Below are 46,512 nucleotides of genomic sequence, written 5' to 3' on the forward strand. Positions count from 1 at the left end.
GAGGGGCGCGGGGCTGGCAAGATCGACGCCATGACCCCGACGCCCCTCCGCCTGGTCGTGGCGATCAACCCCGGCGCCTCCGCCGGCGGCCGGAAGCACCTCGCCGACGGGGTGCTCGCCGGGCTCCGCGGTGCCGGCCACACGGTCGTGCCGCTCACCGAGTCGAGCTACGACGACCTCGTGGCCGCCGCCCGTCGCGAGCTCGACCCCGACCACGGCGAGCGTCCCGACGCCCTGATCGTCGTCGGCGGCGACGGCATGGTGAACCTCGGGGCCAACCTCGTCGCGGGCACCGACGTGCCGCTGGGACTGGTGCCGACCGGCACCGGCAACGACACGGCCCGGGCGTTCGGGCTGCCCCACGACGACGCCGAGGCGGCCACGCGCCTCCTGGTCCGGCTGCTCGAGGGCGAGCCGACGACGATCGACGCCGGACGCGTGCTGCAGGCCGACGGCCGGGCCACCTGGTTCGCCTGCATGGTCTCGGCCGGTTTCGACGCCGTCGTGAACGAGCGGGCCAATCGGCTGAGCTGGCCGAAGGGGCGCCGCCGCTACGACGTCGCGCTCGCCATCGAGCTGGTGCGCCTGCCGCGCATCTCGTACCGCCTCGAGCTCGACGGGGTCGCCTCGACGGTCGAGGGCACCCTGATCTCGGTCGGCAACGGCCAGTCGCTCGGCGGCGGCATGAAGGTCACGCCCGACGCCGTGCTCGACGACGGGCTGCTCGACGTGCTCGTGGTGGAGCGGCTGACGCGCTGGCAGTTCGTCCGGCTGTTCCCGAGCGTGTTCCGCGGCACCCACCTGAGCCACCCGAACGTGACCGTGCACCGCGTGCGTCGGTGCGTGATCGAGGCCGACGGGGTCGCCGCCTACGCGGACGGCGAGCGCGTCGGGCCGCTGCCCGTCACGGTCGAGGTCGTCCCGGGCGCCCTGCGCGTCTTCGCCGCCATCGGTCGCTGACCGCCGGATCGAGCCCGGGAGGCGCGCTCGGCGGCGAAGCGGCCCGGGAGGCGCGCTCGGCGGCGAGGCGGCCGAACGCTCCGGGCACCCCCGACCTCAGCCGCGGTGCAGCGTCTCGCGGGGGTACTCGCCGAACCGTTGCTGGTACGCGGCCGAGAACCGGCCGAGGTGGGCGAAGGCCCAGTGTCGGGCGACGTCGGCGACGGTCGTGGCGTCCGGGGCGGCCGCCCGCAGCGCGTCGTGCACGCGCTCGAGGCGGATCTCGCGCAGGTAGGCCGTGGGCGTGGTGTCGAGGTGACGACTGAACGCCTGTTGCAGCCCGCGCGGGGTGAGCCCCGCCTCCCGGGCGATGTCCACGGCCGAGATCGGCAGGTGGGCGCTGGCGTGCATGTATTCGACGGCGAGGCGGAGGCTCGCGTTGCGCGGTGCCAGCAACGCCGCGGGCATCTGGCTCGAGGTGTGGGCGAAGGTGTCGAGCAGGGCCACCGCGGCCATCCGGGCCATCTCGGTGCGCATCAGGTCGCTGGGCTCGCCCGAGCCCAGGTAGGCGCGTCCGATCAGACGGACCGTGGCGTGCCAGGCCTGCATCGCGGCGGACGAGACGGGGGCGGCGTGGTCGAAGCGGAGCGTGCCGGGCATGATGCCGTGCTGCTCGGCCGCGACCTCGTCGACGACCGACTTGGAGAGGTGGAGCAGGCTCTGGTTGACGTCCTCGGTGGTGAACTCGAAGTCCCGCCCCTCGGGGAAGAGGATCGGTCGTCCGACGGCTCCGGCCACCTCGTCGCGACCGTTGTCGATCGTGGAACGCCCGTCGAGCAGCCAGTGGACGACGTGCTCGTCACCCGCGGCCGCCTGCCCGTCGACGCGACCCATGAACATCGTCGACCGCAGGGTCATGGCCCCGTCGCCGACGATGGTGTGGCGGAACGAGAAAGGGGCCTCGGTGGGAGCGACGCGGAAACCCCGGCCGTTGTACCCGGCCTGCAGGATGTCGACCGCCTCGTCGAGATCGCGCCCCCGCGCGTCGAAGCGCATCTTGTCGTCGCGGGCAGCCATCTCAGCGAATTGTTGCACGCACTCCAAACCCCGCACCAGTCGATCCCAGGGGGGTTGACAGTCGCTCGGCGACGTGCCTGAGGGCCGGCTCGCAGCGGGCGGGCCTACGGTCGGACCCATGACGCTCGACGACATCACCCTGACCACGATCCGCGGCGAGTCCACCACGTTCGGCGCCTACGCCGACAAGGTCGTGATGGTCGTGAACGTGGCCTCCCGCTGTGGCCTCGCGCCCCAGTACGAGAAGCTCGAGGCGCTGCAGAAGCAGTACGGCGAGCAGGGCTTCACGGTGCTGGGCTTCCCCAGCAACCAGTTCTTCCAGGAGCTCTCGAGCGGCGAGGCCATCGAGGAGTACTGCTCGGCGACCTGGGGCGTGACCTTCCCGATGATGGAGAAGGTCAAGGTCAACGGTCGGGGTGAGCACCCGCTCTACACCGAGCTGAAGAAGGCCACCGATGCCGACGGCAAGGCCGGCCGCGTGAAGTGGAACTTCGAGAAGTTCGTGATCACGCCCGGCGGCGCCGTGCACCGGTTCCGTCCGACGACCGAGCCCGACGCCCCCGAGGTCGTCGCGGTGATCGAGGAGGCGCTGGCCGGCTGAGCGAGCGGGTCTCCGGACTCAGCGTCCGGCCTTGTAGTGGGCCGCGACGCCGGTCGCCGTCAGCACGCCCGAGTTCCAGACCTGGGTGTTGTCGAGAGACCCGGCGAAGTAGTTGCTGCTCGGAGCCGAGGTCCAGCCCGACAACGGCAGCTGACCGATGCGCCACCAGCCGGTGTACGCCTGGGCGCTCTTGGTGGCCGTGTCGGCGGCCACGCTCTTGCCGTCGACGTACAGGGTCATGCCGTTCGTGCTGGAGAGCGTCGCGACGACGTGGTGCCAAGCGCCGTCGTTGTACGACAGGGGCGACACGACGGTCTTGACCGTGTTGGGGTACACGCCGAAGACGAGCTTGCCCGCGTTCGTCATGTAGAGGTGCCGGTCGTAGAAGCCGGGGGCGCCCGCCTGCGAGTTCGCGAAACCGACGAGCTCGCCACCCGCGGTCGTCCGCGTCCTGACCCACGTCTCGATCGTGAGGTTGTTCGAACCGGTGAACGACGTCGGCGTCGTGACCTGCCCGCTGGCACCGTCGAGGGTCAGGTACGGGCTGTCGTCGGCCGCACAGGACCCGGGGGTGAACGACGCCCCGCCGACGAGGGTTCCGGGCCGGGCATTGCCCGAGCTGTCGGCGGCCGTCGTCCCCGACGCCTCGCTGTAGGCGAAGGCGAAGTCGGGCTTGTCGACGAAGGTCTCGGTGAGGCAGTCGTAGGTGCCGGCGGTCAGCTTCGACGTCGGGTTGGCGGTCGGGGCGGCGAACGCGGCGTGCGCGCCACCGGACACGGCGAGGGTGAGTGCGAGACCGCCACCGATCGCTGCCAGGCCGATCGCGCCTCCTGCGGTCCTCAGGCGACGGAGGCGCCGCTCGCGACGACGCTGGACGCGGCGGCCGGCGGGGGCGGTCACCCGAGGCGACGCGGGACGCTCGTCACGCAGCAGGTACCGGTCGTTGCGGCTGAGCAGGACGACGAGGATCAGCAGTCCGCCGGTGACCAGCAGGTGGCCGTACTGGTGGGCCGCGGCCCAGACGAAGGGCGTTCCGACGTACGGCACGCGCAGGAACCCGACGCCGATGACGGCGCTGCGGTCGATCGGCGTCGAGTCGACGCTCGGGTTGGCGTCGCCCTTGGTGACGATCTGCCCGGCCTGGCCGTTGTCGTGGTAGCGGTGCAGCCGCAGGTGCCCGGCCTGGTCGGGGTCGTCGAAGAGGAGGACCTGACCGCGGTGCACGTCGGACGCCGCCACGGGCTTCGCGACGACGACGTCGCCGGGGTGGATGCGGGGCTCCATCGAGCCGGTCATCACGGTCGTGGGGCTCCAGCCGAGGGCGGCGGGAGCGGCCGCGTAGACCATCAGGCCGAGCAGCGAGTAGAGCACGACGCGTGACGCGGTGCCGAGGGCCAGGCGCGTCCAGTCGAGCCACGGACGAGAGGCACCCAGGGGCACGGTGATCGAGGCCGCGGCCGCGGTGGTGGGCCGCAGCTTCAGGTCGATCGTGCTCATGGGTGCCTCTGCTCGGGGGTGGTGCGGATGATGCGGTCTCGGGCCGCCTGGTGCGGTGTTGCGCGGTGCTGGTGCGGTGTCGCCGTGACGCGGGGGTCAGCCGCGGGACGGGTCTCAGCTGTTCTGGGCCTCCCAGGTGAGGCCGAGGCTCGCGGTGCCGCCCTGGGTCGTGTTGGGGGCGGTGTTCGAGACGGTGTAGGTCACCTGGTAGGTGCGGGTCTCGGACGCGGTGCCGGTGGGGGCCCAGGTGCCGACGCCGTTGGAGTAGTTGGTGTAGCTGGTGCCGAAGGCGGCCAGCGTGCCGTTGTAGAGGCTCGAGCCCGCCGAGAGCGGGGTGAAGCCGGTGCACGAGCCGAAGCCGCCGCCGGTGCCCTGCACGACGCTCAGCGTGATGTTCGACGCGAGGTTGTTGGTCGTGGCGGCGCCCGTCCCGTAGAGCTTGACGGCCGAGGCGAGCGAGCCCGTGCTGGTGACGGCGATGCAGTTGCTGCCGGTCTGGCCGGGCTTGAGGTTCGTGGCGGTGAAGAGCGCGGTGTTGCTGTCGTCGTCGGTCAGGGCGACGGTGCCGGCGGTCCAGTTGCTGGTGGGGTTGACCGTGGTCGACGAGAAGGCCGAGTACGACGCCGTCGAGACGACGATGCCCGAGGCGACGAGGGCGGCGGGGATGGCGATCCAGGCGGCGATGCGGGCGATGCGGGGCGTGGGACGGGACATGGTGTGCTCCAGGGCGAGAGGGGGGAAGAGGGGATGTCGGGGGCCACCCCGGCGAGGTGATTCAGGGGCTTCGCCGGTGAGAAGCTCACCTCCCGAACCGTTCCGGTTTCGAGTGGTCGTTGTTCTCAAGTGGTACGACAATCAAATTACTCAGAGCCCGAGAGGCACGCAAGATGAACCATGTCCCCAGTGGTGGGGGTGTCACGATCGTCGAGATTCTTGTTGACTGAGCCGGTGCCATGGACGGCACGCCCACACGCGTCACGGAGGACCCCCTTGCTCATCTCCCCACCCCGGGCCGACCCCGGCCTCATCACCGGACCCGGCCTCACGCCCGACCCCGGCCTCGCCCCCGGCGACCTCGGCCGCCTGCTCGACTCGTTCCGCCTGTTGATGCTGAACCACTCGCGGGTGCTCGACCACCAGGGCGACCTCTTCGGGCTGGGCGACACCGACATCCGGTTCCTCTTCTACGTGTGGGCCACCGGCGACCTGGTCACCCCGAAGCGGGCGGCCGAGCACCTCGACCTCTCGTCGGGCGCGATGACCAACCTCGTCGACCGCCTCGTCGACGCCGGGCACCTCGACCGGCGCCGCAACCCGGACGACCGCCGCAGCGTCATCGTCAGCCGCACGCCGCGCGGCGTCGAGGTCACGACGGCCATCGCGAGCGCCTACGCCGCCGCGTTCGCCGAGGTCGTGCCGGCGTCGCGACACGGTGCCCTCGCCGACACGCTGCTCGACCTCGGCCGGGCGTTCGACCGCCACGGGGTCGGCACCCGGGACGCGCCCCACGCCGCCGCCTGACCCCCCTCCGCCGCGGGCCGCGGGCCGCCGGCCGCGGGCCACGGGCCACGGGCCACGGGCCGCGGGCCGCGGGCCGCGGCCTACGGGATGAGGCGACGCAGGCGTGCGGCGTCGGCCAGGTCGGCCCGGAAGCGGTCGAGTGTCGACAGCGTGTAGAGCCCGTCGATCTGCTGGTCGACCCACAGCTGGTGGATGCGCTTGAGGTCGGCCTGACGGCTCTTCCAGCCGATGCCGTCGATCACGGCCATGACGGTCTGTCGGGGCAGCCGCACGTCGGCCATCTCCTCGATCTCGCGGACGGCGTCGGTCAGCTTCGAACCGGTCGAGTCGAACCCCTTCGCCGCGACCACGATGGCGGGCTCCTCCGCCGAGGGGATCACCAGGTCGCACGGCGCCGTGCGGTTCGCCCGGCCGGTGAACCGCGTCCGCGTGCCGCAGGCGAGTCCGAGGTCACGGGCGATGGCCTCGATCTCGTCCTCGAGCCGCCGACCCGACACCCCGGCGCGGATCGCCGACGCCCGGGTGCCGGCCCGAGCCGAGAGCAGGTCGCCGAAGTCGTACGTGCGGTGCCGCTGGGACGCGACGAGACGGACGAGCTCGAACTCGTCGTCGAGGTGGGCGACCAGTTCGTCGGCCCGTCCCCGCGCGAGCGTCAGCCAGCTGGGGGTGTCGAAGGCGTGCCGCAGCGAGTTGCGCAGCTTCTCCTGCGACAGCCCGACGGCCAGGCCGAGGGCGGGCACCCACGCCGGGTGCTGCCGGGTCCACTCGGCGAGGTGGTCGCGGTCGACGACGGGCAGGTCGCCGAGGCTCGCCGCGGCCCGGCCGAGGTCGGTCGCCGCGGCCGACGGAGCGGTCGGGTCGACGTGCGGGGTCATGCGGCCGAGCGAGGCGACGTACTCGTCGAAGGTGGGGATCGTCACGGTCGGTCCCTCCCGACGAAGACGTACTCGGTGGCCGCCGTGCGGGTCGCCGCGCGGTGCGTGCCGAAGCTGTAGGTGTGGTCGACCACGCGCACCTCGACGTGCGGCTTGACCGTGCGCATCAGCTGCTCGATGCGCTCGCGGCTCGGCACGGCGTTCGACGAGTACGACAGCACGAGCGCCCCGGCGTCGGCGAACTGCTCGAAGGTGCGCACGAGGGCGTCGTCGACCGTGCGCGGGTAGGCGAACGGCGTGAACAGCTTGGCGATCTTCTTCGTCTTGGTCTCGGTCATGATCGTCTGCCCCCGCCAGTACACGGCCAGCCCCTGCAGGAAGTGGTACCGCTTCATGTAGTCCGCGTCGTCCCGAGGAGGCGCGTAGGGCGGATCGAGGTACACCAGGTCGGCGGGTGGTCGCCCGAGGTCGGCGACGTCGCCCTCGACGGCCTCGTGCGCGAGCCCGTCGTCGAACACGGTGGCGCCGTAGGCCCGGACGGCCGCCCGGAACTGCTCGGCCATGGTCAGCCGCAGGTCGCGGCGTCCGTCGTCGTAGCGCGCCCCGGTGAAGGTGAAGACACCCCGGGGTTGCTTGCGCGCCGCGGCCAGCACGAGGCCCGCGATCGCCAGGTCGCGCTCGGCACCGACGAGCCGGTCGACGTGCGACCAGGCCGAGTCGAGGAACGCCCGGTCGTCGGCCGAGAAGAACACGCCGTCGAAGGTGCGGCGGACGACGTCGCGGTCGTCCGCGGGCGGGCCGCAGATCTCGTCGACGAGCTCGTCGGACAGCGTCGTCGACCCGTTGACGACGGAGGCGCGGGCGATGACCGCGGGGAACGCCAGGAAGTCGTTGCTCACGACCTGGCGACCCTCCGCCTTCATCAGGTACGAGACGACGCCGGACCCGCTGAAGGCGTCGATCGCGGTCGAGGGCCGCACCGCGCCTCCTCGGCCTCCGGGTTCGCGGGCCGACACGGGCGCCACGCTCGAGAAGACGTCGTGCAGCACGGGCAGCAGCGCGTACTTCGAGCCCATGTAGCGCAGGCGGGGGAAGGCGGCGACGCGGGCGGGCACGGGAGCGGCCCCGGTCGCCGTGGCCCCGGTGGCGGCGGCCCCGGTCGCCGTGGCCCCGGTGGCGGCCCCGCTCGCGGTGGGCCGGCTCGCGGCGGAGGGCACGAGCTCGACGGTCACCGGGCAAGTCTGCCGCACGTCAGCGGTCGGACGGGCTCCGGGTGCGGGAGTCGAGGTCGACTCGCTCGGCGTGCGGGACGCTGCCGGTGGTCGTGCCGGCGATGCGCAGGCTCTCTTGTCGCAGCTCGAGCTGGGCGACGACGAGCGCCGCGAGGTCGGCGAGGTTGGCGACCTGCTCGTCACTGGCCGTGCCCGGCTCGCGACCGATCACCGAGAGGGTGCCGATCGTGTGGCCGTCGCGCCGGGTGAGGGGCACGCTGACGTAGAACCGCATGCCGAGCGGACCGGTGACCAGCGGGCTCGACGCCACGCGACGGTCGGTCGCGGCGTCCTCGATGACCAGCGGCTCGGACGAGTGGACGGCCCCGAGCGAGAGGTCGATGTGCCGGGCGATGTCGCCCACGGCGGGGTCGTAGTGGGTCGTGAACCACGTGCGGTCGTCGTCGATGACGGTCGCCAGGGCGATGGGCGCCGAGAACAGGCGGGCCGCCATGGCGGTGACGCGGTCGAGCGCCTCGTTGGGCAGGGTGTCGAGCACCTCGCTGTGGTCGAAGGGCTCGGTGTCGCCCCCGCGCATCGAGCCGTCGCCGGTCGACAGGTCGCCCACGGCGTCGCGGTGCTCGGTCGTCTCGGTGATGACCACGTCGCGCATCATCGCGACGAGCTCGGCCCGCGTCGGCCGCTCGGCGGGGTCCCGGCGGGTCATCGCCCGCAAGGCGTGACGCCAGTGCTCGGGCAGCGGGTCGGGCAGCACCGGGTCGCGCGACAGCCGGGCCACGGCCGACTCGACGAGCGACCCCGGGAACTCGCGTCGACGCGTGAAGCACTGCAGCAGCACGAGGCCGAGGCTGTAGACGTCGCTCGGGGGGCCGACCTGGCCGCCCACGGCCTGCTCGGGGCTGAGGTACGCCGCGGTGCCGGTGGTGACGCCCTCGGCGGTGAGCCGTTCGACGTCCTCGGTGAGGGCGATGCCGAAGTCGGCGAGCTTGGCCCGGGCGCGGGCCGCCTCGTGGTCGCCGTAGTCGACGAGCAGGATGTTCGACGGCTTGATGTCGCGGTGCACCACCGCGTGGCCGTGGATGTAGTCGAGCGCCTCGGCCATGTCGTAGCCGATCTCGGCGATGTGCCGCGGGGCGAGCGCGCCGTGCCGCAGACGGTCTTCGAGGTTGAGGCCGGCGATCAGCGGCATCACGAGGAAGCGTTGCGGACCGTTCGGCCCCTGCTCGACACCGGCGTCGAAGAGACCGACGAGGCCATGGTGCTCGAGGCTCGACAGCACGCCGAGCTCGGCCTCTTGTCGGGCCGGGTCGACCATCGCGCTGTGGAAGACCTTGATCGCGACGGTGCGGTTGAGGCTCTCGTCGACGGCCTTGTAGACGGTCGCCATGCCGCCCCGACCCACGACGGACTGCAGGCGGTAGCGCTCGGCGAGGACGCGATCGAGCGCGTCGTCCTGCTGTGGCGCGGCCATCGCCTCCCCCTCGTGACTGGTGTGTGGTCCATCCTGTCGCATGCGGGGCGATCTCGTGACGGTCCGGCGGGTGACGATCACATCACGACGAGGTCACGCCCATCGCCCGGGGACCCCGGCGCAAGCCGGCCGGACCTTGCGATGCCCTGGGAGAACGTCGTCGTCGGGAAGGCATCGGGCGGGCCATCGGTTGCGTTGCGCATGACAACCTACGGAATCATCGGAGCAGGCAACATCGGCAGCCAGGTCGCCCGGGCGGTCATCGCCCACGGCCACGACGTCGTGATCAGCAACTCGCGCGGCCCCGAGACCCTGGCCGACCTCGTGGCCGACCTCGGCCCCAAGGCCCGGGCCGCCACGGCGACCGAGGCCGGCGAAGCGGGCGACGTCGTCGTCGTCACCGTCCCCCTCAAGAACGTCGACCAGGTGCCCGTCGAGCCGCTCGCCGGCAAGACCGTGATCGACACGAACAACTACTACTTCGAGCGCGACGGCCACATCACCGCGCTCGACGAGGGCACCGACACGACCGCCGAGATGCTGCAGCGCCACCTGCCCACCAGCACGGTCGTCAAGGGCTTCAACCACATCCCGGCCGACGACATCACGACCGACACCGCCCCGGCCGGCACCCCCGACCGCCGCGCGCTGGCCACGTCGAGCGACTCCCCCGAGGCCGTCGCCCTGATGACCGACCTCTACGACGAGCTCGGCTTCGACACCGTCGACGTCAGCCCGTTGTCCGAGAGCTGGCGCGTGGAGCGCGACCGCCCGGCCTACGTCGTCCGTCAGACGAAGGACGAGCTCGTCGCCAACCTGGCGAAGGCGAACCGGGTGCCGCAGGCCTCCTGACCCGGCCGGGCGGTGACGCCGCCCGACGAACGCGACCCGCGCCTCCTGCAGGAGGCGCGGGTCGCGTCGTTCGTGGAGGTGCCGGCGGCACCGCGACCGGTCAGGGCACCCAGCAGCGGTAGGCGGAGCCGGTCACGGCACGCTCGCTCGTCACGAGCGAGGTCGTGTAGGTCTGGGTGAACGTGTCGACGGCGGGCAGGTCGACGACCTTCCACCCGACCACCGCGCGGTTCTCGTTCAGCGCCTGCACGGCGCAGGCGACGTCCGTGCCGCCCGCGACGTTGATCGTGTACTGCACCCGGACCGCGTCGTCACCCGCGACGGTGAACCCGTAGTGGCTCACCTCGAGCTCGGCCGAGTCGCCGTCGAACGCGACGAGCACGACCCAGGCCGCCACCACGACGGCCACGACGGCACCCGCGACGAGGGCGATCAGTCGCGATCGACGAGTCCGGCCCGGCCGCCGGCCGTACCGACTGTCGAGCCGTGAGGCCGGATCGGGGCGCGCCGGGTCGAGGGTCTGCATGGCGTCAAGGGTAGGAGGCGCCGGCTCGGAACCGCATGGACGTCACGTCCCGCGGTGGCCGGCCGGCCGAGGCGGGCCGCCTGGACGGCTCGGGCCGCCTCGTCGGGTCAACCCGCCTCGAGGGGTCAGGCCGCTTCGGCCGCGAAGAGCATCGACAGGTCGAGGGGCTCGGTGGGGACCAGTTCGACGTAGACCAGGTCGTCGTTCACAGGAAGAGCCCGTTGCTGAGGAAGAGGGCGGCGACGAGACTCGCGCTGGCGCCGACGGCCGCCGTGGCGATGACGAAGAGGGTCGCCTGGCGTTCGGTCTCGCGGACCTCGGAGAAGGGGCTCTGGTCCGCGTCGATGCGGCGACGCGACGGCGTGAGGAGTGTCATGGTGTGTCCGATCTCGGCAGCCCTGTGCTGCCTGCCCGTGATGCTGTTGCCGGAGGGGGCGCGACCCGGTCGCGTCCCGCACCGCCCGTGAAGTCGGTGCACAGGAATGAAACCACGGGATAGCTAGTCCCTCTAACTACTCGACCGGGCTGTTCGCATTGCGGACAGCGCCCCCTCTCCGTCGTCGACCAAGCCGGCTCCGAGGCCTGATTCCCCGGCCTTCTGCGCCACCCACCCCCGAAAGGGGAATGTCCTCATTTCGGGGGACCGGCAGACTGACCTCGGTCTCGGGACGAGACCGCCGGAGGCCGCGCCTCCTGCACTGCACGGATTGCGAACGCACATGCCCCTGGTCGAGACCCCGACCCCCCGCCCGCACGGCCGCCTGATCGCGGCCGTCCTGCGCGCCTCCCAACCCCTCTTCCGCCTGCACCTCGCGCTGTACCGGCGCGAGGTGGCGCGGGCACCCTACCCCCGCGACGCCCGCCGCATGACCATCGACGGCCCGGACCCCGTGCACCTGCTCTTCGTCGGCAGCATCGCCGTCGAGGGTTTCGGCGTGCTCGCGCACGACCTGACCTGCGCCAGCCAGACCGCCCGCCTCGTCGGCTCGGCCCGGGGCCGCGGCGTCACCTGGCGCGAGGTCTCGGCACCCGTGCTCACCGCCGCCGAGGCCGCCCGCGTCGAGCTGCCGACCGACCCCGCGGAGGCGGCGGTGGTGCTGCTCGGCATCTGTGACGTCCTGCTGGCGACCGGGGGCGCCTCCTGGGAGGCCGACCTCCGCCGTCTCGCCGACCGGGTGCGCGAGACGGCCGGCCCCGACTGCCGCATGGTCTACGTCGGCATCCCGCCGATGGCCGAGTTCCGGCCGATCCCCCCGGTCGCCAAGCGATTGCTGACCCGCCAGATCGAACGACTGAACGCGCTGACGGCCCGGGTCGCCCTGACCACGCCCGGCGCGTCGTGGGTGCCGTTCCCCGAGTGGCGGTCCGAGGGGCTGTACCACCAGGAGCTGTTGTCGTGGGCCACCATGCACCGGCGCTGGGGGCAGGCGATCGCGCCGGCCGTGGTGAGGTCGCTCGGGGGCGTCACCGCCGCCGAGGCGCGGCACGAGACCGACGCCGGGCCGGGAGTCCCGGCCTAGACGCCCGAGTCCGCCAGGCTGCCGACGCGGGTCGTGCCGTAGGTGTACGCGTAGCAGACGACCGAGCGCTCGCCGCCGTCCCAGCCCTTCTCGGTGGGGGCGAGCACGCCGTAGTCGGCGAGGGACTCGTCGTACGAGGCCCCGACGTAGTCGCTGAAGGCCGCGTCGCAGAGGTCGGCCGCCTCGTCCAGGACCTCGTAGCCGCCGGGGAACGCCCCGCCGTCCAACTCGTCCACCAGGTAGGCCTCTTCGTCGTGGGCCTCGTCGCACGAGGCGGTCTCGACGTCGCCGGTGCCCTCGCGACCGAGGTCCCCGACGGTGAAGCAGGTGCCGACGTCGAGCCCGTCGACGCTCGTCACGCCCGAGAAGTCGAGGGGGTAGAGGTAGTCGCCGTAGACCGCGTCCGAGCCGAAGTACGTGGTGGGGTCCTCGTCGGCGTACGACGAACCGTCGTCGTAGCCGTAGCCGGCCGACCCGCCGGCGAGCGACATCCCGCCGAGCAGGCCGGCACCGCCGCCGACGATCAGGGCGACGACCGCCGCACCGACGATCGCGAGGACCCAGGGGGTCCTCGACGGCTGCGACGGCAGGGCGGGGAGGAACGCAGGAGGCGCGGCGTAGGGGTCCGGCGTCGGCCACGCCTGCCAGGGGGCCTGGGCCTGCGGCTGGGGCTGGGGCTGGGGCTGCTGCTGGGGCTGGGGCTGCTGCTGCCACCCGGGCGACTCGGACCCGGGCTGGGGCCACCCCTGCGGCGGCTGCGGCTGCGGCTGCGGCTGGTCGGGCTGCTGCCATCCCTGCGGTCGCTGCTCGGGTGCGCCCGGCTCGATCGGTGTGCTCACGGTCGTCCCCTTCGTGGACCGGGCGGTCGGATCACCGGGTCACGCCGGATCATATCCAGCCCCGGGCACCGCGCTCGACCCCCTGTCCGGGAAGACGATCGTGATCTGGTTGCCCGCCCTCCCGGCCTGACCTACACTCGATCCGTTCGAACACACGTTCGAACGTGCAGGAGGACGACATGAGCACCCAGACCACCCACGAGCCCGTCGCGCTGTGGTTCGAGCGCGACCTGCCGGCGCGGCTGGTCTGGTCCTGCCGACGGTGGCGGGTGAGCGACACCCCGACCGAGCTGAGGGTCGAGCCGGCCGTGACGCCCCCCTTCATCACGCACCCGCCCCGTCGCTTCGTCGGCTGGCGTTTCCAGGCCACCGACGACGACGACACGACCCACATGTTCGAGGTCGTCCTCGGCACCGACGGCGGGTGGGTGCTGGGCCGCGTCTACGACTGACCCGGGACGACGACGGGCGGCTGCGAGGATGACGTCATGACGGACCCCCTGCTCGAACGCATCGAGCGCTACATGGCCAGGTCACCGGTGAGCGAGTCGTCTCGCCTCACCGCCTGGGCCCGGACGCTCGCCCTCGGCGAGCTGGTCCGCGTCCTGAGGACGAACGAGCCCACCGACGTCGGAGTGCAGACCCTCGAGTCGCAGCTGCGATTGGCGGCGACCATCACGCGGGACAGCGGCGGGGACCTCGAGGTCGCGGCCTCGCACCACGATCGCCTCGCTGCCGATCTCACCGCCGTGCAACCGGATGCGGACCAGTACTCTCCCGTCCGCAACGCCGCCCGCGCCCATCGCATGGCGGCGGCCATCTGCCGTGGTGATCACTCGGACCTGCGCCGCTTCGCCTCCCACCCGAGGCACGGGACCGACTACACCGCGGCGCTCCGGTTGCCGTCGACCGACTGACGGTCGGGGCCCCCCGGCAGACCGCGGCCGGGGCCCGGTCGGAGACTCCCTGGGCGGCCCGGATGGCGGCCCGCGTCGAAGGGTGACGAGGTCCTCGCGCACGGGTTGCGTCAGGATGTGGGGCCACGGCGTTCAGATGTCGCAAGGGACTCCGTCTCGCGCGGCTGGGCCGCTTAGGACTGTCTCATGCACTCATCGCCGGCCACCCCTGACACGACCTGCGACCGCCGTGTCGCGCGTCAGGTCCGTTCATGACCCTCACGGACATCCTTCCCTCGATGCGACGGGTGATCGCCGACCCGTTCGTCCCCGACGCCTGGCCGGAACGGACTCGTCCGACCCTGGACGACGTCGTCATCGGCGGGGTGTCCCTCGTCCGCCTGGCGAGCATCTGCGAGACGCCGTGCGTCCACACGGGCGCTGCCCTCGTGCCCCGCTCCGGTGGCCGGGTGTCGACCGTCGACGACGCCACGGCGATCGTCGTCACCGTCAGCAACGTCTGTCGCCACAGCTCCGGTGCGATCGTCGTCCAGGTGGACGCCCGACTGGGTGCGGTGCCCGTCGCCATCGGGGAGCTGCGTCTGATCGGGCGGATCTCGACGGCCCACGACGTGGCCATGGTGATCGGCCTGCAGGACGAGGGGCCCGATCTCGCCGTGGCCGACCTGCCCGGAGACCTTCGCATCGGCGACCTCCTGGCGGTCCCGTGCCCGGGCGACATCACGGTCGGGCGTCTGCGCCGGCACCAGAGCCGACGATGACGACCCCTGGCGCCCTCCCGACGATGCGTCACGCCGTGCACGACGTCGTGGACGGTGCTCATTCGTGGGGCACGCTGGACCAGGCTCCGGCTCGGTCGACGGTCGTGCAGCAGATCACCCTCCGGGTGTTCCGACCGGGAACGAGCCTCCGCGAGAGGAGGCTCCTCCATCTCCGGCAGATCTGGCCCGTCGCCGGGGCGATCTGCTCGGCCGTGTCGCTCCTCGTCCTGGCATCCCGGGTCCCGGCTCCGGTGGCGGCCTCGATCGCTCTGGCCCTCTACGGTCTCGGGTTCCTGTGCCTCGACGTCATGACGACACGGCTCCGGGCCACGGTGCGAGAGCTGACGGCGTCCTCGACGTGCACCCCGGGCGGTCTGGTCGTGCTCGGTGACGCCGCCTGCGTCCGCGCGACGGCTGCGCGGCTCGTCGCCCTCGAGCGGGAATTCGCGTCAGGCCACCTCTCGCTCGAGCGGTACCTCGCGCGCTGGAACGAGGTCTACACCGCGTTGCCGGCGGATTCGAACCGGACATGACGTCGAAGACGTCGGTCCCCGTCGCCACTCGTTTCTACGGAACGGGGCCGCAGTTCGATGCCCTCGCCCTGGAGGTCGACGATTTCTCGGCCGCATCGCGACGCGACTCCCGGGACGCGGGCCGGTTCTTGACCGACGTGTTGGAGACGCAGCTGCGGCACCTCCGACCGGTGAGCCAGATCCTCCTCCTGGAACGCATCCGCGCCTCCGGACGCGTCTCGGGGTCTCACTTCTCGACCCTTCGCGGCGTCTTGTCGCGCACGCGGGCCGTGGCGGCGAACACCCACGGCATGGACGTCTCGACCAACGCGCTGCTCTTGCCGGCCTCTCGAGCCGACGCCCTGTCGGAACCGGACGTGCTCGACCTCGTGCGGCACCGCCCCCTCCAGGCGACGGGCGTCGTCCTCGATCACCACGTCCCCGTTCGGGTCGGACGTCTCAGGGAGTCCCTCAGCGCACCCGTCCTCTGACCGCCATCGTGTACTTCCCTGACGACGGGGGCAGGAGGCGCGTGGCATCCGAGGTCAGCTGCTCGGCTCGTCGGGCACGAAGCGGTAGCCCATGCCCTGCACCGTCTGGAGGTAGCGAGGTTGAGCCGGGACCGCTTCGAGCTTCTTCCGGAGTTGGGAGACGTACAGCCGCAGGTACCCGCCGTCAGTGGTGTGTGCCGGACCCCAGATCCGGGTGAGGATGTCCTCCCGTGTGACGAGACGCCCCGGGTTCCTGACCAGGATCTCGAGGATGCGCCATTCGGTGGGAGTCAGGCGGATCGCCTCGTCCGGTTCGCGGACGACGCTCTTGGCGACGAAGTCGATCCGGATGCCCCCGAACGTCTCGGACGGTTGATCGGGGGTCGGAGTCGTCCGTCGCGTCAGCGCCCGGAGGCGGGCCAACAGCTCGTCCATGGCGAACGGCTTGGTGATGTAGTCGTCTGCGCCGGCATCGAGCGCCTCGACCTTGTCCGCGGCGCCGGCTCGGCCCGAGACGACGAGGACCGGGATGTTGCTCCACCCGCGGAGGCCTTCGATGACGCCGAGCCCGTCGACGTGCGGCATGCCGAGGTCGACCATGACGACGTCGGGATGTTCTTCGACGACGGCGCGGAGCGCCTCGGCTCCGTCGGCGGCGGTGGCGATGTCGTAGCCGACCGCCCCGAGGGTCAGGGTGAGGGCCCGGACGAGCTGCGGATCGTCGTCGGCGATGAGGATCTTCATGCGTGGTCCGTCCCGGTCGTCTGATGAGCCACAGGAAGGGAGACGACCATGCTGAGCCCGCCTCCCGGGGTCTCCTCGGCTCGGAGGGTGCCCCCCATGCCCTCGGTGAAGCCCTTGGAGATGGCGAGTCCCAGCCCGAGGCCGGCGGTGTTGTCGGTGTCGCCGAGGCGCTGGAAGGGAACGAACACCAGGTCCAGGCGTTCGGGACTGATCCCCGGCCCCTGATCGGCGACGCGGATCTCCACGGCGTCCCCGAAGCTGCTGCTGGAGAGACGCACCGGTGTCCCCCCGGGGGCGTACTTGAGGGCGTTGTCGAGCAGGTTCACCAGGACGCGCTGGAGGAGGACCGGGTCGGCGTCGGCCTGGGGAACGTCCTCGCCGATCCGGAGCTCGATGCGTCCGGGGTCGACCTGGAGTTCGTCCACGGACGCGAAGAGGACGTCGTCGACGTCGACGGGTTGGCGTGACACCGCGAGGGCTCCCGCCTGGACGCGGCTGACGTCCAGGAGGTTCGTGACGAGGGCCGACAGCGCGTCGAGGCTCTCGTGGGCCGTGGTGAGGAGTTCGTCGCGGTCGCGGTCCGCCCAGACGACGTCGTCTTGTTGCAGGCCCGTCACGGCCGCCGTGGCCGAGGCGAGCGGCCGCCGCAGGTCGTGTCCGACGGCGGCGAGCAGTGCCGTGCGGACCTGGTCCACCTGCGCCAGCGGCCCCGCGGAGTCGGCGGTCGCCGACAGGGCCTTGTGTTCCAGGGCCGTCTCGACCTGGGCCGCGATGACCGCGAGGAGGCGTCTCTCGGACGCCGCCATCGGCGGTCCGGTCATCTCGAGGCGCGCACGGGTGCCGACGGGGACGATCGTCGTCTCGTCGCCGGCCCGGGGTGCGCCGAGGGAGTCGACGACGTCACCGTCGACGTCGATGACGGAGACCGTCCGCAGGCGGAAGGCGTCCTGGGTGCGGGACAGGAGCGCGTGGAGCGCGTCCTGGCCGCGGATGACGCCCCCGGCGACGGCCGCGAGCAGTTCGGACTCGGCGACGGCACGCGCCGCCGCCCGGGATCGACGGGCAGCCTGGTCGACCACGTAGCTGACGAGCAGGGCGATGACGACGTAGAGGACGAGGGTCAGGAGGTGCAGCGGCCGGCCGACGGTGATGCTGTCGTAGGGCTCGACGAAGAAGAAGTCCAGCGTCACTCCCGAGAGCACCGCCGCGAAGAGGGCCGGCCAGATCCCGCCGACGAGCGCGACGACCACGACGAGCAGCTGGTAGACGAGCACGTCGCTCGTGAGCGATTCGTCGCTGCGGAACATCACGAGCAGCCAGGTCACGATCGGGCCGAGCACCACGGCGAGACCGCCCCCCAGGAGGCGACGCCGCAGCGTCAGCGCGCCTCCTGCCCGGGGGAGGGTGAACCGGCCGCCGGCGGCGGAGTGGGTCACGATGTGCACGTCGATGTCACCCGATTCGCGGATGACGGTGGCGCCGATCCCCGGGCCCGTCAGGGCTGCGGCGACGCGGCTCCGGCGGCTGACGCCGATGACGAGTTGGGAGGCGTTCATCGCCTTCGCGAACTGGACCAGGGCGACGGGGACGTCACCACCGACGACCTGGTGATGGGTGCCGCCGAGTTTCTCCGTCAGGGCGCGCTGCGCCGAGAGAGCACCCGGGTGCGCATCGCGGAGGCCGTCCTGGGCGATGACGTGCACGGTGACGAGCTCGCCCCCGGACGACCGGGCGGCGATGCGGGCGCCACGACGGATGAGGGTCTCGCCCTCCGGCCCGCCGGTGAGGGCGACCACGACCCGCTCCCGCGCCTCCCACTTGCTGTCGATCCCGTTCTCGACCCGGTAGGCCTTCAGGGCGCTGTCGACCTCGTCGGCCAGCCACAGCAGAGCCAGCTCCCGCAACGCCGTCAGGTTGCCGAGGCGGAAGTAGTTCGACAGCGCGGCGTCGATGCGGGCCGCCGGGTAGACGTTCCCCTCGGCGAGACGGTCGCGGAGAGCCTGGGGGGCGAGGTCGACGACCTCGATCTGATCGGCGCTCCGGAGCATGCTGTCGGGGACGGTCTCGCGCTGGGCGGCCCCGGTGATCTTCTCCACCACGTCGTTGAGTGACTCGATGTGCTGGACGTTGACGGTCGAGATGACGTCGATGCCCGCGTCGAGGAGGACCTGGACGTCCTGCCACCGCTTCTGCCGGGCCGAGCCCGGAGCGTTGGTGTGGGCGAGCTCGTCGACGAGGGCGAGGTCGGGTCTCCGGGCGAGGACGGCGTCGACGTCCATCTCCGTCAGCTCGATGCCGCGGTGCAGGGTCGTCGTCCGCGGGACGACCTCGAGATCGCCGAGCATGGACGCCGTGGCCTCGCGGCCGTGGGTCTCGACGACGGCGACGACGACGTCCTTGCCCTCTCGGGCGAGCCGGGTCCCCTCTTCGAGCATGGTGTAGGTCTTGCCGACGCCGGGGGCGGCGCCGAGCAGCACCCGGAGCCGCCCCCGCTTCACGGTCTCAGCGTCCCGTCTCGGCCAGGGCCGCGTTGAGCTCGAGCACGTTCACGGTGGGCTCGCCCAGGTAGCCGAGGTCGCGGCCCTGGGTGTGCTCCTCCACGAGCGCCTCGACGTCCGCGACCGGCAGGTCACGTGCCGCGGCGACCCGCTCGACCTGGATGCGCGCGTACTCGGGGCTGATGTGCGGGTCGAGCCCGGACGCGGAGGCGGTGAGCGCGTCGACGGGGACGTCCTCCGGGGCGACTCCGTCGCTCTCGGCGATCGCCGCCCGCCGCTCCTCGACGGCCGCGATGAGGTCCTCGTTCTCGGGCCCGTAGTTGCTGCCGCTCGAGGCGGAGGCGTCGTAGCCGTCACCGGCAGCCGAGGGCCGCGACTGGAACCACTCGGGCAGGGCGACACCGTCGGCGTCGGTGAAGGACTGCCCGATGAGTGACGAGCCGACGGTCTCACCGTCGACGTGGACGGCGGAACCGTCCGCCTTGCCGCCCAGGACGAGCTGGCCGACCCCGGTGACGACGGCCGTGTAGGCCACGCCGAGGACGACGGTGAAGACGAGCATCGCGCGGAGGGCGACACCGTACTGGCGGAGCAGGGTGCGGGTGTTCATGGTCTCTCTCTCGTTCGTCGTCTGCGTCGGTTCAGAAGCCGGGGAGCAGGCTGACGATCAGGTCGATGATCTTGATGCCGACGAACGGGGCGACGACGCCGCCGAGTCCGTAGACGAGGAGGTTGCGCGACAGGATCGACGACGCCGACGCCGCCCGGTACTTCACGCCCCGCAGGGCGAGCGGGATGAGCACGACGATCACGAGGGCGTTGAAGACGATCGCCGAGAGGATCGCCGAGGCCGGCGAGGACAGCTGCATGACGTTCAGCAGCCCGAGCCCGGGGAACACCCCGGCGAACATGGCCGGGATGATCGCGAAGTACTTCGCGATGTCGTTGGCGATCGAGAACGTCGTGAGGGCGCCGCGGGTGATGAGCAGCTGCTTGCCGATGCGGACGATGTCGATCAGCTTGGTCGGGTCGCTGTCGAGGTCGACCATGTTGCCGGCCTCCTTCGCGGCCGAGGTGCCCGTGTTCATCGCGACGCCGACGTCGGCCTGGGCCAGCGCGGGGGCGTCGTTGGTGCCGTCGCCGGTCATCGCGACGAGCGCGCCTCCTTCTTGCTCCCGGCGGATGAGGGCGAGCTTGTCCTCCGGGGTGGCCTCGGCGAGGTAGTCGTCGACGCCGGCCTCGGCCGCGATCGCCTTGGCGGTGAGGGGGTTGTCGCCGGTGATCATGACCGTGCGGATGCCCATGCTGCGCAGTTCGGCGAAGCGTTCGCGCAGGCCGGTCTTGACGACGTCCTTGAGGTACACGACGCCGAGGACGCGAGCCTCCGAGGCCGTGGTCTTGATCGCGACGACCAAGGGGGTCCCTCCGGCGTTCGAGATCTCGTCGATGCGGGTCTGCAGTTCGTCGTGCTCGGTGCTGGCGAGACGACGGTCCTCCTCGACCCAGGCGATGACGGAGTTGCCGGCACCCTTGCGGATCTGCGTGCCGTCGGGCAGGTCGAGACCCGACATGCGGGTCTGGGCGGTGAAGGGCACGATCTCACCCGGCTGACCGTCGGCGTCGTGCCACCCCGTCGTCAGGGCGAGGTCGACGATCGACTTGCCCTCGGGGGTCGGGTCGCTGAGCGACGACCGGGCGGCGGCGTCGACGAGTTCGGCCCGGGCGATGCCGTCGAGCGGCGTGAACTCGGCCGCCTGCCGGTTGCCGTAGGTGATGGTGCCGGTCTTGTCGAGCAGCAGCGTGGTGACGTCACCGGCGGCCTCGACCGCGCGGCCCGACATGGCGAGCACGTTGCGCTGCACCAGGCGATCCATGCCCGCGATGCCGATGGCGCTGAGCAGCGCCCCGATCGTCGTGGGGATGAGGCAGACCAGCAGGGCGATGAGCACGGGGATGCTCACCGACGCGTCGCTGTAGGCCGCGATGGGGTTCAACGTCAGGGTCACGACGACGAACACGATCGACAGGCTCGCGAGCAGGATGTTCAGCGCGATCTCGTTCGGGGTCTTCTGGCGGGAGGCGCCCTCGACGAGGCGGATCATGCGGTCGACGAAGGTCTCGCCGGGCTTGCTCGTGATGCGCACGACCACCCGGTCGGACAGCACGCGGGTGCCGCCGGTGACCGCGCTGCGGTCGCCGCCCGACTCGCGGATCACCGGGGCGGACTCGCCCGTGATGGCCGACTCGTCGACGCTGGCGATGCCCCAGACGATGTCGCCGTCGCCGGGGATCAGCTCGCCGGCGGTCACCACGACCGTGTCGCCGAGCGTGAGGTCGGCCGAGGACACCGACTCCGAGGAGGCGCGCTCGGCACCGGCGTCGGACGTCGCGTCGTACGAGACCACGCGCTGGGCGGTGGTGCTGGTGCGGGTCGCCTTGAGGGTCTCGGCCTGTGCCTTGCCGCGACCCTCGGCGACGGACTCGGCGAGGTTCGCGAAGACGACGGTCAGCCAGAGCCAGACCGCGATGGCCCAGGTGAACGAGCCGGGGACGGGCGAGCCGCCCGAGGTCTCGGGACCGGTGAAGAGGCCGGCGATCGCGAGGATCGTCGTGTAGGCGGCACCGACCTCGACGATGAACATGACGGGGTTGTGCCACATCTCGCGCGGGTCGAGTTTGCGGAGCGCGCCGGGCAGGGCCGCGACCAGCTGGGCGACGCCGAACGCGCCTCCTCGGTTCGTCGGGGCGTGCTCGCCCTCGTGGTCGTGGTCGGTGGTGGGTGTGTCGGTGACGACGGACATGGTTACTGCAGCCCTTCAGCGAGCGGTCCCAGTGCGAGGACGGGGAAGTAGGTCAGCGCGGTGATGATCACCGAGACGCCGGTGAGCAGGCCCACGAACTGCGGGCGGTGCGTGGGGAGGGTCCCGGCGGTGGCGGGGACCTTGTCCTGGGCGGCGAACGAACCGGCGAGGGCGAGCACGAGCACGATCGGCACGAACCGGCCGAGCAGCATCGCGACGCCGAGGGCCGTGTTGAACCACGGGGTGTTCGCGGTGAGCCCCGCGAAGGCCGAACCGTTGTTGTTCGACGCCGACGTGAACGCGTAGAGCACCTCGCTGAAGCCGTGCAGGCCCGGGTTCCAGATCGACGTGCCCTCGACGTCGGCGCGCACCGCGGGGATCGCAAAGCTGAGTGCGGTCCCGGCGAGCACGAGGGTCGGCGTGACGAGGATGTAGAGGCTGGCGAGCTTGATCTCGCGAGGCCCGATCTTCTTGCCGAGGTACTCCGGCGTGCGGCCGACGAGAAGGCCGGCGATGAACACCGTGATGACGGCCAGGACGAGCATGCCGTAGAGACCGGAGCCGACGCCGCCGGGGGCGATCTCACCGAGCATCATGTTGATCATCGGCATCATGCCGCCGAGCGCCGTGTATGAGTCATGCATCGAGTTGACGGCACCGGTCGAGGTGAGGGTCGAGGTGGAGCCGAACAGGGTGGATCCCCAGATGCCGAACCGCGCCTCCTTGCCTTCCATCGCGCCGCCTGCGAGCTGTGGTGCCGTGCCCGCGCCCCGCAGCTCCGCCCACGTCAGGGCGGACAAGGAGACCGCGAAGATGGTGGCCATGACGGCCGCGATGGCGACGCCCTGCTTGGTGGAGCCGACCATGCGGCCGAAGGTGCGCGGCAGCGAGAACGGGATGACGAGCATCAGGAGGATCTGCAGGAGGCTCGTCCAGGGTGTGGGGTTCTCGAACGGGTGGGCGCTGTTGGCGTTGAAGAAGCCGCCGCCGTTGGTGCCCAGCAGCTTGATGGCCTCCTGCGAGGCGACGGGCCCGCCGGGGATCGTCGCGGTGCCGCCGGTCAGGGTCGTGACGTCGGTGAACCCGGCGAAGTTCTGGACGACGCCGCCCGCGATGAGCACGACGGCCGCGACGGCGGCGAGGGGCAGCAGGAGGCGGACGAGTGTGCGGGTCAGGTCGACCCAGAAGTTGCCGAGCGTCCCGGTCTTCACTCGGGCGAGGCCTCGGATGAGGGCGACGGCCACGACGATGCCGACGGCCGCGGAGACGAAGTTCTGGACGGCGAGTCCGCCGAGCTGGACCGCGTACCCGAGGGTCACGTCGGGCGAGTAGGACTGCCAGTTGGTGTTCGTGACGAAGGAGGCCGCGGTGTTGAACGACAGGCCCTCGGGCACGGCGGGGAAGCCGAGTGAGTACGGCAGGACGCCCTGGAGGCGCTGGAGAGCGTAGACGAGGAGGACACCCACGAGGGAGAACGCCAGGACGCCCCGGAGGTAGGCCTGCCAGGTCTGTCCGGAGGCGGAGTCGACGCCGATGAGGCGGTAGAAGCCCCGCTCGACGCGGAGGTCCTTCGTCGTGGTGAACATGGTCGCCATGTAGTCGCCGACAGGCCGGTAGAGGACCACCAGGATGACGACGACCGTGAGGATCTGGAGGATGCCGAAGAGCGCGTCCATCAGAAGCGCTCAGGCTTCACGAGCGCGTACACCAGGTACGCGAGAGCGGCCACCGCGAGGACGACCGCGCCGATGCTGAAGACGATCACAGCTTCTCGACCCCCTTCGCCACGAGGGCTATCACTGCGAACACAGCGATGACGGCGAGCACGTACACGATGTCGAGCACTACGACTCCAAGAAGAACGATCGACGGGCCACCAGGGCCCGGTGCCCGTCGTGGGCACAGCGAGTCAGTAGACACCCGGAGGAGCGCCGGATCGGTGGCCCTTACGGGTTCCTCACGCCAGGACGTGGATTCCTCACGAACATCACACGCCCGACAAGGAGAGAACCCAGCAGACTGGCTGATCAGCGGCGTCACGAAGGTGGCCTGCGCGGTCCGCTCGCCGACATGACCCAGAGGAGAGACACCCCTGACAGCACCATCAGCATCCCTCTTCGTTCAGATGGAAACGCTCCTGGCGGTCACCGAGGAAGGAAGCTTCGGGCGCGCAGCTCAGCGATTGGGTGCCAGCCAGTCCGCGGTGTCACAACGCATCCAAGCTCTCGAGCAGGCAAGCGGGCGGAGGCTGGTGGGGAGATCCACTCCGCCGATACCCACGAGAGAAGGGCTTGCTGTTCTCCAGGCGGCGAAGGACGCACGCGCGGTCACGCTCAGCCTCCGAGCACTACGAGAAAAATGGATCCGGGAGTCTGCTTCGTCGACATTCCCGGCGACGGCCTCGTACGTCGGTCCCGGGCAGCTCCCGGCTTCGCATGTACTTCAATGACGAATGTCCGGCGGCTCGAGGCCCATTGTCACTCCCCCGCATCTGCAAGGGGCATTCGGTGGCTTTGGGCCGCACCTCGGTGAGGGCTCCGGGTCATCCTGGGGCGACTTTGCCGACCGTGAATGACGTCCTCGGAGTGGTGCGGTGAACGCCCGGGCGTCCAGCGCACGCATCGCCGGTTTGCCACAACGCGTTTTGCGACGGTCCCCAGCCCTCGTCGCCCTGGGGATCTTCCTCATCGTCATCGTGCTGTTCTCCGCACTGCTCGCGCTGCCCGTCGCAACGTCGAACGGGACACGCACCCCGCTCCACGATTCGGTGTTCACCGCTGTCTCCGCGATGACCGTCACAGGCCTGGTCACAGTAGAGACCGCGACGCACTGGTCGTTCTTCGGGCAGGTCGTGATCCTCGCCGGCATCCAGGTCGGGGGCCTCGGCATCGTCACCATCGCCCTGCTGCTCTCCCGGGCCGTCACGCACAAGCTGGGTGTCCGGGGCCGCATCATGGCTCAGCAGGGCATCGGCACCAGCAAGCTCGGCGAGGTCCAGTCGCTGCTGAAGATCGTCGTCCTCACCACCGTGATCGTCGAGGCGGCCCTCGCCCTGGTGCTCGTGCCGGCATTCATCGTGCGTGAGGGCTCCGTGGTGTCCGGGGCCTGGCACGGGATCTTCTACGCGGTCTCGGCCTTCAACAACGCCGGGTTCGTGACTCACGAAGGCGGCCTCGAGCAGTTCGGCACCGATCCGTTCATTCTCGTGCCGCTCATGGCCGGGGTCTTCATCGGCAGCCTCGGGTTCCCGGTGTTCATGATCTTGATGGTCCACAAGACCCACCTGCGCCGCTGGAACCTCCACACCAAGCTCACCCTCTCCGTGACCACCGGCCTGCTGGTCTTCGGGGCGATCGTGTGGACCCTGCTCGAGTGGGGCAACACCGCCACCATCGGAGACATGGCCCCCGGCGACAAGATCGTCCACGGCCTGTTCGCGTCGACCATGATGCGCAGCGGCGGCTTCGCGCTCGTCGACACTGGCGCCTCCCACCCCATCACCCTCCTCGCCACCGACGCCCTCATGTTCGTCGGCGGCGGGTCCGCGTCGACCGCGGGCGGCATCAAGGTGACGACGATCGCGCTGCTGTTCCTCGCGATCGCCGCCGAGGGCAAGGGCGACAAGAACGTCCGGGTGTTCCGCCGCACCGTCCCCGAGGCAGCTCTCCGCGTCGCGATCAGCGTCATCTTCCTCGGCGCGACCCTCGTCCTCGCCGCGACCGCCCTGATCATGACCGTCAGCGACGAACCCCTCGACCGCATCCTGTTCGAGGTTATCTCCGCCTTCGCCACCTGCGGCCTGAGCGTGGGGCTGAGCGCCGAGCTCGACCCGTTCGGCAAGTACGTCCTCGCCGCCCTCATGTTCGCCGGCCGGGTCGGGCCCATCGGCCTCGCCTCGGCCCTCGCCGTCCGCCGCCGCACCCTGCTGTACGACTACCCCGAGGACCGCCCCGTCATCGGGTGACACGGGCGTCGACGGGCAGCGCGGGGAAGACAAGCTCCACGGGTGATTCCGGGACGGGCGCTGCTGCGGGCAGAACGCCCGTGCTGAGGAGGTGACCTGTCGAGGTGCTTCGTCGAGAGGCGGATGCCCGTGCGTCGGCCCGGACGGATGGCCCGAAGGCCCTATCCGTCGACGTGCTTCCGGAGGGCGACGAGCGCGTCCCGGATGCGGGTCTTCATCGTCCCGATCGGGACGCCGGCGCGAACGGCTGCTTCGGACCGGGTGAAGCCGCCGTAGTACGTCAGCTCGAGGGCCTCGCGGTGCGCAACGGTGAGGGTTCGCATGGCCCTCGCGACCCGGTGGTGTTCGACCGAGATCTCGGCCTCTTCGGCGACGTCGTCTCGGCTGGGTTCATGGTCGCGGATGCCCACGGCGACGTCGCGGTCCCGTCCGGCCTGAGAAGACCGCACGCGGTCGATCGCACGGCGGCGCGCGCGCATCAGCAGCCACCCCACCGCCGTGCCCTCGGTGGGGTCGAACAGGGGCGCGTCCTGCCAGGCGGCGAGGAACACCTCTTGGGTGACCTCTTCGGACTGCGCCGGATCGACCAGGATGCGGCGCACGAGCCCGAGGACCCGGGACACGGTGCAGTCGTAGAAGACAGCGAAGGCCCGCTCGTTGCCTTCACCGACGAGGGCGAGGAGTTCGTCGCCTGATCGTCGGGTCACGGCTGGCAGCGCAGGTGCAAGAGACACGGGGGAGCCATTCGTTCGGAAGGGGTACAGGAGGGATGCTCCCCCAGGCATTCGGCCACTGTATGCGGGTGCACCATGCGTGGTACCCCCAGTCCGGGACGCCCGTGCGTGGCCTTCGTCATCTGGCGGCACGGTGAGAGCAGGCGCGGCGACCCCTTGGTCGCCGCCCTCGGTCAGTCCACGCGGGCGATGCGGACGTCGACCCGCCTGACTGCCGTGCCCGCTCGGCCCAGCCTCTCCAGGAGGGCGTCGTCGCCGATCTCGACCCGAGGAGGCGGGGGCGGTGTGCTCGGGTCGGGCGTCAGCCGGGCAGCCAGGAGAGCGGGCAGGGTCGCCCGCGGCTGGTAGATGTGAGCCACACCAGGAATTGCCTCGACGAGCTCCTCGAGTTCGAGTTCGAGGGCGAGTGCGTCACGGGCGGTGTCGTCGAGGTCGTGGCTGGTCATCGTTCTTCCTCCGGGACGGGGGCTGCGCCGTCCGTGCGGATCGTGACGTCGATGCTCTCGACGTTCATCTCCGTGTGCGTCCGCAGCGCCTCCTTGACGGCCGAGCACACTGCGTCCGTCACGGCCTCCGCCGTCGCGCCGTGGTCACGGACGATGCGTGCCCACACACGGACGACGACCGGGGCACCGGGCGTGGTGACGTCACCCTCGAGCGTGCACCTCCCGATGAGGACACCGTCGACGGTGTCGCCGGCGCGGCGGACGATGCTGCGGACGGCTCCCTCGGTGATGACGGAGTTCTCGGTCTCCTTCAGCGGCGGGAGGGGGATGTCCCGGCCGGCGTGCGCTTCGAGGCTGATGTTGGTGATGATCTCGGTGATCCAGTCGTCTTCGCGCGCGTCCTCGTCGAGCGCGTCGGCCTCGAGCGCTCCGTGGGACAGCATGCGCACCCTCGTCAGGGCATCGAGGACGTTCTGGCAAGCCGGTGAGTCGTCGATCGTCGGGTCCGCCGGGGTCATCCCGGCATCGAGGTAGTCGGCGAGCTCGTCGATGGTGTGCCCGTCGAGCCGGTCGGGCTCGAGCGACAGTGTCTCGACGTCGTCGCCGCTGACACCCGCGGCCTCGAGGTCGTCGGGAAGATCGGTGGTCATCGCCATCCCTCCATCTCGCTGATCATGTTCTTGCGCGCCCGGGAGAGGAGCCCCCGGACCGTGGACACGGGAAGACCCAAGTCGTCCGCGATCTCGTCGTAGGACTGCCCGACCATCTCCTTCAGGATCCACGCCCGCCGTTGAGGGGCGGGCATCGCCTCCAACGCCAGGGTCAGCGCGTGTTCCCGCGACCGGGCCTCGACGACACGGTGCGGCGTCTCGTGCTCGGGTCCCTCGGAGTCGTGGTCGGCGATGTCGTCGTGGTCACGCCTGGCCCTGATCCTGTCCACGCACCGCCTGCTGACGATGCGCATCAACCAGCTCTTGACCTTCGAGGGGTCCTCGATCGAGGGCAGCTGCTTCCACGCCGCGACGAAGGTCTCCTGGACGACGTCGTCGACGTCGTCGGAACGACCGAGGACCCGCCGCGAGTAGGAACGCATCAACGGCCCGTACCGACGAACCAGGACCTCGAACGCCCGGACGTCACCGTGCCCGGCACGCTCGACGAGGGTGTGGTCGTCGGCGTCCGCGAGGTCGACACGGCGCGGCTGATCGGACACCCGTCAGTTCTACCCGGTCCGCGGCTCCCCGTGCCGGCAGAGAAGCGTCCGTGAGCGGGGCGAATCGCTCCCCACCACGACTCGGCCGAAATTCGTCGACGCCCGGCGTGACGAATCGCACACTCGTTGCGACCTAGTAGTGACGCGCTCCTGCTGCCCCTCGACCCGACGAGAAGCATGCGCGCTCCCCACCCGACTTGAATGAGGAACGACACCCGTGACCCTGCTCGCGCCCGCACCCACGATCCGCCCTGCCGCGCCCACCCTCACCGAGGCCGAGCCCGGCTTCTGGGTCGCCAGTACCGGCGGCGCCTTCGCCGGCACCATCGACCACCACGGCGAGCACTTCTACGTACGCGACTGCTTCAGCCAGTACCTCGGCGACTACGGCGACCTCGCCACAGCAGCCGCCCGCCTCCGCACCGACGCCAGCGTGCGAGACGCCGCGTGACGACCACACTCCCCCCGAGGGCGGCCGGCACCGGCACCTCCCCGGTGACTTGGCACGAGACGGGCCCCGGCATGTGGACGAGCCGCACCGGCAAGGACATCGCCGGCGCCGTACAGCTCGTCGGGACCTTCATCACCACGAACGCCCGCGGCGACGTGGTCGGGACGTTCGACACCCTCCCCCAGGCGCAAGCAGCCCTCGTCGCACCGCCCACCCCCTCTGGTCGGCCGCGCCCACTCGGCCGACACCGCCTCCTGCCGTGGTCTCGCCGTTGGTGATCACGACACACCTCGTGGCTGACCACGCACGCGAGCCGCGGCGCTCACCTGGTCACCAGGCCCGTAGGTACGACTCGCTGCCCGACGTTCCGCCGGCACTGATCGTCACCTATGCCCGCCGAGAGCAGCGCCGCCGCCTCTTCCCCGTCCCGATGGGGCCCACCTACGCCGACTTCTTCCTCGAGGACACGACCCGCCATGCGACTGCCTGACCCGAACATCGCTCTCACCGCCCCGATCGCCCCCTCCACCCGGCCGCCTCTGCCTGACACGGAGCAAGTGGACATGGTCGCACCACCGTCGCGTCGTCGCACCACGCAACACGGTGGTGCGACGACGCGACGGTGGTGCGACCTCGACCTCGACCTCGACCTCGACTGCGGGGCGTCGCATCGTCAGGGGCGGTGCGGCACCGCCGACTGGACGTCGCACCGCCGAAGTGGGCGGTGCGACGCTCAGTTCGCGGTGCGACCCGTGTGAGGAGGCGCGGTGCGTGCGGGCGAGGACGCGCGGCGCGAGCGGGCGAGGAGGCGCGGTGCGACCCGGGCGAGGACGCGCGGCGCGAGCGGGCGAGGAGGCGCGGTGCGACCCGGGCGAGGAGGCGCGGCGAGAGCCGGCGAGGAGGCGCGGTGCGACCGGGCGCACGAGTCCGGCACCGGCCGGCCCGGGTCAGGACGCGGATTCGCGGGCGGCGGCGTCGAGCGCGGCGGCGATGCTGTCGAGCTGGGGGAGGGCCTCGGCGATCGTCTCGTCCGTGCCCGTGGTCGAGAGGACGTACTGGTACGCCTCGCGCAGGGTGGTCGTGGTGTCCTCGCCCTGCGTGGTCAGGTGGAGGAAGAGGCTGCGGCGGTCGCCCGGGTGACGGCTGCGCGTGACCTGCCCCGACTTCTCGAGCCGGTCGACCACGGCCGTCGTCGCCCCCGTGCTCAGCAGCAGCTGTTGGGCGAGTGCTCCCGGGGTGAGCCCCGGGGCGTCGGCGACGGCGAGCAGGGCCGCCAGCTCGGTGTGGCCCATCCCGAAGACCTTCGCGGCGTGCAGCCGGTAGCGGCGGTGGGCCTCGTCCAGGGTCTGCAGCGTCGCGGCGAGGCGCCGGACGGACTCCGGGTGGTTCTCCGGAGTGGCGGGAAGGTCGGGGCTCACGACAGCAGGGTACCGAGCATCGCCCCCGGTGTCGGCACCGTTGCGCAGAACGGATGACCCAGTTCGGGGCGCGACGACCCGCTCGGGCGACCCGCTCAGGCGACCTGGTGCACGACGTAGCTCGCGACGAAGCCCAGCACCGTCACGAGTCCCGTGAGCGTCTGCGTCTTGCGGAAGGCCTCGGGGATCATCGTGTCGCAGATCATCGCGAGGATCGCCCCGGCGGCGAACGCCATGACGAACGACTGTCCGCCCTCGGGCACCCCGCCGAGCAGGGCGTACCCGCCGAGCGCGGACAGGGCGCACACCACGGCGATGCCCGACCAGAGGCCGAAGACGTACCCGGCCGACCGGCCCGACGACTTGAGGTCGGCCGTGCTCGACATGCCCTCGGGGAAGTTCGAGATCACCACGGCCACCAGCACGGCGATGCTGAGGGACCCGCCGCCCGTCAGGCTGACGCCCTGCACGGCGGTCTCGGGGACGCCGTCGAGCAGGGCGCCGAGGGCGATGCCCAGGCCGGTGCCCGAGCCGGCCGACCCGCGACGGTGGTGCTTGCGCCGGAACCCGCCGTGCTCGAGAAGCTGGTCCAGGACGACGTAGACGACGGCGCCCGCGAGGAACCCGCCGAGGGTCGGGAGCAGCCCGCCGCTGCTCGTGGCCTCGTCGACGAGGTCGAACGAGAGCGCGGAGATCAGGACGCCGGCACCGAAGGCCATGACCAGGGCGACCACCTCGCGGGGCACGGTGACGAACCACGACACCGCCGCCCCGACGACCAGGGAGAGGCCCGAGAGCAGGCCGGCGAGAGAGGCGAGGAGGAGCGGTGAGGGCACGAGGACGTGTCTAGTCCTTCCGTGCGCAGGAGGCGCGGTGCCGGTCCCGAGGACCGGACCCGCGGGGGATGGACGTGTGCCCCGGGCGCCCTGACCGGTCAGCGAGTGCTGTATGGTCAGCACATGCTGACCCTTTCGTCCCGCGTCGACGTGATGAACCGCCTGGGGCGGGCGATGGCCGACCCGACCCGCTCACGCATCCTGCTGACCCTGCTCGAGGGCCCCGGCTACCCCGGCGTCCTCGCGACGGAACTCGGCCTGACCAGGTCGAACGTGTCGAACCACCTCGCATGCCTCCGCGGGTGCGGTCTCGTCGTGGCCGCCCCCGAGGGGCGATCCACCCGGTACGAGATCGCCGACGTCCACCTGACCCGAGCACTGACCGCCCTCGTCGAGGTGGTCCTCGCGGTCGACGACGGTCTGCCGTGTCCGGACGACTCGTGCGACGTGCCGTTCTGCTGCGGGGGCGGTGCATGACCTCCGCCGCACTGTCGCCCGCGCCGATCGCCACGGCCCGTCGCCTCCTGCTGCAGCGGCGCATCCGTCTCGTCGTGGCGATCACGATCGGCTACAACGTGGTCGAGGCGATCGTCGCGATCGCCGCGGGCACGGTCGCGTCCTCGACCGCGTTGATCGGCTTCGGCCTCGACTCCGTCGTCGAGGTGCTCTCGGCCGCCGCGGTCGCCTGGCAGTTCGCGGCCCCCGACCCCGAGAGGCGCGAACGGCTCGCCCTCCGCGTGATCGCCCTCTCGTTCTTCGGTCTCGCCGCCTACGTCGGCGTGGACGCGGTCCTCGCCCTGGCCGGCGCCCGCGAACCCGACCACTCCCCGGTCGGCATCGTGCTGGCCGCCGTCAGCCTGGCGGTCATGCCGTTCCTCAGCCTCGTCGAGCGACGAACCGGCACCGAGCTCGGCTCGGCCTCCGCCGTCGCCGACTCCAAGCAGACCCTCATCTGCAGCTACCTCTCGGCCGCCGTCCTGCTAGGCCTGGTGCTCAACCTCGCCTTCGGGTGGACCTGGGCGGACCCCGTCGCAGGACTCGTCATCGTCGTCTTCGCCGTCCGTGAGGGGGTCGAGGCCTGGCGCGGCGAGGCCTGCACGACACCCGTCTCGGCCCTCACGGGCGAACGCGGAGCCGAGGCCTGCGACTGCTGCTGAACGGCCGGCCCACCGGACGCGCAGGAGGCGCGGTGCCGGTCCCGAGGACTCGCACCGCGCCTCCTGCGGTCGCCGCTCAGTAGTCGATGCGGCCCCGGCGGTCGTGGAACTCGCCGGTCGGGCCGTCGGGCCCGAGCAGGGCGAGGGCGACGGTGGCGTCCGTGCCCTCGGTCACCGTCTGGTGGCCGCCGTGCCCGTTGAAGTCGGTGGCGGTGTAGCCGGGGTCGCTGACGTTCACGCGGAAGGTCGGCAGGTTCTTGGCGTACTGCACGGTCAGGGCGATCACGGCCGCCTTCGAGGACGCGTAGGGCACCGCGGCGACGGGGTACTCGTCGTGGCCCTCGGTGCTCAGCCAGCGCGGCCAACCGACGCCCGACGCGACGTTGACGATCACGGGACGGTCGGAGCGGCGCAGCAGGGGCATCGCGGCCTGGGTGACGCGGACGAGCCCGACGACGTTCACGTCGAGCACCTCCTGCATCGTCTCGGGGGTGAGGTCGTCGACGCCGAACGACGACCCGAGGACGCCCGCGTTGTTGACGAGGACGTCGAGCTCGGGCAGGGAGGCGAGCGCCGCGTCGACGCCGGCCTGGTCGGTGACGTCGAGCTGCACGGCGTGGGCGCCGAGGGCCCGGACGGCGTCACCCGAGTCGAGGTCGCGCATGCCGGCGTACACGGTGTGGCCCGCCTCGATCAGGCGGCGGGCGGTCTCGAGTCCGAGGCTCTTGTTGGCCCCGGTGATGAGTGTGGTGGTCATGGGTCCATGCTGCGCCCGGCCCCGCCTCGGCACCCAGGCCCCGCACGACGGGAGGACTGCCGGTACCACCCTCGGGCGACCGGGCCGGGGGAGGATGGCTGCATGAGCGAGTTCGCGGACGTGTTGCGGTCGTGGCGTGACCGGGTCGGCCCGGCCGACGTGGGGCTGCCCGCGGGGGCGGGGCGCCGTGCGACGGGTCTCCGCCGCGAAGAGCTGGCGGCGCTCGCCGGGGTGAGCGTCGACTACGTCGTCCGCCTCGAGCAGGGTCGGGCGACCAACCCGTCCCCGCAGATGCTCCGCGCCCTGGCGGTCGCCCTGCGCCTGAGCGACGACGAACGCGACCACCTCTACCGCTCGGCCGGCGCCGCGCCTCCGTCGGCCGGGATCGTCCCGCGCCACGTGGGGCCCGGCGTGCAGCGCATCGTCGACCGGCTCGGCGACGTGCCGCTGGCCGTCTTCTCGGCGACCCACGACATCCTGCTCTGGAACCCCCTCTGGGCCGCGGTGAACGGCGACCCGTCGCGCCTCGTCGGGCTCGAGCGCAACCTCGTCTGGCGTCACTTCACGTCGGGCCACGAGGGCACCGAGTTCGACGCCCGGCACGAGGAGGACTTCGCGAGCGACCTCGCCGCCGACCTGCGGGCGGCGGTGGGGCGCTATCCGTCGGACCCCTCGCTCGGCCACCTCGTGTCGCGCCTGCTCGAGGCGTCGCCCGAGTTCGCACGCCGCTGGGCCGAGGCCAAGGTCGCCGAGCACCGGGCCAGTCGCAAGACCGTGACGGGCACCCCGGTCGGCCCGATCGCGATCGACTGCGACGTGCTGACCGCGCCCGGCGACCTGAGGATCGTCGTCTACACGGTCGCGCCGGGGTCCGACGACGAGGCGCGACTCGACCTGCTGCGCGTCACCGGGCTGCAGTCGATGGCGGCGACCTCGGCCGGCTGAGGCCGTGCCCGCCCGGGTCAGCCCTCGCGGGCTGCCTCGCGGGCTGCGTCCCGGGCGGCGCGAGCCCGCGCGTTGATGGCCGTGACGACCTCGGTCTTGGCGTCGGCGTAGTCGTTCATGTCGTCCCAGCGGCGGTCGAGCAGGGCCCGCTTGACGCCGGCGTACAGCTCGCGGTCGGCGGCGTCGGTGCGCAGGTGGTCGCGCAGCAGCAGGTACCCGGCGATCGCGTCGGCACCCTGCTCGTAGACGTGCACGTGGACGCTGCGCTCCGGCGTCCGCACGAGTCGGTGCCCCGGCTCGCGCACCCGCAGCTCGTAGCCCGCGGCGAGCAACGGGTCGAGGTAGTCCTCTTCCGCGGTGATGTCGGGCACCGCGACCACGACGTCGACGATCGGCTTCGCCGCGAGGCCCGGCACCGACGTGGAGCCGATGTGCTCGACGTCGACCGCGATGCCCGACGGTGCGAGGGCCTCGACGATGCGGCGTCGGTGCTCGGCGAACTCGGCCGGCCAGCGCTCGTCGTAGTCGTGCAGGGCGACCCGGACCGCCTCGGCGCCACCCACGATCTCGGTGGTCGTGACGTCGGGTCGGCGGGGCGATCGGTCGGCAGGCATCAGGAGATCCTGCCAGACGACGGAACCGGTCGACGTCGTACTAGTATCTGCGCATGCACGTAGATAAGAAGGTTTGCGGACTCGACCCGGATTCCGAGTACGTCGAACTCGCCGTCGAGGTGTTCTCGATGCTCGCCGACGCGACCCGCATCCGCATCATCCTGGCGCTTCGGAACGCCGAAGAGCTGTCGGTGAACCACCTCGCCGACATCGTCGACAAGAGCCCGGCGGCGGTGTCGCAACACCTGGCCAAGCTTCGCCTCGCCCGCATGGTGCAGCCGCGCCGTGAGGGGACGACCGCCTTCTACCGTCTGACCGACGAGCACGCGTCCGCGCTCGTCAGCGACGCCGTGAGGCAGGCAGAGCACGTCGTCGGCAACGCACCGCACCACGCAGGGGGGCAGTGAGGTGGTCGGGTACGGGCACGACCACGACCGCGAGCACGAGCACGAGCACGAGCACGAGCACGAGCACGAGCACGGGTACGGGCGCGGGCACGGGCACGGGCACGAGCCCGGGTACGAGCACGGGCACCCGAACGGCCGGGTGAAGGCCTGGCTCTACGACCTGTTCGTCCCGCACACGCACGACTCCGCCGATTCCGTCGACGACGCCCTCGAGGCGTCGACGGCGGGTGTCCGGGCGGTCAAGATCAGCTTGTTCGTCCTGCTCGCGACGACGGTGGTGCAGGCCGTCCTCGTCGTGGCCACCGGGTCGGTCGCCCTGCTGGCCGACACGATCCACAACTTCGCCGACGCGCTGACAGCGGTGCCTCTCTGGATCGCGTTCGTCCTCGGCCGGCGGGTCGCCACCCGCCGTCACACCTTCGGCTTCGGACGCGCCGAGGACCTCGCCGGTCTGTTCATCGTCATCGTCGTGGCCCTCTCGGCCGTGGTCGCCGGGTGGGAGGCGATCGACCGTCTCGTCCACCCGCAGCCCGTCCAGGCGCCCTGGTTGCTCGTCCTGGCCGGCCTCGTCGGTTTCGCCGGCAACGAGGTGGTCGCGATCTACCGCATCCGAGTCGGTCGCCGGATCGGCTCGGCCGCCCTGGTGGCAGACGGGGTGCACGCTCGTCTCGACGGGTTCACATCGCTGTCGGTCGTGCTGGGCGCCGTCGGGGTGCTGCTCGGCTTCCCCCTCGCGGACCCGATCATCGGCCTGCTGATCGCCGTGTCGATCATGGTCCTGCTGTGGGGCACCATGAAGTCCGTCGGGGCCCGCCTGATGGACGCCGTCGATCCCGACCTGCTCGACCGGGCCGAGCACGCACTCGAACACACCGAGGGGGTCGTCGCCGTGCGCGACCTCCGCCTGCGGTGGATCGGCCACCGGCTGACGGGGTCGGCGACCGTCCAGGTCGACACGCACGACCTGGTCGACGCGTCGCGGATCGCCGACCAAGCGGGCCTGCGCGTCCGCGGTGCGCTCCCGAACCTCGACGCCTTCACGATCACCCCGGCGCCGGTCGCCCGGCTCGCCCCTCAGGACTGAACGAGCGGCAGCCCTGCCGCGACCCAGGCCGCGGTGCCGCCGATCACGTCGACGGCGGTGATCCCTCGAGCTGACAGGGCCTCGGCCGCCCGGGCGCTCCGTGCGCCGCTCTGGCAGATCAGGTAGACGGCGGTCTCGTGCGGCATCTCGTCGAGTCGATCCGCCAGTTGCGAGGGGTGGAGGTTGAGCGCCCCGGGGACGTGGCCCTCGGCGAAGCGGTCGGCGGCTCTCACGTCGACCACGAGTGGTGTCGTGAGGGCGGCCAACCGGTCGACGGTGATCTGCTCCATCTCAGCCCTCGCTCGAATCCGACCAGACCGCTTTCGCGCCCGAGTCGCCGATGCGCACCGTCGTGACGATGCCGCCGATCGCGGCGACGGCGACCGCCACGGTGAGCGCGACCCCGATGATCGTGCGCGTGCCCTTCTTCAGGGTGGGATGCGGTCGCTTCGCGTCCGGGGTCAGCACGTTGTGCTGCCAGGCCCACTGCGCCACGGCGACGACGAACACGGCGATCGCCCAGGGCAACAGCGTGTCACCGAGCTGCGTGTGCGTCTCGAGCAGGGCGCTGTGGCCGACCCGCTCCTCGAGCGATTCGCCCGACGACGTCGCCAGGGGCACCGCGACGAGCGAGACGAGGGCGACGAGCGGAGTGATGACGCCCAGCCGTCGGCGCAGCCGTGCCGAGACGGCACCGGCCAGGATCAGCAGCGAGGCCGTCGGGAAGGCGACCGTGACGAGGTGCACGATCAGCGGGTGGAGGGGGAGTCCGTTCAGTTGCCAGTCCATGGTGTCTCTCTTCGGGGTCGGTGAGGTGAGGTGAGGTGAGGTGAGGGGTCAGGCGTGCCGTCCGGGCGGGGTCTCGCGACGTGCCGCCGCGGTCACCGCCGTCACCACCCCGGCGATCGCCACGAGGAAGACGAGGCTCGTCGCCGTCGGACCCAGCCCGAGTCCTCCGTCGGACCGGGCCTGCGAGAGGAGGTCGCCGAGGGACGCGCCCAACGGCCGGGTGAGTACGTAGGCCGCCCAGAAGGCGACCACCGCGCCGAGGCCGAAGATGCGGCGGGCCAGGGCGATGAGGGCGATGGCTCCCGCGAAGACGAACGCCGACGACAGGTACCCGAGGGCGAGCTGCTCGCCGAGGAGGTCGCCGACGGCGGTGCCGAAGGCGAACGTCACCAGGATCGTCGCCCAATAGAAGCCCTCTCGGCGACGGGTCGTGATGTCGTGAACCGACAGCGTCCGCTCGACCGAGTACCAGACGCCGAACGGCACGGCGAGCGCGGCGGCGAAGACGACGGTCGAGGTCCGAAGGCTCACCCCGAGTGAGTCGGTGAGGGTGTCGGTCAGCAGGGTCCCCACGACGCTGATGAGCACCACCGTGAGCCAATAGACCCAGGGCACGTACCGTCGCGTCCGGAACTGCAACACGAGAGCGACGACGAGCAGCGCCGTCATGACCACGCTGGTGACCGTGAGGCCGAGGCCGAGACCGTCGTTCAGGAAGTCGGCGAACGTCTCGCCCACGGTGGTGCAGAGCACCTTGACCACCCAGAAGGCCGACGTGACCTCGGGGACCTTGTTCAGCAGCGACCCGGGTCGGCTGATCGCCGACTCGGTGCGTTCGGCTCGTGTCGTCATGCGGACGACCCTGGCGAAGCCGGTCCCAGAAAGCGCCCAGACACCGGATCGAGGAGGCGCGGGTCGGCTCGAAACCGCCGCTGGGCGGTTTCTGGGAGAGGCGCGACGAGCCTCGGTACATGACCGAACTCGACCGACGACCCCCGGTGACGTCCCCGGGTGGACGACCCGCGCCTCCTGCGTCTCGTCTCGCTCGTCGGCCGGTCCGCCGCGACGCCGGGATCGCGGCTGCGGGTGGGATCGGCATCGTCGCGGTCGTCGCGGCGGGACTCGTGATCACGTCGGGTGCCTGGGGAGTCGCGGCAGCCGACATCGCCGTCGTCGAGGACGTCAGTGGGATGCACTCGCCTCTGCTCGACGGGGCGGCGCTGCTGATCGACCGGCTGCTCGGGCCGCAGCTCGGGGTGGCGCTCGTCCTGCTGTTCGCCGTCGCCGTGGGGGTGACGACCCGGCGGGCAGCGGAGGCGCTGACCGTCGTCGGCGTCTCGGTGCTGCCGTGGGCTGCGGCCGAGACCGTCAAGCTGGTCGTCGGACGCGACCGACCCGACCCGCGCCTCCTCGTCGACCCCCTGCTGGTCGAACCGCACTCGTTCTCGTTCCCCAGCGGCCACACCGCGCTGGCGACCGGCCTCGCCCTGGCGATCGTGCTCGTCGTGAGAGGACGGAACGGACGGCGGGGGTGGCAGCCGGTCGCCGTCGTGGCCGCGCTCGGCGTCGTCCTGGTGGCGGCCTCCCGCGTCTGGATCGGCGTGCACTACCCCACCGACACGATCGCGTCGGTGGTGCTCGGCTGCTCGGTCGTCGCCCTCGCCCTGCCCCTCTGGCGACGGATCGTCGACCGACTCGACCGACTCGACCGACCTGCCACCACACCACCCGGTGCCCTGACGGCACCCGACACCGAACGGAACGCCCCATGACCCTCTTCGACCCGCAGACGCTGCTCACCGCCCTCGGCCCCTGGGCCCTGGGCGGGCTGTCCCTCATGGTGTTCGTCGAGTCCGGCCTGCTCTTCCCCTTCCTGCCCGGCGACTCCCTGCTCGTCACGGCGGGGCTGCTGCACCAGGGCCTCGGGCTGAGCGTCGCGGTGATCGCCCTCTGCGCCTTCGTGGCCGCCGCGGCGGGTGACCAGGTCGGGTTCTTCCTCGGTCACCGCTTCGGTCGACGGTGGTTCCGGCCCGACGCGCGGGTGCTCAAGACGGCACACCTCGAGCGGGCCGAGGCGTTCTTCGCGCGGCACGGCGGCCCGGCGCTCGTGCTCGGCCGCTTCGTCCCGGTGGTGCGCACGTTCGTGCCGCTCGCGGCCGGGACCAGCGGCTACCCGTACCGCCGCTTCGTCGTGTGGAACCTCGCCGGGGCGTTCCTCTGGGCCGCGGGCATGACCGTGCTCGGCTCGCTCCTCGGCGGCCTGCCGTTCGTCGCCGACCACATCGACCTGCTCGCGATCGCGCTCGTCGCGGTGTCGGTGCTGCCCCTCGTGCTCACCGCCGTGCGACGATCGGCGGGGACACGACGGCGGAAGGAGGCCCTGGGTGACCCATCCTGATCCGCGCCCGCGCCTCCTGCTGGTCGAGGACGACCCCGCGCTGGGGCCGATCGTCGCCGACGTGCTCGCCGAGGCGTGGCGAGTCGACCTCGTCGCCGACGGTCGGCGGGGACTCGACGCGGCCCGCACCGGCGTCCACGCCGTGCTGGTCGTCGACCGACGCCTGCCCGGGCTCGACGGCACCGCGCTCGTCGCGGCCCTGCGTCGCGAACACGTCACCACGCCCGTGCTGATGCTCACCGCGCTCGGCTCGACGGCCGACCGGGTCGAGGGCCTCGACCTCGGAGCCGACGACTACCTCGTGAAGCCGTTCGAGTTCGACGAGCTGTTCGCGCGGCTGCGCGCCCTCACCCGGTCCTTCGCCGCCCACGAGGCGTGGCTCGACGTCGGTGCCGGCCGGTTCTTCCCCGAGAGCCGCATCGTGGTCACGCCGTGGTCGAGCCGGGTGGTGCTGAGCGACCGCGAGGCCGGCCTGCTGGCCGCGCTCGCCGAGCGACCCGACCACACCTTCGACCGGTCCGAGCTGTTGGCGGCGGTCTTCCCCCGCGGTGAACAGCTCGGCACCGTCGACACCTACGTCAGCTACCTCCGGCGCAAGATCGATCGCGACGTCGTGTTGACCGTGCGCGGGCGCGGTTACCGGATCGGGGCGCTGTGACCGCGCGATCCCGCCGAGCAGCGGGGCGCGGTCGACGTCGCCCCGGCGCCACCCCGAGCGTGCGGCGGCCGGACCCCGACGCGGTGGCGCTCCAGGCGGCGGCTCGGTCGGTCGGTCGTCAGATCGTGCTCGTCTCCGCCGTGGTGGTGGTGGTCGCCCTCGCACTGACGATCGCGTGGGTGCTGCACCAGACGGTGCCGACCGAGCGACTCGAGCAGGTCGCGGCGGCGCGGCGCGGCGAGGTCTTCGTGAGCGCCACCGACGTGGTGGCCGGCCTGGTCGTGCTCGGGCTCGCCGGTGTCGTCTTCGCCGGGGTCGTGAGCGTCGTCATCGCGCGGCGGGCCGTCCGACCGCTCGGCGACGCCCTGCGCCTGCAGCGTCGGTTCGTCGCCGACGCGAGCCACGAGTTGCGCACCCCGCTGGCCGTCCTCGACGCGCGCCTCCAGGCCCTCGAACGCGGGATCTCCGGAGGCGCGGTGTCGGCGGACGAGAAGGTCGCGTCGGACGTCGCGCACCTCCGGGACGACTCCCGGGCCCTGATCGACATCGTCGGCGACCTGCTGGAGGCCGCCGGGGGCGAGGACCACACCGGGGACGTCCTCGGGGCCGTCGGCGTGGACGCCGTGGTGGCCGAGGTCCTCTCGTCCCTGGCCGTGCTGGCCGACCAGCGTGACGTCCGTCTCGAGCTGGTCCCCGGCGGCGAGGAGGCGCGGGTCGCAGTGCCGCGGACGAGCCTGCGACGGTCGGTCCTCGCCCTGGTCGACAACGCCCTCGGCCATGCGCCCGTGGGGTCGGTGGTCGTGACGACCGTCCGGGTCGAGGGCCGGGGCGAGGCGGCGAGCGTGGTGATCACGGTCGCCGACCATGGGCTCGGCATCATCGGGATCGACCCCGCGCGCGTCTTCGACCGCTTCGCCCGGGCCGAGTCGCCGTCGGGCCAGACCTCGGCCCCGGTGCGTCCGAGCTTCGGCATCGGTCTCGCCCTCGTCCGCGAGATCGCCCACCGCCACGGCGGCGAGGTCCGGGTCGTGACGACGTCGGGCGCGGGCACGACGATCGAGGTCACGCTGCCGCGGGCGTCGGGCCGCATGGGTCGGGAGTAGACAGGCCGGATGGAATTCCACTTCGACGCCGACCTGTGGCGGTGGGAGAGCCGGCGAGCCTTCTACACGTTCGTCAGCCTGCCGCCCGACGTCGAGGACCACGTCCTGATGGTGGCCGGCGACCTGCTGCGCGGCTGGGGTTCCGTCCGCGTGGAGGCGCGGGTCGGCTCGTCGACGTTCACCACGTCGGTCTTCCCCCTCGGCGACGAGAACGCCTACGCCCTGCCCGTGAAGCGCGCCGTGCGCGACGCCGAGGGCCTCGGCGTCGGCGACACCGTGGGCGTCACGGTGCGCCTGCTCGACTTCTGAGCTGCCGCCGAGGTCTTGACGGCCGACACGGGCGGGGCCACGCTGTGCGTCACCACCCGTGGACCGTTCGAAGGAGAACCCCGTGGCCATGATGTTCGTCAACCTGCCCGTGACCGACCTCGACCGGGCGAAGTCGTTCTACACGGCCCTCGGGTTCACCATCAACCCGCTCTTCACGGACGAGAACGCCGCATGCGTGATCGTGGAGGAGGACCACAGCGCGTTCATGATCCTCACGCGCGAGTTCTTCCAGACCTTCACCGACCTGCCCATCGGCGATCCGACCACGGCCCCCTCGGTCGCCACCGCCGTCATGCTCGACTCGCGCGACGAGGTCGACACGACGGTCACCGCCGGCCTCGGCGCCGGAGGCACGGAGGCGCGCCCCGCGTCGGACTACGGCTTCATGTACCAACGCCAGCTGACCGACCCGGACGGCAACATCCTCGAGTTCGGCTGGATGGACCCATCGGCGGCTGAACAGGGCCCCGAGGCCTACGCCCAGCAGCAGGGGTCCGAGCAGCAGGGGTCCGAGCAGCAGGGGTCCGACCAGCAGGGCGCCTGAGGATCGAGTGGGCAGAAAACGTCCTTCGTGCGAGCCGGAAGGACGATTTCTGCCCACTCGACCAACCGCCTCCTCGGGGCGGGGCGGGGCGGGGCCGCGCGGGGCCAGGCCGCCGCTAGCGGGCGAGCGTGTCGCGGGGGTACTCGTCGAAGCGCGCGGCGTACGACCCCGCGAACCGGCCGAAGTTGCCGAAGCCCCAGCGTCGGGCGACGTCCGAGACGCGGGTCTCGTTCGGGGCCGCCGCGAGCAGTTCGTCGTGGACGCGGTCGAGGCGCACCTGGCGCAGGTACGCCGCCGGTGACGTGCCGAGGTGTTCCTTCATCGACGTCTGCAGGGTGCGGGTGTGCATGCCCGACGCCTCGGCGATGTCGGCCGGGGTGAGCGGCTCGGCGGCGTGGGCGTGGATGTACTCGACCGCGTGCCGGACGCGGGCGGCCTCCTGTGTGCGCAGGCCGACGGGCACGTCGACGGCGCGCCACGGGAACAGGTCGAGCATGGCCCGGGCGAGGGTGAGCTGGGCCTCGAGTCGCACGAGCGGTGACGCTTGCTCGGCCACGACGGCCGCGGCGCTCGACCCGACGGCGGTCCGCCAGGCCGCGACCGCCTCGGGGAGAGGGGTGACCGCGTAGTCGAACACGACGCGCTGTGACGGTCCGCCGTGGCGTTCGGCGGCGGTCCGTTCGAGGAAGTCGCTGCCGACCTGCACCATGCCGTTCCTCCGCGGGGTCGACTCGAACGAGAAGGCCTCCTCGGCCGGCATGAGGAACGGCGTGGAGCCCTCGCTCGTGAACGTGTGGCCGCGCTGGTGCAGGGTGGTGCGTCCGCTGCGGTTCCACGCGACGATGTACTGCCCCGGGAAGGGGATCTCGCCCTGCATCGGTGCACTGAACGACGAGGTCTGCATGACGAGGCGGTCGTCGCCGGCGAGCACGTACGAGTACTCGAACGGGCTGCCCCCCGACTGGGACCGGAATCGTCGGCCCCGGTAGTGCGTCTCGAGGCGGCGGGTCGCCTCGCGGAGGTCGGTGCCGCCGTCCTGGACGCGCCGGTAGGTCGACCCGCCCCCGTCGTCGCCGCCGCCCGTGAGGTCGACGGGGTGCGCGGAGACCCCGCCGGTGGGGTCCGGTTCTCCGTCGGGCGCGCTGACGTAGAAGCTCGGCATGGGGTCCTCTCGATCCGTGGTCCTGCGGCACCGCCGTGGGCGGCACACGATGGAGACGTGGCCCGAGGGCGAAACGTCACGAATTCGTCGGACTCTCCCGGTCTTCGGTGCCGCGGGACGCGGGGAAGGGGCTCGAGGTGCCCCCAGAGGACGGGCCGGCGACCGGCGGGCGGGCGGGGCCGGCGGGGTGGGGCCGGCCGGGTCGGCCGAGCGCGCCGGGCCGGCCGGACGAGCCGTGCGCAGCCCCCGACCACGAAGGAGGCGCGGTGCCCTCGCACCGCGCCTCCTCGTCCCTGGGGTGGTCGCGTCAGTCGGCCGTGGCCACCGCGACCTCGTTGGGCGTGACGTCGAGCTCGCGCGACGACAGCACCTCGCCCGTGGTCAGGTCGACCGCGTGCACGCTGTCCGTCGCCGGCTCGGTGACGTAGCCGACGTCACCCGCGACGACGATCGCGGGGTGGGCGTCCTGCCACTCGGCCGGGCCCTCCCAGGCGCCGATCACGGGCCACGACGCCGTGAGCTCGCCGGTCGCGGGGTCGAGCACGTGCACGGCGCCGTCGGTGCCGATCAGGTACGCGAGGTCGCCCGGGCCGCGGGCGACGCCCCGGAAGGTGTACTCGACGCCCTCGGGCAGGTCGACGACGTCGAGGGTGTCGGCGGTCGTGTCGATCAGGGTGACCGCGTGCAGCAGGTAGCCCTCGGCGTCGGGGTCGTCCTTGTGGTCGCCGACGACCAGCGGGCTGGTCTCGCTGACGTACGCGTTGCCCATGCGGCCGTAGGGCTGCGAGGGCGAGGCGAGCTTGGTGATCGTGCCGTCGTGGTAGACGAGCGCGCCGTCCTCGCAGCCGAGGACGACGGCTTCGTCGGCCGCGGTGCCCTCGCCGTGGACGCCCGGGCACTCGTCGCTCTGCGCGACGACCGCACCGTCGGCGTCGCGCACCTCGATGCCCGTGCGGCCGTCGGAGTCGCCGACCGTCGTGAGGAAGGTGCCGTCCTCGAGCACGACCGAGACGCCGTGGTGGGCCTCGACGCCCTCGATCGTCTCGACCGCGGGCAGCTCGCCGTCGGTGACGGCGTCGGTGAGGTCGGCGGACTCGAACACCGTGGTGTCGCTCGTGCCGTCGGCGTAGAGGATCGTCTTGCCGCCGTGCCGGACGACGTGGCCCGCGGTGTCGGCGTCGAACACGAGGTCGGTCAGGGCGGGCTCGGACGAGCTGCCGGCCGCGGTGTCGAGTACCTGGAACCCGCCGCTCGTCGTGACCATGACGTGTCGGCCGTCGCCGGCCGGGTTGAGGCGGGTGAACTCCTCGGAGTCGAACGCGCCGACGGTCTCGAGGGTCTCGCCGTCGAGCACGGTGACGCGGCCCTCGGACGAGACGGCGAGGCGGGGGCCGGACGAGGAGGCGCCGGTCGCGTCGGTGCCGCCCGTCGCGTCGGACGCGGAGCCGGGTCCGCCGGTCGAGCAGGCGACGAGGGTCGCGGCGACGCCGAGGGCGAGCAGCGTGCCGCCGGTCCGTCGCAGGTGGGTGGTGCGCATGGGTGTTCCTCTTTCTGGTGGTCGGACGCTCACGGGGAGAGTCCGGTGGCGATGCGCTCGGTGTCGACGCGCATCATGGTCAGGTAGTCGGGGGCGTCGCCGTCGGCCGCGGTGAGCGACTCGGTGAACAGTTCGACGACGTCGACGTGGACGTCCGCCTCGCTCGCCAGGGCCTGCACGAGTCGGTCGGGCGAGGACGACTCGGCGAACACGGTCGGGACGCCCGTCGTCTCGACGGCGTCGACCAGGTCGGCGAGGTCGGACGCCGACGGCGCCGCGAGCGTCGTGCCGCCGGGGATCACGGCCCCGACGACGTCGAAGTCGAACCGGTCGGCGAGGTAGCCGAAGACGTGGTGGTTCGTCACGAGTGCGCGCCGTTCGGCGGGGATCGCGGCGAAGGCGTCGACCATGTCGGCGTCGAGTCGCTCGAGCTCGGCCCGGTAGTCGGTGGTGCGCGCGGTGAGCCCCGCGGCGTCGACGCCGTCGACCTCGGCGAGCACCGGCCCGAGGGCGTCGACGACGTCGAGCATGCGGCCCGGGTCGGTCCAGAAGTGCGGGTCGGGGGTGCCGGCGGCGTCCCCGTCGCGGTAGTCGAGGACGTCGATCGCGTCCGCGGCGACGAACGAGGCCACGCCGGAGTCGACCGCCGCGTCGAGGTGCTGCTGCAGCCCCTCCTCGAGGCCGAGGCCGTTCGAGACGGCGAGGTCGGCCGCCCGCATCCGTGCCGCCTGCTGCGCCGAGATCTCGAACGAGTGCGGGTCGGCGTCCGGCTTCATCAGGGTGACGACCTCGGCCTGGTCGCCGACCAGTTCGTCGACGACGTCGCCGAGGATGTTCGTCGACACGAACACGACCGGACGGTCGTCGCCGGCGGGTGCGCAGCCGGTCAGGGCCAGCGCGGCCGCGACGGTGACAGCGGCGACGCGGGCGGCGGTGCTGCGGCTGGCGGTGGCGAGCCCGGCCCGGCGGCGGGCCGTCGACGGCGCCCTCATCGACCCGTCTCCGCGACGAAGGCCGGCTCGCCCGCCGTCTCGAAGCTGCGGGCGATCCGCGCGCCGTCGGCGGCGTCGATCTCGTACAGCCGCCCCTCGACCGGGGCCGAGAGGTACGCGCGCTGCTGGTCGGCGATCAGCGTCGGCGTCCGGCCCGCGGCGAGCGAGTCCGCGACGAGGGGCGCGGTCTCGGCGACGACCTGGCCGGTGGTGCCGTCGAGGACGAGCACGCGGCCGTCCCGGGCGAGGGCGAGGAGGCGCTGGTCGGCGTCGTCCACGGCGGTCACCGTGACCAGCGGGGTCGGTGCCGGCAGCAGCGTCCAGGCCCGGGCCCGGGTGTCGAGCAGCCAGACGCCCTCGGAGCCGGCGAGCCCGGCCACGGTGGGTCGCCCCTCCCGGTTGTCGAACGAGGTGGCCGGGGCCGCCGTGCCGCCCGACGACGGGGTCGAGCCGGCCGGGTAGGGGATGCGTTCGACGACGAGCTCGTCGTCGGCGACGGTCGCGAGCAGGGCGCCGTCCGAGCAGCCGACGACCGCCCCGACGCGGGTCGTGATCGTGCCCGAGGCGTCCGGGCAGGCCTCGCGCAGGCCCGTCTCGTCACCGTCGGCGGTGCGTCCGACGAGCGTCGTCGCCTCGCCGCGCCCCTCGGTCACCAGGGCGTACGAGCCCACGGGGACGACCATGCCGGTGCCCGGTTCGCCGTCGAGTCGGAACCGCTCCCGCAGCTCGCCCCGCGACAGCGCCTCGGTGTCGAGCAGCACGGCGTCGCCCGAGCCCGCGAAGTGGACGCCGGTCGAACCCGAGGTCGACAGGTTCGTGGTCGCGACGGTCGCCGCGCCGTCGCCCTCGACGGTGCCGAGGAGGCGCGGGTCGGCCCGGTAGTAGTGGAAGTGGTCCCCGTGGTCCCACGTCCAGACCCCGCTGTCGACGACCTCGAGGCCGCCGGTGGTCTCGGCGAACAGGTACCGCCCGTCGGTCTCCACGGCGGTGGGGGCGTCGACCGACCCGAGCTCGACGACGCCCTCGTCGAGCAGGTCGAGGTGGGCGACCGTGCCCGACGGGTCGATCGTGGTGAGGCCGAGACGGGGCTCGGCGAGTTCCTCGGCGCCCGCGACGGCGCCGTGGCCCTCGCCGCTGGCGCCGGTCTCGTCGGCCGTCGTCCCGGCGGCGGGGTCGCCGCCCGGCGAGGTGTCGGTCGAGCAGGCGGTCAGCCCGAGGGCGAGCGTACCGAGCAGGCAGGTCGTGAGGAGGGGGGATCGCATGCGGTCCTTCCGGGTGGGCGTGGGGTGGGACGGGGAG

At 71.9% G+C, this 46,512-nt stretch carries 56 protein-coding genes; 26 read left to right on the top strand and 30 right to left on the bottom strand.

The genetic code is table 11. From position 1 onward, the window contains the following. Nucleotides 1-960, top strand: a 960-nt coding sequence (locus tag ARTHRO9V_RS04765; protein WP_370516179.1) for a diacylglycerol kinase family protein, incomplete at its 5' end; no start/stop codon positions are given. 96 nt (nucleotides 961-1,056) lie between these two features. Here ARTHRO9V_RS04765 and ARTHRO9V_RS04770 read toward each other — a convergent pair. Continuing rightward, nucleotides 1,057-2,016, bottom strand: coding sequence for a helix-turn-helix domain-containing protein (locus ARTHRO9V_RS04770; protein WP_056049799.1), 960 nt, complete (start codon nucleotides 2,014-2,016; stop codon nucleotides 1,057-1,059). A gap of 118 nt (nucleotides 2,017-2,134) precedes the next feature. On the opposite strand from ARTHRO9V_RS04770, the gene ARTHRO9V_RS04775 reads away from it, so the two are divergent. Then, the gene (locus tag ARTHRO9V_RS04775) at nucleotides 2,135-2,617 is read left to right on the top strand and encodes a glutathione peroxidase (RefSeq protein ID WP_056049801.1); all 483 of its coding nucleotides are present in this window, start codon (nucleotides 2,135-2,137) and stop codon (nucleotides 2,615-2,617) included. 18 nt (nucleotides 2,618-2,635) lie between these two features. Here ARTHRO9V_RS04775 and ARTHRO9V_RS04780 read toward each other — a convergent pair whose 3' ends face one another. Beyond that, the gene (locus ARTHRO9V_RS04780) at nucleotides 2,636-4,114 is read right to left on the bottom strand and encodes a signal peptidase I (protein ID WP_159825877.1); all 1,479 of its coding nucleotides are present in this window, start codon (nucleotides 4,112-4,114) and stop codon (nucleotides 2,636-2,638) included. 114 nt (nucleotides 4,115-4,228) lie between these two features. Further along, nucleotides 4,229-4,828: a hypothetical protein gene (locus ARTHRO9V_RS04785; RefSeq protein ID WP_056049806.1), complete on the bottom strand. Its 600-nt coding sequence runs from the start codon at nucleotides 4,826-4,828 to the stop codon at nucleotides 4,229-4,231. Between the two features lie 276 nt (nucleotides 4,829-5,104). On the opposite strand from ARTHRO9V_RS04785, the gene ARTHRO9V_RS04790 reads away from it, so the two are divergent. After that, complete coding sequence (locus ARTHRO9V_RS04790; protein WP_159825878.1) at nucleotides 5,105-5,635, top strand: MarR family winged helix-turn-helix transcriptional regulator; 531 nt, start codon at nucleotides 5,105-5,107, stop codon at nucleotides 5,633-5,635. An 80-nt stretch (nucleotides 5,636-5,715) separates the two neighbouring features. On the opposite strand, the gene ARTHRO9V_RS04795 is transcribed toward ARTHRO9V_RS04790, so the two are convergent. Genes ARTHRO9V_RS04795 through ARTHRO9V_RS04805 form a run of 3 tightly spaced genes read right to left on the bottom strand, consistent with a single transcriptional unit; the run spans nucleotide 5,716 to nucleotide 9,213 of the window. Next, nucleotides 5,716-6,555, bottom strand: a complete 840-nt coding sequence (locus ARTHRO9V_RS04795) for a hypothetical protein (RefSeq protein ID WP_236556915.1) — start codon at nucleotides 6,553-6,555, stop codon at nucleotides 5,716-5,718. Further along, entirely contained in the window at nucleotides 6,552-7,742 is a 1,191-nt protein-coding gene (locus tag ARTHRO9V_RS04800; RefSeq protein WP_236556916.1) for a DNA adenine methylase, read from the bottom strand. Before ARTHRO9V_RS04800 ends, ARTHRO9V_RS04795 begins: the two co-directional genes overlap by 4 nt. 19 nt (nucleotides 7,743-7,761) lie before the next feature. After that, nucleotides 7,762-9,213, bottom strand: a complete 1,452-nt coding sequence (locus ARTHRO9V_RS04805) for a GAF domain-containing serine/threonine-protein kinase (protein WP_082460653.1) — start codon at nucleotides 9,211-9,213, stop codon at nucleotides 7,762-7,764. 201 nt (nucleotides 9,214-9,414) lie between these two features. On the opposite strand from ARTHRO9V_RS04805, the gene ARTHRO9V_RS04810 reads away from it, so the two are divergent. After that, nucleotides 9,415-10,065, top strand: a complete 651-nt coding sequence (locus ARTHRO9V_RS04810) for an NADPH-dependent F420 reductase (protein WP_056049913.1) — start codon at nucleotides 9,415-9,417, stop codon at nucleotides 10,063-10,065. A gap of 100 nt (nucleotides 10,066-10,165) precedes the next feature. Here the strand turns inward: ARTHRO9V_RS04810 and ARTHRO9V_RS04815 are convergent, their stop codons facing one another. Together ARTHRO9V_RS04815 and ARTHRO9V_RS04820 are read right to left on the bottom strand one after the other, a co-directional pair. Beyond that, complete coding sequence (locus ARTHRO9V_RS04815; RefSeq protein WP_159825879.1) at nucleotides 10,166-10,591, bottom strand: DUF4307 domain-containing protein; 426 nt, start codon at nucleotides 10,589-10,591, stop codon at nucleotides 10,166-10,168. A gap of 205 nt (nucleotides 10,592-10,796) precedes the next feature. Then, entirely contained in the window at nucleotides 10,797-10,967 is a 171-nt protein-coding gene (locus ARTHRO9V_RS04820; RefSeq protein WP_157485568.1) for a hypothetical protein, read from the bottom strand. Between the two features lie 343 nt (nucleotides 10,968-11,310). On the opposite strand from ARTHRO9V_RS04820, the gene ARTHRO9V_RS04825 reads away from it, so the two are divergent. Further along, nucleotides 11,311-12,111, top strand: coding sequence for a GDSL-type esterase/lipase family protein (locus tag ARTHRO9V_RS04825; protein ID WP_159825880.1), 801 nt, complete (start codon nucleotides 11,311-11,313; stop codon nucleotides 12,109-12,111). On the opposite strand, the gene ARTHRO9V_RS04830 is transcribed toward ARTHRO9V_RS04825, so the two are convergent. Beyond that, a complete protein-coding gene (locus ARTHRO9V_RS04830; protein ID WP_159825881.1) occupies nucleotides 12,108-12,950 on the bottom strand; it encodes a septum formation family protein in 843 nt (280 codons plus the stop codon). The two genes, ARTHRO9V_RS04825 and ARTHRO9V_RS04830, sit on opposite strands and share 4 nt — an antisense overlap. Nucleotides 12,951-13,129: 179 nt before the next feature. Here ARTHRO9V_RS04830 and ARTHRO9V_RS04835 point away from each other — a divergent pair, with 179 nt between their 5' ends. From ARTHRO9V_RS04835 to ARTHRO9V_RS04855, 5 genes are all read left to right on the top strand, one after another. Continuing rightward, on the top strand, nucleotides 13,130-13,402 hold the full coding sequence (locus tag ARTHRO9V_RS04835) for a hypothetical protein (protein ID WP_148053659.1): 273 nt from the start codon (nucleotides 13,130-13,132) through the stop codon (nucleotides 13,400-13,402). A 36-nt stretch (nucleotides 13,403-13,438) separates the two neighbouring features. After that, on the top strand, nucleotides 13,439-13,867 hold the full coding sequence (locus ARTHRO9V_RS04840) for a hypothetical protein (RefSeq protein ID WP_055976381.1): 429 nt from the start codon (nucleotides 13,439-13,441) through the stop codon (nucleotides 13,865-13,867). Between the two features lie 251 nt (nucleotides 13,868-14,118). After that, nucleotides 14,119-14,628 carry a hypothetical protein gene (locus tag ARTHRO9V_RS04845; protein WP_055976379.1) on the top strand — a complete coding sequence of 170 codons (510 nt, stop codon included), beginning with the start codon at nucleotides 14,119-14,121 and terminating at the stop codon, nucleotides 14,626-14,628. Next, nucleotides 14,625-15,161 carry a DUF6611 family protein gene (locus ARTHRO9V_RS04850; RefSeq protein WP_055976377.1) on the top strand — a complete coding sequence of 179 codons (537 nt, stop codon included), beginning with the start codon at nucleotides 14,625-14,627 and terminating at the stop codon, nucleotides 15,159-15,161. Before ARTHRO9V_RS04845 ends, ARTHRO9V_RS04850 begins: the two co-directional genes overlap by 4 nt. Next, nucleotides 15,158-15,631, top strand: coding sequence for a hypothetical protein (locus ARTHRO9V_RS04855; protein ID WP_055976375.1), 474 nt, complete (start codon nucleotides 15,158-15,160; stop codon nucleotides 15,629-15,631). Before ARTHRO9V_RS04850 ends, ARTHRO9V_RS04855 begins: the two co-directional genes overlap by 4 nt. Nucleotides 15,632-15,685: 54 nt before the next feature. On the opposite strand, the gene ARTHRO9V_RS04860 is transcribed toward ARTHRO9V_RS04855, so the two are convergent. The 6 genes from ARTHRO9V_RS04860 to kdpF are packed head-to-tail and all read right to left on the bottom strand — an operon-like array spanning nucleotide 15,686 to nucleotide 23,439. Next, nucleotides 15,686-16,375 carry a response regulator transcription factor gene (locus tag ARTHRO9V_RS04860; protein ID WP_056049824.1) on the bottom strand — a complete coding sequence of 230 codons (690 nt, stop codon included), beginning with the start codon at nucleotides 16,373-16,375 and terminating at the stop codon, nucleotides 15,686-15,688. Next, nucleotides 16,372-18,873 (bottom strand): DUF4118 domain-containing protein, encoded by a 2,502-nt coding sequence (locus ARTHRO9V_RS04865; RefSeq protein ID WP_137847195.1) that lies wholly within the window; start codon nucleotides 18,871-18,873, stop codon nucleotides 16,372-16,374. Before ARTHRO9V_RS04865 ends, ARTHRO9V_RS04860 begins: the two co-directional genes overlap by 4 nt. Before the next feature lie 4 nt (nucleotides 18,874-18,877). Then, nucleotides 18,878-19,483 (bottom strand): potassium-transporting ATPase subunit KdpC, encoded by a 606-nt coding sequence (kdpC, locus tag ARTHRO9V_RS04870; RefSeq protein WP_137847194.1) that lies wholly within the window; start codon nucleotides 19,481-19,483, stop codon nucleotides 18,878-18,880. A gap of 31 nt (nucleotides 19,484-19,514) precedes the next feature. Next, nucleotides 19,515-21,674, bottom strand: a complete 2,160-nt coding sequence (gene kdpB / locus ARTHRO9V_RS04875) for a potassium-transporting ATPase subunit KdpB (RefSeq protein WP_159825883.1) — start codon at nucleotides 21,672-21,674, stop codon at nucleotides 19,515-19,517. 2 nt (nucleotides 21,675-21,676) lie between these two features. Continuing rightward, nucleotides 21,677-23,350, bottom strand: a complete 1,674-nt coding sequence (gene kdpA, locus ARTHRO9V_RS04880) for a potassium-transporting ATPase subunit KdpA (protein WP_159825885.1) — start codon at nucleotides 23,348-23,350, stop codon at nucleotides 21,677-21,679. Continuing rightward, nucleotides 23,350-23,439, bottom strand: a complete 90-nt coding sequence (gene kdpF, locus ARTHRO9V_RS04885) for a K(+)-transporting ATPase subunit F (RefSeq protein ID WP_159825887.1) — start codon at nucleotides 23,437-23,439, stop codon at nucleotides 23,350-23,352. The genes kdpA and kdpF overlap by 1 nt, the downstream gene beginning before the upstream one ends. Before the next feature lie 360 nt (nucleotides 23,440-23,799). Between kdpF and ARTHRO9V_RS15975 the strand changes: the two genes are divergently transcribed. Both ARTHRO9V_RS15975 and ARTHRO9V_RS04895 read left to right on the top strand, forming a co-directional pair. Then, nucleotides 23,800-24,123, top strand: a complete 324-nt coding sequence (locus tag ARTHRO9V_RS15975) for a LysR family transcriptional regulator (protein ID WP_159825888.1) — start codon at nucleotides 23,800-23,802, stop codon at nucleotides 24,121-24,123. A 144-nt stretch (nucleotides 24,124-24,267) separates the two neighbouring features. Continuing rightward, nucleotides 24,268-25,638, top strand: coding sequence for a TrkH family potassium uptake protein (locus tag ARTHRO9V_RS04895; RefSeq protein ID WP_159825889.1), 1,371 nt, complete (start codon nucleotides 24,268-24,270; stop codon nucleotides 25,636-25,638). Between the two features lie 161 nt (nucleotides 25,639-25,799). Here the strand turns inward: ARTHRO9V_RS04895 and ARTHRO9V_RS04900 are convergent, their stop codons facing one another. The 4 genes from ARTHRO9V_RS04900 to ARTHRO9V_RS04915 form a co-directional block, all read right to left on the bottom strand. Continuing rightward, nucleotides 25,800-26,345 (bottom strand): sigma-70 family RNA polymerase sigma factor, encoded by a 546-nt coding sequence (locus ARTHRO9V_RS04900; RefSeq protein WP_236556920.1) that lies wholly within the window; start codon nucleotides 26,343-26,345, stop codon nucleotides 25,800-25,802. 200 nt (nucleotides 26,346-26,545) lie between these two features. Next, a complete protein-coding gene (locus tag ARTHRO9V_RS04905) occupies nucleotides 26,546-26,818 on the bottom strand; it encodes a hypothetical protein (RefSeq protein ID WP_159825891.1) in 273 nt (90 codons plus the stop codon). Continuing rightward, the gene (locus tag ARTHRO9V_RS04910) at nucleotides 26,815-27,468 is read right to left on the bottom strand and encodes a hypothetical protein (protein ID WP_159825892.1); all 654 of its coding nucleotides are present in this window, start codon (nucleotides 27,466-27,468) and stop codon (nucleotides 26,815-26,817) included. The genes ARTHRO9V_RS04905 and ARTHRO9V_RS04910 overlap by 4 nt, the downstream gene beginning before the upstream one ends. After that, on the bottom strand, nucleotides 27,465-28,031 hold the full coding sequence (locus ARTHRO9V_RS04915) for an RNA polymerase sigma factor (protein WP_159825893.1): 567 nt from the start codon (nucleotides 28,029-28,031) through the stop codon (nucleotides 27,465-27,467). The genes ARTHRO9V_RS04910 and ARTHRO9V_RS04915 overlap by 4 nt, the downstream gene beginning before the upstream one ends. 217 nt (nucleotides 28,032-28,248) lie before the next feature. Between ARTHRO9V_RS04915 and ARTHRO9V_RS04920 the strand changes: the two genes are divergently transcribed. Genes ARTHRO9V_RS04920 through ARTHRO9V_RS04930 form a run of 3 tightly spaced genes read left to right on the top strand, consistent with a single transcriptional unit; the run spans nucleotide 28,249 to nucleotide 28,972 of the window. After that, on the top strand, nucleotides 28,249-28,482 hold the full coding sequence (locus tag ARTHRO9V_RS04920) for a hypothetical protein (protein WP_159825894.1): 234 nt from the start codon (nucleotides 28,249-28,251) through the stop codon (nucleotides 28,480-28,482). Then, the gene (locus ARTHRO9V_RS04925; RefSeq protein WP_159825895.1) at nucleotides 28,479-28,760 is read left to right on the top strand and encodes a hypothetical protein; all 282 of its coding nucleotides are present in this window, start codon (nucleotides 28,479-28,481) and stop codon (nucleotides 28,758-28,760) included. Before ARTHRO9V_RS04920 ends, ARTHRO9V_RS04925 begins: the two co-directional genes overlap by 4 nt. Before the next feature lie 14 nt (nucleotides 28,761-28,774). Continuing rightward, nucleotides 28,775-28,972: a hypothetical protein gene (locus ARTHRO9V_RS04930; protein WP_159825896.1), complete on the top strand. Its 198-nt coding sequence runs from the start codon at nucleotides 28,775-28,777 to the stop codon at nucleotides 28,970-28,972. Nucleotides 28,973-29,429: 457 nt separating this feature from the next. On the opposite strand, the gene ARTHRO9V_RS04935 is transcribed toward ARTHRO9V_RS04930, so the two are convergent. Continuing rightward, nucleotides 29,430-29,900: a MarR family transcriptional regulator gene (locus ARTHRO9V_RS04935; RefSeq protein WP_056046983.1), complete on the bottom strand. Its 471-nt coding sequence runs from the start codon at nucleotides 29,898-29,900 to the stop codon at nucleotides 29,430-29,432. 95 nt (nucleotides 29,901-29,995) lie between these two features. Next, nucleotides 29,996-30,736, bottom strand: a complete 741-nt coding sequence (locus tag ARTHRO9V_RS04940) for a ZIP family metal transporter (protein ID WP_056046981.1) — start codon at nucleotides 30,734-30,736, stop codon at nucleotides 29,996-29,998. 123 nt (nucleotides 30,737-30,859) lie between these two features. Here ARTHRO9V_RS04940 and ARTHRO9V_RS04945 point away from each other — a divergent pair, with 123 nt between their 5' ends. Further along, a complete protein-coding gene (locus ARTHRO9V_RS04945) occupies nucleotides 30,860-31,213 on the top strand; it encodes a helix-turn-helix transcriptional regulator (RefSeq protein ID WP_159825897.1) in 354 nt (117 codons plus the stop codon). Further along, entirely contained in the window at nucleotides 31,210-31,893 is a 684-nt protein-coding gene (locus tag ARTHRO9V_RS04950) for a cation diffusion facilitator family transporter (protein WP_123570690.1), read from the top strand. Before ARTHRO9V_RS04945 ends, ARTHRO9V_RS04950 begins: the two co-directional genes overlap by 4 nt. Nucleotides 31,894-31,969: 76 nt before the next feature. Here the strand turns inward: ARTHRO9V_RS04950 and ARTHRO9V_RS04955 are convergent, their stop codons facing one another. Beyond that, nucleotides 31,970-32,650: an SDR family NAD(P)-dependent oxidoreductase gene (locus ARTHRO9V_RS04955; protein WP_056046963.1), complete on the bottom strand. Its 681-nt coding sequence runs from the start codon at nucleotides 32,648-32,650 to the stop codon at nucleotides 31,970-31,972. 102 nt (nucleotides 32,651-32,752) lie between these two features. Between ARTHRO9V_RS04955 and ARTHRO9V_RS04960 the strand changes: the two genes are divergently transcribed. Then, entirely contained in the window at nucleotides 32,753-33,595 is an 843-nt protein-coding gene (locus ARTHRO9V_RS04960; RefSeq protein ID WP_159825899.1) for a helix-turn-helix transcriptional regulator, read from the top strand. Nucleotides 33,596-33,612: 17 nt separating this feature from the next. Here the strand turns inward: ARTHRO9V_RS04960 and ARTHRO9V_RS04965 are convergent, their stop codons facing one another. Continuing rightward, nucleotides 33,613-34,209, bottom strand: coding sequence for a GrpB family protein (locus ARTHRO9V_RS04965; RefSeq protein ID WP_159825900.1), 597 nt, complete (start codon nucleotides 34,207-34,209; stop codon nucleotides 33,613-33,615). Between the two features lie 53 nt (nucleotides 34,210-34,262). Here ARTHRO9V_RS04965 and ARTHRO9V_RS04970 point away from each other — a divergent pair, with 53 nt between their 5' ends. Then, nucleotides 34,263-34,616 carry a metalloregulator ArsR/SmtB family transcription factor gene (locus tag ARTHRO9V_RS04970; protein ID WP_056046956.1) on the top strand — a complete coding sequence of 118 codons (354 nt, stop codon included), beginning with the start codon at nucleotides 34,263-34,265 and terminating at the stop codon, nucleotides 34,614-34,616. 1 nt (nucleotide 34,617) lies between these two features. After that, entirely contained in the window at nucleotides 34,618-35,700 is a 1,083-nt protein-coding gene (locus ARTHRO9V_RS04975; protein ID WP_159825901.1) for a cation diffusion facilitator family transporter, read from the top strand. Here ARTHRO9V_RS04975 and ARTHRO9V_RS04980 read toward each other — a convergent pair. The 3 genes from ARTHRO9V_RS04980 to ARTHRO9V_RS04990 are packed head-to-tail and all read right to left on the bottom strand — an operon-like array spanning nucleotide 35,691 to nucleotide 37,341. Further along, nucleotides 35,691-35,990: a rhodanese-like domain-containing protein gene (locus ARTHRO9V_RS04980; protein ID WP_159825902.1), complete on the bottom strand. Its 300-nt coding sequence runs from the start codon at nucleotides 35,988-35,990 to the stop codon at nucleotides 35,691-35,693. The genes ARTHRO9V_RS04975 and ARTHRO9V_RS04980 overlap by 10 nt on opposite strands. Nucleotide 35,991: 1 nt before the next feature. After that, nucleotides 35,992-36,489 (bottom strand): DUF2231 domain-containing protein, encoded by a 498-nt coding sequence (locus ARTHRO9V_RS04985; RefSeq protein WP_159825903.1) that lies wholly within the window; start codon nucleotides 36,487-36,489, stop codon nucleotides 35,992-35,994. Nucleotides 36,490-36,537: 48 nt separating this feature from the next. Beyond that, complete coding sequence (locus ARTHRO9V_RS04990) at nucleotides 36,538-37,341, bottom strand: hypothetical protein (protein ID WP_159825904.1); 804 nt, start codon at nucleotides 37,339-37,341, stop codon at nucleotides 36,538-36,540. A 119-nt stretch (nucleotides 37,342-37,460) separates the two neighbouring features. Between ARTHRO9V_RS04990 and ARTHRO9V_RS04995 the strand changes: the two genes are divergently transcribed. From ARTHRO9V_RS04995 to ARTHRO9V_RS05020, 6 genes are all read left to right on the top strand, one after another. Further along, entirely contained in the window at nucleotides 37,461-38,261 is an 801-nt protein-coding gene (locus ARTHRO9V_RS04995) for a phosphatase PAP2 family protein (RefSeq protein WP_159825905.1), read from the top strand. Then, nucleotides 38,258-38,887, top strand: a complete 630-nt coding sequence (locus ARTHRO9V_RS05000; RefSeq protein WP_043595660.1) for a DedA family protein — start codon at nucleotides 38,258-38,260, stop codon at nucleotides 38,885-38,887. Before ARTHRO9V_RS04995 ends, ARTHRO9V_RS05000 begins: the two co-directional genes overlap by 4 nt. Next, entirely contained in the window at nucleotides 38,874-39,545 is a 672-nt protein-coding gene (locus ARTHRO9V_RS05005) for a response regulator transcription factor (RefSeq protein WP_159825906.1), read from the top strand. The genes ARTHRO9V_RS05000 and ARTHRO9V_RS05005 overlap by 14 nt, the downstream gene beginning before the upstream one ends. Before the next feature lie 83 nt (nucleotides 39,546-39,628). Next, nucleotides 39,629-40,648, top strand: coding sequence for a sensor histidine kinase KdpD (locus ARTHRO9V_RS05010; RefSeq protein WP_159825907.1), 1,020 nt, complete (start codon nucleotides 39,629-39,631; stop codon nucleotides 40,646-40,648). 9 nt (nucleotides 40,649-40,657) lie between these two features. Next, entirely contained in the window at nucleotides 40,658-40,957 is a 300-nt protein-coding gene (locus ARTHRO9V_RS05015; RefSeq protein ID WP_056046945.1) for a DUF1905 domain-containing protein, read from the top strand. Nucleotides 40,958-41,039: 82 nt separating this feature from the next. Beyond that, complete coding sequence (locus ARTHRO9V_RS05020) at nucleotides 41,040-41,522, top strand: VOC family protein (RefSeq protein WP_159825909.1); 483 nt, start codon at nucleotides 41,040-41,042, stop codon at nucleotides 41,520-41,522. 115 nt (nucleotides 41,523-41,637) lie between these two features. On the opposite strand, the gene ARTHRO9V_RS05025 is transcribed toward ARTHRO9V_RS05020, so the two are convergent. From ARTHRO9V_RS05025 to ARTHRO9V_RS05040, 4 genes are all read right to left on the bottom strand, one after another. Continuing rightward, nucleotides 41,638-42,684 carry a helix-turn-helix transcriptional regulator gene (locus ARTHRO9V_RS05025; protein ID WP_159825911.1) on the bottom strand — a complete coding sequence of 349 codons (1,047 nt, stop codon included), beginning with the start codon at nucleotides 42,682-42,684 and terminating at the stop codon, nucleotides 41,638-41,640. A gap of 307 nt (nucleotides 42,685-42,991) precedes the next feature. Continuing rightward, complete coding sequence (gene aztD / locus ARTHRO9V_RS05030; protein ID WP_159825913.1) at nucleotides 42,992-44,221, bottom strand: zinc metallochaperone AztD; 1,230 nt, start codon at nucleotides 44,219-44,221, stop codon at nucleotides 42,992-42,994. 29 nt (nucleotides 44,222-44,250) lie between these two features. After that, nucleotides 44,251-45,213, bottom strand: coding sequence for a zinc ABC transporter substrate-binding protein AztC (gene aztC / locus ARTHRO9V_RS05035; protein ID WP_159825915.1), 963 nt, complete (start codon nucleotides 45,211-45,213; stop codon nucleotides 44,251-44,253). Next, on the bottom strand, nucleotides 45,210-46,475 hold the full coding sequence (locus ARTHRO9V_RS05040; RefSeq protein WP_159825917.1) for an ABC transporter: 1,266 nt from the start codon (nucleotides 46,473-46,475) through the stop codon (nucleotides 45,210-45,212). Before ARTHRO9V_RS05040 ends, aztC begins: the two co-directional genes overlap by 4 nt. Nucleotides 46,476-46,512 lie beyond the last annotated feature (37 nt).

This window comes from Frigoribacterium sp. 9N (genome assembly GCF_902506305.1).
Taxonomy (GTDB): Bacteria; Actinomycetota; Actinomycetes; order Actinomycetales; family Microbacteriaceae; genus Frigoribacterium.

Coding starts and splice junctions, on each gene's coding strand:
- ARTHRO9V_RS04815 (WP_159825879.1), bottom strand. CDS start 10,591: ATGCAGACCCTCGACCCGGCGCGCCCCGATCCGGCCTCACGGCTCGAC.
- ARTHRO9V_RS04960 (WP_159825899.1), top strand. CDS start 32,753: ATGAGCGAGTTCGCGGACGTGTTGCGGTCGTGGCGTGACCGGGTCGGC.
- ARTHRO9V_RS04775 (WP_056049801.1), top strand. CDS start 2,135: ATGACGCTCGACGACATCACCCTGACCACGATCCGCGGCGAGTCCACC.
- ARTHRO9V_RS04990 (WP_159825904.1), bottom strand. CDS start 37,341: ATGACGACACGAGCCGAACGCACCGAGTCGGCGATCAGCCGACCCGGG.
- ARTHRO9V_RS04910 (WP_159825892.1), bottom strand. CDS start 27,468: ATGACCACCGATCTTCCCGACGACCTCGAGGCCGCGGGTGTCAGCGGC.
- ARTHRO9V_RS04955 (WP_056046963.1), bottom strand. CDS start 32,650: ATGACCACCACACTCATCACCGGGGCCAACAAGAGCCTCGGACTCGAG.
- kdpB (WP_159825883.1), bottom strand. CDS start 21,674: ATGTCCGTCGTCACCGACACACCCACCACCGACCACGACCACGAGGGC.
- aztD (WP_159825913.1), bottom strand. CDS start 44,221: ATGCGCACCACCCACCTGCGACGGACCGGCGGCACGCTGCTCGCCCTC.
- ARTHRO9V_RS04860 (WP_056049824.1), bottom strand. CDS start 16,375: ATGAAGATCCTCATCGCCGACGACGATCCGCAGCTCGTCCGGGCCCTC.
- ARTHRO9V_RS05015 (WP_056046945.1), top strand. CDS start 40,658: ATGGAATTCCACTTCGACGCCGACCTGTGGCGGTGGGAGAGCCGGCGA.
- ARTHRO9V_RS04785 (WP_056049806.1), bottom strand. CDS start 4,828: ATGTCCCGTCCCACGCCCCGCATCGCCCGCATCGCCGCCTGGATCGCC.
- ARTHRO9V_RS04950 (WP_123570690.1), top strand. CDS start 31,210: ATGACCTCCGCCGCACTGTCGCCCGCGCCGATCGCCACGGCCCGTCGC.
- ARTHRO9V_RS04980 (WP_159825902.1), bottom strand. CDS start 35,990: ATGGAGCAGATCACCGTCGACCGGTTGGCCGCCCTCACGACACCACTC.
- ARTHRO9V_RS05040 (WP_159825917.1), bottom strand. CDS start 46,475: ATGCGATCCCCCCTCCTCACGACCTGCCTGCTCGGTACGCTCGCCCTC.
- aztC (WP_159825915.1), bottom strand. CDS start 45,213: ATGAGGGCGCCGTCGACGGCCCGCCGCCGGGCCGGGCTCGCCACCGCC.
- ARTHRO9V_RS04770 (WP_056049799.1), bottom strand. CDS start 2,016: ATGGCTGCCCGCGACGACAAGATGCGCTTCGACGCGCGGGGGCGCGAT.
- ARTHRO9V_RS04945 (WP_159825897.1), top strand. CDS start 30,860: ATGCTGACCCTTTCGTCCCGCGTCGACGTGATGAACCGCCTGGGGCGG.
- ARTHRO9V_RS15975 (WP_159825888.1), top strand. CDS start 23,800: ATGGAAACGCTCCTGGCGGTCACCGAGGAAGGAAGCTTCGGGCGCGCA.
- ARTHRO9V_RS04995 (WP_159825905.1), top strand. CDS start 37,461: ATGACCGAACTCGACCGACGACCCCCGGTGACGTCCCCGGGTGGACGA.
- ARTHRO9V_RS04810 (WP_056049913.1), top strand. CDS start 9,415: ATGACAACCTACGGAATCATCGGAGCAGGCAACATCGGCAGCCAGGTC.
- ARTHRO9V_RS04845 (WP_055976379.1), top strand. CDS start 14,119: ATGACCCTCACGGACATCCTTCCCTCGATGCGACGGGTGATCGCCGAC.
- ARTHRO9V_RS04820 (WP_157485568.1), bottom strand. CDS start 10,967: ATGACACTCCTCACGCCGTCGCGTCGCCGCATCGACGCGGACCAGAGC.
- ARTHRO9V_RS04965 (WP_159825900.1), bottom strand. CDS start 34,209: ATGCCTGCCGACCGATCGCCCCGCCGACCCGACGTCACGACCACCGAG.
- ARTHRO9V_RS04985 (WP_159825903.1), bottom strand. CDS start 36,489: ATGGACTGGCAACTGAACGGACTCCCCCTCCACCCGCTGATCGTGCAC.
- ARTHRO9V_RS04905 (WP_159825891.1), bottom strand. CDS start 26,818: ATGACCAGCCACGACCTCGACGACACCGCCCGTGACGCACTCGCCCTC.
- kdpA (WP_159825885.1), bottom strand. CDS start 23,350: ATGGACGCGCTCTTCGGCATCCTCCAGATCCTCACGGTCGTCGTCATC.
- kdpC (WP_137847194.1), bottom strand. CDS start 19,483: ATGAACACCCGCACCCTGCTCCGCCAGTACGGTGTCGCCCTCCGCGCG.
- ARTHRO9V_RS04855 (WP_055976375.1), top strand. CDS start 15,158: ATGACGTCGAAGACGTCGGTCCCCGTCGCCACTCGTTTCTACGGAACG.
- ARTHRO9V_RS04825 (WP_159825880.1), top strand. CDS start 11,311: ATGCCCCTGGTCGAGACCCCGACCCCCCGCCCGCACGGCCGCCTGATC.
- ARTHRO9V_RS04970 (WP_056046956.1), top strand. CDS start 34,263: ATGCACGTAGATAAGAAGGTTTGCGGACTCGACCCGGATTCCGAGTAC.
- ARTHRO9V_RS04835 (WP_148053659.1), top strand. CDS start 13,130: ATGAGCACCCAGACCACCCACGAGCCCGTCGCGCTGTGGTTCGAGCGC.
- ARTHRO9V_RS04805 (WP_082460653.1), bottom strand. CDS start 9,213: ATGGCCGCGCCACAGCAGGACGACGCGCTCGATCGCGTCCTCGCCGAG.
- ARTHRO9V_RS04780 (WP_159825877.1), bottom strand. CDS start 4,114: ATGAGCACGATCGACCTGAAGCTGCGGCCCACCACCGCGGCCGCGGCC.
- ARTHRO9V_RS04840 (WP_055976381.1), top strand. CDS start 13,439: ATGACGGACCCCCTGCTCGAACGCATCGAGCGCTACATGGCCAGGTCA.
- ARTHRO9V_RS05025 (WP_159825911.1), bottom strand. CDS start 42,684: ATGCCGAGCTTCTACGTCAGCGCGCCCGACGGAGAACCGGACCCCACC.
- ARTHRO9V_RS04850 (WP_055976377.1), top strand. CDS start 14,625: ATGACGACCCCTGGCGCCCTCCCGACGATGCGTCACGCCGTGCACGAC.
- ARTHRO9V_RS05000 (WP_043595660.1), top strand. CDS start 38,258: ATGACCCTCTTCGACCCGCAGACGCTGCTCACCGCCCTCGGCCCCTGG.